This window comes from Lysinibacillus sp. UGB7 (assembly GCF_049058285.1).
GTDB lineage: Bacteria > Bacillota > Bacilli > Bacillales_A > Planococcaceae > Lysinibacillus > Lysinibacillus sphaericus_B.
Genome location: NZ_JBMGUV010000006.1, coordinates 1 through 57,671, shown reverse-complemented (window position 1 = coordinate 57,671; position 57,671 = coordinate 1). Strand labels below are relative to the sequence as shown.

Sequence of the window (57,671 nt, the reverse complement as noted above, 5' to 3'; positions counted from 1 at the left end):
TCCTCGTTTTTTGCTGCTTGTGCCAGTTCATCAACTGTTGAACCTTCAAGACCGAAGAAAGCGCCTACCCAGCCAGCAAAATCCTTACGTGATAAATTTTCTGTTGGATTTAATGCCATATCTGCACCATTATAGCCAAGGAGCCCAGTACTATGGAGTACCATGATTTCCTGTAAATCTGGCGTTGTAGCAGGAACATCCGTATAAAGCATACTCTTATCCATTGTATGCGCATAAGCCACTGGAGAAAGGAGCAGTGTACTCATCAGTATCATTAGTATATATTTCCTCAAAATTATCCCACCTTCCAATCCAATAGTATACATCCTAAATGTGTTGGAAGTATGAAATTCGCTAGGTTAAATTCATACGGTTATAATTTAAATTTACTAATTTGTCCGTTTAAATTTTCTGCCATTTCCGCTAAATGAACTGAACTATTTTTTATCTCATCCATCGAGCTTGCTGCTTGTTCAATTGTAGCAGATGTTTCTTGAATGCCGGCAGCAGATTGTTCAGAAACAGCTGCGATTTCGTCGACAGACTTATGGATGTTGAGGGTATTTTGTACGACTTGCTCTAATTTTGAAGACATCGTTACGATGCTTGTTGACATCGAGTAAACTGCATCAGCAATATGGTTAAATGTTTCATTTGTAGAAGCGATTTGCGTTGTTCCTTTTTCAACTTCTCCGTATCCACTTTCGAGTGATGTTGTAACAATTACCGAGTCGTATTGGATCTTTTCAACGATGCTTGTTATATCATCCACAGATACAGATACTTGTTCCGCAAGCTTACGCACCTCATCAGCTACAACCGCAAACCCTTTGCCTTGCTCACCCGCACGTGCTGCTTCAATAGCCGCATTGAGTGCCAATAAGTTCGTTTGAGCTGCAATATCATGAATGACAGCTACAAGTTTAGAGATTTCCTGTGTTTGTTTACTTAAATTATCCACTTTATTGACTGCATCTTTAACAATGTGATCAATCGTTGTCATTTGTTGTGTGGAGGCATCCATTAACTCCTTACCTTCTTTAGTTAAGTGCATCACTTCTTGTGAATATTGATTGACTTCCTTACTGCTCCTATTGACGTCTGTCACCTGTGTAGTAAATTCTGTCATGGTTGTCGCAACATCGGAAGCATTACTTGCCTGAATCTCAGTACCGCTTGCAATTTCTGTTACGGTGTCTACAATTTGCTCCGTTCCACCCTTAACCTCTGTAGCGGATTGCATCAATTCCTCACTATGAGCTGCAACATCATTTGACACAGTTTGTATATGTTTCAATAGACGGTTCAATATTTCGGACATCGTATTTGTTGCTGTCGTCAGCTGCCCTACCTCATCTCTTGTTGTTACATCGAGCTTCGGTTCACTCAAATCTCCTTCAGTTATTCGTTGCATACGTTTTGTCAAGATGATGATTGGTTTTGAAATCCTTCTCGCACTAAGTAATGCCGTAAAGATTGCAATTACAACAATAGCTATACCAACGATCACACTTGTTAATTGCTTTCTCTCGCCTGCTGTAATCATATCTGTGCCAACAGTATTAATAGATTGTTTACGTTGTTCTGCCAAGCCTTCATAGCCTTCACGAATTTCAGTAGCTGTAGCATCCATCGCAGCTAAATTTTTCGTTGCCAACTCGACATTGCCCTGATCGTATGTATCAAAAACATCTTTTTGAACATAGCTACTCCATTCTTTCGCCAGTTCCGAAAACTTCTGAAATTCATTTGATTGAGAAATCGCTAAACGTTTCTTCTCATTGTCAAGTGCCCGTTCCACGTTATGCGTGTAAATATCTTTATATTTTTCTTCTCCAGATAATACATACCCCCTAGCAGCTGCAATTCTTACTGCAATTGTTGAGGCTAGTTCGTAATCTGTAATTAATAATTGTAATTCTTCATCAACAATTTGTTCTGTTGCTGTGTTATTTTGAGAAATAGCGGATACATTGTAAGCAATATATACAACAATGACTGCTACTACAATACTAAATGCAAAAATGATTCTCGTGCTAATGGACTTAAAATTCATTTGTCAATTCCCCTTATTTTTCCGGATAATTTTCGAATTACTCCTTATAAATCTACCTAAACATTGTGTCAGACAAATCATCCCTATCATGAAAAAACATTATTTAACGATATCATTCGACTCTCTTAATACTAAATAAAGCGTAATTAATAAAAATTTTAACTATATTGTACAATATTAGTAATTTACCATTTATAAATCTATTTAGGATGATTTAAAAATTTAATCTATATTTAGATTAATAATTAAGTGATTTTGGTGTGTTTATAAGCTTTTTTTTGATTTTAAGTGCAATAGATTTATGGAACATCGTGCAAAGGATATGTCACAGGCTTCAAAAAAGATCTAACAAAGGAAAAGAGGCAAGGTAATGCCAAATAAAGCTTTAGTGCTACACGTTATGAAATTAAAATCTTATAAAAGGCTAAGTATTATTTACAAGAATACTATTCTGAAAGAAAAAACAGATGACAAACCTTCCATGTTTACACCATAAAAAAATCTCCAATTTCGTCTAAATAACGGAACTGAAGATTTTTAGCTATAAGAATGGAAAGCGAATAGAATTGTTGAATAGCGCAACTGCTATGTGAATTTAATCCCAATAATTAAACATAACATCCCCTAATGTCTCACTTTTAAAATAGGCTGCGTAGTTCCATTCCACATCAGATAAGCTATGAAGCTCCTTATCTTGTGTAAGCAAACTGTTTAACACTTCAGCCTCTAGGCATTTGCGCATTGGAAAGTATTTGTGTAAGTTGAGTTTTGTTAAAAATCGAAAATTCAGTTCTTTATCACTCATAGCAAACGCCACATACGGCATGAGTCGATGATGAAGAATTGTCAATTGCTCATTGTCTAGCTGAATGTCAGCCTGCATATAAACAACATGAGGATCATCCATAAATTGCATAACTTTCGAACGTTGTTCACTCGTTACAAGATGATAGACCATAGCTTGAAATGACCGCATCTCCTGTTCAATCAAATGCTCTGCATCAAAGCCTGAAATCCCTTTTGTTAAACGCACCTAACCACCCCTTTTATATCTTTCTATCTATGTCTTTCGCTGTCATGCTGGCATAGTCCTGCAATTTCTAACAGTCAGCTATTAATTGTTCGTTCAATTTGATAGTCTATTCGTAAAAATGGCAGCCCCAAAATACGCATCGTATGAATTGCTGTTAAATTTCTATCATTTGTTGCCGTAATGATGAAATACTCATGCAATGGTAGCTTAAACAAATAATGGCTGATTGCTAGATAGATTCCTGCATCTCCTTCATGAGCACTCGTGATATGCAATTGGCCATCTTTTTCATACAAATATAAAACGCCTATCATGGTTGAAAAAGGTAGCGGTAGCGCAATATTCATATACGTAGTTTGTGCTGTCGTATGCTTGGAATAAATCGCCACAAATGTCGTTTGCTGTTCAATTTTACGAATCCATGCTCTTGGTGCAGAACGCCCATCTTGTTCAGCATCTACTTTGACAATTTCCCCTGTCATCTCCATTTGTTTACGAGTGAAGGGCAAATTCAATTGTTGCATCCAACGACTTATCCCCCGATAGAGTAGCGCAAATGGTTTAAACCAAGTACTCCATTGGACAGATGCCGTCAAACGGTAGGCATTTGTTTGTTCATAAAAGTGTGGAAGGGCTGCTGGTAGTTTTGTTGTATCAATAAAATCGCTCAGTGCATCGACCAAGCCTGGATGCGCATCGCCAGATACACGTAACTTCCCTCGAATTTGACTAACTGGAAATGTGAAATTGTGATGTGTAGTTTTCGGAACTTCTATTGCCCAAGCTACAACGCCAATACCACCAAAAAAGAGACAATTCATCAAACCATGAAAATGTAACATATCAGGTATACCCACAAAGGAAACTCCAGCGAAATTACCAAAAGCGTAAAGTAAAGACCATAAAATCGTTATACAGAGTGCGCCATATGAAATACGTAATAACAACCCTTGCGCGCGTGGAAAGCCTGTTTTAATGGCAAGAATAAATAAGCAATAAATTGCAAAAATATAAAGTCCAACTGACACAATTTCTATACTCGTTGAAAAAGTAATACCTAATGCTACGAGTATTGGTCCTGCTAATAAAATAACTACCACCGCACTATACGATGTGCTTTTGTGTAGTCTGCCAAACAGCCCAATAGAAATGGCCAATAAACAGGCAGAGTAATGGAAATGAATTGCTGTTAACCACGTTATCAATGGGGAGAATCCTGTATCTAAATCAGCAATAAAAGCGAAAAACCAAAGCCCGCCGACAAATAAGTAGATGAGCCCCATATCAATAGCAATTTCAGCAATATTTGTAAAGCCACGCTGTAAAAATCTTCTTACACCATGGAGGGCAATAAAAGCCGTATAAATCACATAAACGAACGCAAGTACAATAGCCAAGCCTCCATCTGGCCACCAGTGAAGAAGTGTGATGGCTAGCATCATACTAGCCATCATGCCATTCCCTATCTTCTTGAACGGCAGTACCATCTTCAGCGTTGCAGGTACAAAAAACAATTGTGCAATTGTCAGTAGCAATAAATAATCAGGCTGTTTGCTAAACAAATAACAGATAAGCGACAGCACAAACCCGAACAGCAAAACAGGGCTACATAGATTGCTGCGTAAATTCACCAGCATACATCATCAACCTCCCAAACAACGGATTATGGATTGAGACATGGATGGTAAAAACGTTTCTCTTCTCATCAAATCCTTCTTCTACGATTACTCGTCCTTCCAAAGTCTTTGGAATTGGACATTCTATGTTAGAAAGGACAAATCGTTGTACACCTGAACGAATTACTAATTGCCCCTCTTTTGTTACGGCAAAATGCAAATCAGAATAAAATAAAGCTGGTGAACCTAAGTAATCCCTTACTATTTTTCGAACCGGGTCAATCGTCATCCTTGCATCGAAGTACCTCGTCTTCGTCGCAAAATAAAAACTGCGTTCCCATAACACTTCCAACTCGCCACTAGGCAGTACTCGACTAGTATTACGAATGGAGAAAGGTATATCTTCACCTGATTCTGGAAATAAAAATCTTGTTCGTGTAGCGAGCGTATAAAATGGACGCATCCATTTTGCACCCGATTCAATTTTGTGCATGACACCCGTTGCAAAAAAAGGTCTATCTATCGGTAATGCATAGCGCTGTTGCAACATCGGATGCAGACGCTTAAAATCTTCACCTAATAAGGTCTGATAAATTGTCATGTGTTTTGCCCTCGCTTTCGTTTACAGCTTTTTGCACTCGGAAGATCTTTACTGAGAATGTAGCCCACGATTGAAAGTACCCATAATGCTACATTAAAAGTCACCGGATTAAACGGCGCACCTGCCAGATTTTTGTCAGCGACAACAGCACTGATTGTCAACAGTGGAAATAGGATAATTTGGGCACCAAAAAGAAAACGTTTCCCTCGTGGAAATAGCCAGCACAGTGCAAAAAGCATTTCAGCTATACCTATCCAAAATACGATTGTAGTTGCGGTACTCATTTGATGGTCAGCATTACTCAGGTGTGGCGCCTTTCCACTCGCGGGAGCCGCATTTTCGCTCTGGTAAGTCCGCTCTTCGCTCGGGTACACCGCATCTCCGCTCGAGTCAACTGCTTTCCAGCTCAGGTCAACCACATCTTCGCTCGGGTAAGCTAACATTTTCTCTACCATCATGACTTCATCGGGGTGTTGCACCATCACTTTTGGAACTAGTCCGTGATATAACCACACAAAGCAAAACAGCAGGCTGATGAGCATTGTTAAAAAGAAGCGTCGATATTGGGAAAGTGGGTTTTCCCCTTTCTCAAGCCATCTTTTTAGGACATCAAAGCTAAGCGCTGTAGCCCAGCCCATCAATGGACGAAATACGAAGTCAAACAGTACGCCTAATTTACCATATCGCACATCATAGTCATATTGCGTTAAAAATGTCAGCCCCTTATCATAGGGAATATACTGCCAGTATCCCTTCCCTTCCGCTATGGGCGAAATTTTTTGAGGTGTGCCAAAATGTAAGGAGGAGGTCTTCGTGCCGTCTTCTTTATGATGTTCTCCTTTACTTTCTCCCCAACCACTAACCGTCAAGCCAGGCATAACCTTTGTTTCATATGTAAATTGTTGCGGTGCATTCGGTGATTTCTTTTCCATATAAGTAATAGAGGTAAAGCGTAAATCCCACTGCTCATGCAGCTTCGGATTTTGCGTATAGGCCCAAGCATCATCCATAGGTGCTTGCATGTCAATTTCCACATAAATGGGCTTTTTCTTCATATTTATTACCTCCTTGTAGGTATCACTCCGTCTGATGTTCTTTCACAAGCTTGTTAGTTGCTTCAAAAAGCCACTGATCTTTTACAATGAACGAACCACTCCTGCTTCTTTTTCTTTCATTTGTATTGAAATATAATAACTTCCCGCCGTTATCAACAGACAAATGTAACGTAGTTCCACGTTTATTGCTTCTCAGCAGCACCTCATATGATTGATAAGCCACATTTGTACCATCTTCCTCTACGTCATTTTTATTAAACGTCGTTTCTGATAATATCCTAAGATAGTCGTTAATTTTATGTTGCTCTGTGAATCTAACTGTTCTTACTTCCTTGTCATCTATTGTGGTGATAAACCATTTTATCGATCACGTTAACAATATCCTCCATTCTTTACATAATAAATTATACTGTTATTGTCAGTATAGCAGAAAGGGATTCATCCAATTTTATTAAATAAATGAAAAAACTTGAATCGAAATGATGAGTTGCGAAGTCTAATAGTCGGAAGGAGGCGTTTTTCATTACAACACAACAAATATCACTTGTGGAGCTTGCCAAAAATGGTGATGAACAAGCGTTTTACCAGCTCATTGAACAAGAGCAGCATAAATTGTACCGCATGGCTTATGTCTATGTACAAAATGAAAATGAGGCTGTCGAGGTTTTTCAACAAACCATAATCCGTGCTTATGAGGGGTTGCCACAGTTAAAAGAACCCCACTATTTCTCTACATGGCTCACGCGCATTATTATCAATTGCTGTAAAACATATATTGCCAAAAAAAATGCTGTCCATCTTGTGGAGCCACATACATTGGAAGATATCAATAGCACATCACCTACATATATCGAAGAAGAGCTTGATTTATGGCAATCGCTGTGCAAGTTAGAGGAAAAGTATAAAACGGTGCTGTTATTACGTTTTTATCAAGACTACTCTGTAAAGGAAATTGCTTCGATTTTACAATGTCCTGAGGGCACTGTAAAAACGCATATTCGTAGAGGCTTGCAGGCTTTACGCCAACAATTAAAGGGGGCATACATAGATGAATGGGTACAATCCATTGAAAGAAGTCATTGACACGATTCCAATTCCGGAAAGACGACTAACGGAAGTTTTGCGGGTCGAAGGCATGTCAAAAATATTCCAGCAAAAGCATCATACCGTGAATGCGTTAAAAAATATTCATTGTACGATTTATCAAGGCGAAATGGTAGCTATTATGGGGACAAGTGGATCTGGAAAAAGTACACTGCTCAATATGATTAGTGCCATTGATGAACCAACCGAAGGAGCATTGTTTTTATTTGGTAAAGAAGCACATAACATTTATCAAGAACCTAATGCCTCAAAGTTCCGAAAAGAAAACATCGGTTTTATCTTTCAATCTTTCCACTTGTTAAAAGATTTAACGGTAGAAGACAATATTGCATTACCACTTATTCTAAATGATGTAGCAAGTAAAGATATCAAAATACGTGTCCAACAAATAATGGAAAAGTTAAATATTGCTGCTTGGGCTAAGCATCGACCAACGGAACTGTCAGGTGGCCAACAACAGCGTGTTGCCATCGCTCGTGCCATTATTGCGAATCCCCCTATTTTATTAGCGGATGAGCCAACTGGTGCATTAGATGTCAACACAACCGACGAAATTTTACAACTGCTTGTCGAGCTCCAAAAAAATATGGCTCAGACCATTTTACTCGTAACGCATGATCCTTACGTGGCAACGTATGCGAATCGTGTATTATTCTTCCATGATGGGGCCATTGTCGATTCTTATCACAACAATCATAGCGCTGAGGATTTAGACTGTATTTTATCGAAATTCAAGTTAATTACTCGAGGTGATGTGTAAATGTTTACGATGCGTACCATTGCACTCAAGCTTTTTCGCGCAGCTTGGACAAATGTACTAACGAGTATTAGTATCATCACCATTGCGATTTGCCTAGTGATGACCATGAGCGTCTATATCTGGAATGCCAATAACCAAATGAAGGAAAACATTCAAGCGTTATTCGGTGAAATGGATTTGATGGTCGGTTACAACCCAGAGCAGCATAAATTACTAACCAATGAACAGATTGCGAGTTTTAAGTCATTACCAGGAGTCAAGGAGGTTTCAAGCGTATCTTTAGCTCATACAACGGTAGAAAATGAAAAAAAAGCGCCTATTTACACGGTAGGCGTTGAAAATGACGATTTAGTAAAAAGCCGTTATCATTTCTCTGTTAATTTAACATCAAAGGATGTTATTATTTCTGAAAATGTCGCGCAAATTTTCAATAAACAAGTCGGAGATACGATTCATATCGAAACAAGCGATTTTACTATTCAAGAAATTTTACAGCCCATTAAAGGGACCGATAGCGTAAATATCATCCTGTTGCCAAACGATATTTTGAAAACATGGATGGGCGATAGTAATGAACAAACAGCAGCTATGTTTTCACTGATTAAAACAGATGCCAATGTTGCCACTGCCATTGGCATGGAAATAAAACAGCTAGATGAAACATTACGTGTGGATGTAGCGAGTGACTATGATTTTTATAAAGAAAATTTACAAGCATTAATGATTTTTATGATTGTGCTTTCTGTATTCATTTTACTCATTTCAAGTGTCTTGCTACTGTCTACGTTCCAGCTATTATTTTACAAAATCAAAGAACAACTTATGGAATTACGGGCTCTTGGGGCAACGAGCCATCAAGTAAAACGAATTGTCCAATTGCAATTGTCACTTATTATAAGTTTTGGCGTATTGGTCGGTATGTCTGTCAGTATACTAGTCATCAAATTATGGCTGCCACAACTCATCAGCTTCATGAAATTACCAAGTGCAAAAACGGAACTTCCTCTTGTACTCATCATCGTTATCGCAGTTGCCAGCTATTTATTGCTTCAATTTGTAACAAAATGGCAAGTGCAAAAAAGCGCGAGTCTATTGCCTTTGCAAATCGCAACAGATAACGAAGACCAGGGCTTACAATGGAAAAGATGGAAAACGATTGTCGTAAGTGGCACTGGAATTATAGCCTTATTTTTATTTGTCAATGCACAGGTAGTTGATAAGAGCGGACCAAGTGCACTGATGATTTTGATTGGAACTTTACTAGTGTGTGGCATTTTACTTTACATGATGCCGTATTTATTTACTGCTCTATTAAAAATTTCATTGAAACCAATTCGTTCAGCACTCGGTAAAGAAGCTTATTTAGCTTGTCAGCAACTGATGCCTCAAGTACGCAAAAATATGCCAATAGTGCTTAGCATCATAGGTTTAATGGTGATCTTAATATTCGGTAGCTCCCTGTTTAAAACACTTCAACACAACGAACTGGCCTTTATTAATTCTCAATATGAGACATCGTTGAAAATTAAAAATGAATTAAATGATCCAACCATTACACAGGATTTGATCAATGAAATTGAATCGCTGCCGAGCGTATCCTATGCATATATGGAAAGTAACAATGCTTATATAGCCCTTCAAATAGGAGATGATTGGCTATCAGATAACTATACAACGATTGATGTCAAGAAATTTGTTCAATTAGGGAAATTAAATGCAATTGAAGATGATTTAAAAAATGGTTTAATCATAACGGAAAGTTTTGCAAAAAAACATCAACTATCGCTTGGTGACAACTTGACGGTGGGTACTTATGATAATGCTACGCAGCAGGATATGCCAGTCGGTCAATTAGAAATTGTAGGCATTACCTCCGCTCCTATCAATACTTCAGATTTAATGGTGGATTGGTCATCTTTCCTGACATCCATTGATAAAACAATCATTACCGACATTATGGTGGAAGCAAGTGAAACGGAGCAGGCATTCACTGAGCTTGCTTATTTAGAAGAGCGATGGCCAGCACTTCAATTTAGCGATAAAGAGACAATGATTGAACAGTCTAATTACATGTTCTACCAGCGTTGGAATCTATTTGTTGGTGTTTTTGTTATCCTAATAGCCGCTAGTTGTTTAGGGGTATTACAAACTCTGCTTCACTCTGTCTATGCAAAACGAGGAGATTATGCGATTCAGCGATTAATCGGTCTTTCACCAAATGGATTAATGAAGTTGATTTTAACGCAAGTACTGTCCTTTGTGCTTTATGGTCTGACTGTTGGTATATTCCTCGGTCTGCTCTTAACAAGGATGATTGCCTTTATTGACGTTGACGCACCAATGGTTTATGATTTCTTCACATTAGGGATTACTAGTGTGGTCTTTTTACTAGCGACCTTCGTAGTCTTTACATTACAAGGTTACTGGATCAGTCGACAAAAATTAGCAAACGAAATTGTAGATATGTAAGTAGAAAGATTCATTTAGGCCCTCAAAGACGAGGGCTTTTTTTAGTTATCGAACATGTTTTTGAATTTATCGCTACAATTTCGAAATTTATCACCCAACTTCAATAATTTATCGCCCAAAATCTACAATTTATCATGCACCTACAAATAACACAGCCTGTCCAATGGCAATAAAAAAGGCTTCATGCTGGATTGGGCTAGTTTCTTCAATTTGAAGGGTAATATCAAAATACGTATCCCGAAAAACTGCTTGCCAGCGAGCAATTGGCTGTTCATTCAGTAAAAATACTGACCAGTCCTCCATCTCTTTATTAAGTGTTATTTTTTGCTCGCCGTCTGTAATGATTAAATCTGGAATCATTATTTGCCAGCCATCATAGGCAATCATATAGTCCTTTCCCGTCACAAAGTCCTTTCCTCGAAAATGTACACGACCACGACGCGACATTTTTTTACATGTGAAAAGTGGCTGTCCGTCAACATCGCTTGCATCAAAACGTACGAAATATCGGTAATCCATTGTACGATCAAAAGCTTTTTTTAGTCCATTTGTGTAAATCCGTTGAACAGTAGATGATACTTCCCCCGCTCCATTTAAAACATGAATAACCTCTGTTGATTCAATTGCCACAGGTTGTGTGTATGTAAAAGTTTTCAATACTTTCGCTCCTTCAAAAACACTCGCTTCTAGTGTAAAGTTACCTCTTTTAAACTAACACAAAATAAACGCCAAATACAATTCGCCCCTACTAAAGATTATCGGGATGTTGTATTTGACGTTATATTATTCCGATTTAATGATGAACCTGGGATGGTACTTCGACTGTAAATGGTTGGAATTTAACCTCTTTCAGAGATGATTTATCAAATAGGATTTTCGTTTCTTGCCCATTCGGTTGAACTTGCATACCAGACCCACCTGTAGGGAGCATTAAATAAGGTGTAATAATTAATTTTGAAACATCTTCTGAAATTGGATCAAAGGTTCTATTACCACTGAAGACCCAAACACCGTCATTAAATTGCCCTGTTGTGCCTCCTGAATGTGAGGGTATTTCCTTACCAGATTGATCCGTTATGCGGAATTCAATATAAGAAGCCCCTAGTTGAGAATTATCAATATTTCCAGTTTCAGATGCCTCAAATGAAAGGCCTACACCAGAAGGACTAAATGATACTCTTGAAACATCAAGCTGAATACCCTCCTCTTGCTGCTGATGATTCACTGGTAGATGTGTGATATCGACAATCTTTTTAATAGGTGTTGAAAATTCCCATTTCTCGCCCTCTTTGCCTTCTAAAATCAAGCCCAATTCGAAAGAACTTGGCATATTGTCTGTGACATTATAAGTGGTAATACCTGTACGAACCGTCGGGCTTATATTCTCTTCACCATAGCTTCCCGATCCGCTAAGAAATTTCCCATTCATCATTAGATCCATGCCTGCACCGAAGTACTCGTTGCTTAATTCTTTGTCCGATTCAATTTTAAAACCAACAGTAATATTTGTGTCATCATAAAGTACTTCATCGACAGTTACAGAAATACCATTGATTGTTTGCTTTTCGCCAACCGTTTTTGTTAAACCTTGTTCGCTAGCCTGTTTTAGCCCAAGTAAGCCAGAGTCACCAAACACGGACCCCACTATCGGCAGTTGTGCCAAAGTACTAGCAAATGTTGGCGATACATATGCTGAGCCGATCATAATCCCAAACGCTGCTGCCGCACTAGCCACATATACCAATGGTTTTCTTTTACTTTTTCGTGTTTTTTGTAATGGTGCATTGTTCATATTTGCTTGCTCCTCTGCTCGTTGAATACCTTTTGTAATCGCTGTTCGTACCTCGTCTCTCGGGAATTCTGGAAGGCTACTATTGTGATTAAATGACTTTTTCATTGTACGTTGCACTCCTTTCTAATTCTCGCTTTAAGTGTTTCTTTCCACGATGTAAATACGTTTTGATTGTGCTCGAAGGCTTATCCATCAATTGTGAAATTTGTTTAATCGGTAAATCATGATAATAATATAAAATAAGTGCCATTTGATGGTCGTGGCTCAACTGCTGTAAGGCTTCCGATAGATCGATGGGGTTCTCGACTTCATTGGACTGATGATTTAACCGCTTTAATAGTTCACTTTCTTCATAAGGAACGACTCTTTGCCCTTTTTTTAGCAAACGATAACACTCATGTATTAATATACGAAACAGCCATGTCGAAAAAAATTCTGGATGCTTTAGCTGTTTAACAGTTAAATAAGCCTTACATGCTGTTTCTTGAATAGCATCGAGTGCATCCTCTTTTTGCCCTACATAAGAAAGTGCTGTATAGTATAACTTTTCTTCCTCTAAACGAAGGAGCTGTTCAAAAGCTTCCTTGTTTCCTGCAATCGCTTGATGCACAATAGATAAATCATGTTCCATGCTAGTTTCCCCCTCCTTTCAATACTTAGAGTCTTTAACACAAGCAAAAGGTTTCACTTTAACATTTTTTCTTTTTGTCCTATAGTTGTGAAACGGAAAAATAGACTACTGCTTTAACAGTAGCCTACTAAATTTCACTTTATCCCGCTTTAACGGTCAGTAAGTCGCTCAACCAGTACACTGGCCGTAAAAGCCGGATTGGTTCAACTAACAATCCGGGGGATGAAATACACCCCCACGGATTGGAGTTTCACTTTATCCCGCTTTAACGGTCAGTAAGTCGCTCAACTGGTACACTGGCCGTAAAAAGCCCGATTGGTTCAACTAACAATCCGGTGGATGAAATACACCCCCACGGATTGGAGTTTCACTTTATCCCGCTTTAACGGTCAGTAAGTCGCTCAACTGGTACACTGGCCGTAAAAAGCCCATTGGTTCAACTAACAATCCGGGGGATGAAATACACTCCCACGGATTGGAGTTTCACTTTATTTATCTAATTTAAAGGTAACATCGCCAATGCCTATTTCTGAATGTACCTCCAGCACGATATCAGCATTTTCATATGCTTCATTTACATAAATACCTTTACCTTTTGAAATAAACCCTTCCACACTCGAAGACCCTATTCCTTTTTCAGTTGTAAGCTTTACGCCGACTTTCGATGGTAAAGTGACCGTTGTTTGGCCAACACCAGTTTCAATGCTCGTTTCAAAGCTTTTTTTCCAATCTCCGCCTAAATTGATATAAAGATCGCCTACACCCGTTTCAATATCTAATTTTTCGAGCTGCAAGCCTTGTAAATCAAGGTTTGTCATGGATGCACCTGTATCAACTGAAAGATTCATTGGAATGTCATCATTTAGCTCTATATTCCATTCATTTTTTATGTTCGACATACCAAGTTTAGTGGAGCCTTTATGTTCTATAACCACTTCCCCTGTTTGCCCATGTAGATCATAGCTAACTTTGGGTGCCAATTTTTTTATGTTATATTGGGCACTCCCCTCTACCCAGTCCTTCGCTCCTTTTGTAACCGTCATTTCCCCTACTCCCAGATTTAATTCCACATCTAACTTCTCAGCCTTATCCTTTTCAACGAAGATTGCTTCTTCTTTGTTTTTACCTGGAATGAATGAATTACACCCTGATAGAACAAGCAATGAAGCACTCATAACTAAACCAATACCAATAAATTTCTTCAAATTAATTCCCTCCATATATATAATATTCCAATAAATCCATTTTATCGAAATCTTAAATTTATAAAAACGACCCTCCGCTTTAACTTCATCTAAGACCTAAGACGTAGAAAGTAATCATTAAACGATTTTCTCCCTATGCATCACTTCATTGATATGCAATCTAACAAAAAAATTGAACCTCAAATCAGATCACTTTTGAAGTGTTCACGATTTGGGGTTCAGTGAAAGTAGCTGTTTTCATCTGTCTGGATAGACAAAGATTTCTAATGGTTTATAAAGAATGGAGTGATTAACAGCTTTAATGGTCATTTCCGAAGAATCATTGTTGTAGTGAGGCCGATGAACAATGAATCGATTTTCCATTACACAAAAGGGATTTCATTTCCCTCCAACAAAGCCTTTAAATTTGCGAGTGATGCCTCATAACCGCTCGTGTTGAATGTTACAGTTGTTTTTCCCATGTCATCTGCCAATGAGATGGCTATTAACGTTTCAGGAATGTCTAAGTAAAATGAAAATTGCTGATGAATACTTACATTTTCTATCGTTAAGGTCATCGGTAACTTTTCAGTCAACTGATTATGACTATTCGGCATTAACGTAAAAATAATCTGTTCACCTGCTTCTAAACGAGGGATTTCCCATGTTGAACCTGGCGCATACCACTTCGTTAGCAGCTCCGCATCCGTAATGGCATGCCAGACCTTCTCAAGACTTACATCAATCGAAATTGAACTTTTATTTTCTTTGTACTCCATCATAGATTCCTCCGTTAGCAGCATTATGCTTTTTCAGATTAATGGTCATTTTAACACATTTTAAGCATTTCGTTCCAAAACCTCAAGATTATCCTAGATGGCATCCATAACTAAGCTTTTTTATTTGTACTTTTTGTCTTTCTATATAAATTCACTGCACCTAATGCTACGGCGATAGCTACAATATTCAACGCTACCTGATAGCTATGCAATACATTTACCATGAAACCGTAAAAAGTTGGCGCAATAACGATAAAAATTTGATTTAAAGTTAAAGCAGCACTCACTGTTAAACCTACATAACCTGGATTGGATTGCTCTGTAACACAAGCTATAAACAATGAATACCAGCCGATTGCTACGAAGCCTAAGAGGAAACAAAATAAGAGCATTACAATTTCCATTTTCATGACCAACGGCAACATTATGGTAAAAGCAACTGTACAAACCATCACTATGAACAATAATTTTTCTCTATTGTGTTCAAAGAATTGATCACTCACCCATGCAATGACTACTCTTCCTATCATACCGCCTAGTAATATTAAGCTTAAATACATCCCAGCATCGATTAATGAATAACTGCCTTCCTGATGCAAATAACTCATAAAATGAGCAATGAGTATCATCTGTAATGACATCATCGTGATGCCTACGATATATATGGGGTAAAGCACTTTATTATTTTTAATAGTTATCATTTTTTCTTTAAAAGATACGGATTTAGATACTGACACTACGGTTTCTTTTGGTTCTTGATACGCTAATAAGAAAAGAATACCTCCAGCAATGGCTACAAAGCCTTGCACGATATGTACGGCAGACAACTCAAAATGATTATACGTATAAGTGAGGATGACAGATGCCAAGGCCCCTCCTATTGGAATTCCAGTTTGTCGGATACCCATAGCTAGCCCTCGATGTTTGTCGGGAAACCATTTGACGATGGCCGTACTGCCCCCAGTTTGAGCACTTCCATACCAGATTCCTACCACTAATAATAACAGTAACAACACCGAATAATGATTTACCATCACAAGTGTTAATGCAGAGAGCCCTAATAAAATAGACCCCCAGCCAATTATTTGCTTTTCTCCTTTTTTATCCATTAAATGACCAAATACTAGCATGGAAAACATCGGTCCAAAATTCACAGCTGAAACGATGAATCCTGTTTGTAGTGAAGATAAATTCCATTCAATTTGATAAAATGTAGCGATTGGTCCCATCCCATATGTCACAAAAGTTGCTGCTGTTTGAGAAAGTGTAGCCACCAATACGATGAACCATCTATAATAAGTATTCATTCAAGCTCCTCCAATATCTCTGCACTATACCGATTTATTTGTTCAGTATAATTTTAAGTTATCTAGAGTTTACGCTGGATACGACAACGCGTAAAATGGAGGAAAATGATAGAACCCATCAAAAATTTTAATAGGGTGTGTGACATGCTATATGAACATCGAAGAAATTGCATTAAAAATTGAATTATTACAACGTCAAAATTTAAGTAAATCTGCTGAAATCACTAACTATACGCAATCTGCCCTGACATCTAAAGTGAAAAAAATGGAGGCAGAAATCGGCCAAGCCATTTTCAAACGTACACCTCAGGGCTTAAAAATTACTGAGGTCGGTATTCAATATAGGAACTTTCTCCAGCTTGTTACACAGGAATATGAAGAATTTTTACAAGCCATTAGTTCACAAGAAATGACAACGAAGGTGAGCTGTGGCGCATCCCATACAACAATAAAGATTTACGGTGCATCTATCGCCAATATCTTGCATACAAAGAACATTGCACTAGATGTTGATTTCACCGTAGAATCTAGTAATTCCTTGAATGAAAAAGTACACAACGCTGAAATGAATTGTGCACTTACTAGTAAACCGATTAAAATCTATCCAGACCTTAACTATGACATCATAGCTACTGAAACATTCGAGGTGATATCTAACAATAGGCATATTATTCATTTTAATGAACGCCCAACGCTTACGCTGTTAGTATTAAGTAAAGGTTGTATGTATACGCGTGCTGTCGTCAAATGGTTAAAAAACAATCAAATTCCATTTAATATGAAAGAAATAAAATCCGTTAGTAGTATTCTAGATTTTCTGCAAATGGATAATACCATTGCTGTGTTAAATACAAAGCTGATTGACCTTTATCATTATTCAGAAATACATTATTACAAATTACAACAGTTAGAAAATATGATCAAAACCGTGTTCATTTACAAAAAGAACGAAAGTAATGACCCTAAAATTATGCAACTGAAAAACGTCATTGAATCTATTCTGGAGCCAGCTAACGAAGGTTTATGATTTGTATGATGCCCATTTGATCAACGTTACATCAAATGGGCTTTTAACAGTGCCTGTGAACTTTTTGACAAAATTATCGCTCTACTACCGAAATTTATCGGACAATTTTTGAAGTTTATCACCAAACTTTTTAATTTTATCAGACAATTTCCCAGCTAAAGCAAGATGTTGTGCCTCCTTCATTCGACTGTAAAGTATATTTGATATGAAGCGTACTTGAAATATCCTCAATTATTTTTAACCCTAATCCTGTATTTATTCTATTACGATCAAAGCCAATGCCATTATCTTTCATACAGACCATGCCATTTTCAATGCTTATCTCAAGTTTTGTAGCATGTGAATGTTTCAAGGTGTTTTGAAAAACATTGTCAAATAACCTTTGTATCCACAAATCATTACTCATCCATACTAAATCTGTATCGAGTGGCTGATAGACTAATTCAATGTCATGAATACTATATAAGTAACTCCATTTTTTCAACATGGTCCCCAATAAATGATGGAGATTCACTTCATCATTGACAATATAAGAATTCTCTAACGTATCCATAGATTGCACATTAAATTCATTAGTTAAATCAGCAATATATTGAATTTGTTTGTACAATGATTGTGTTAATTCAGGCTGATCCTTGTAGGTATCTTCAAGATAATATAATTGTAATCTGATCGCTGTTAAAGGTGTATTGATATCATGTCTTAGCTTATTTAACAATTCCTTTTGCAACTCTTGCTGTTGTTTAAGCTCCAACTCTCGATACGTTGTGCGTTCAATCAAAATATTGACTGACTTTATGAGTTGTCCTATTTCATCTTCGCTTCGAACAGCCAACGTATTTGGAATGTTTTCATTACTTGCTAGATTACGGATAGTTTTATTTAATATATTTATTTTAGTAAGTAACGAGTTAATCGATTTCGAAAATAAAAAGGCTAACATCAGGAGCGATAAGAAAAATACGATTAGCATTGACGGATAGGCAAATGACTCATGAAAAGGAATGCCCTGATTCTTTGTCTTAAACGCCAAATCATAAATGATTGACATCACTATGCTGATCACTAATAAGACTAATGGCACACTAATGATCGCTGAAAATAATAATAACTGGTATTTTGTTGTTAATTTCATTTTTTTATATAAGTATTTAATCTATACCCTTCTCCATAAATATTTTGAAGAATTTCACCTGATGTATCATTAATTTTAGTGCGTATTTTCTTTATGTGGACGTTGACGATATTTTGATTTCTATCTTCAAGTGGCCATAAATAGTCAAAGAAATGATCTTTCGTTAACACTCTATCCTTGTTTTCAAATAAATAAAAGAAAATTTTACGTTCAATTGCCGTGAAAGCAATTTCGTTATGGAGATTACTATTAAATACTTTTCTACCGTCTGCATCAATATGAAGATGTTTAATTTGCGAAAACGTCCCATACTGTTGTGCTAACATTTTTTGCATTCTTAGTAGTAGCTCTCTTGGATCAAATGGCTTCGTCATATAGTCCTCTCCAACAGTTAACCCTTGAAGTTTGCTATCCATATCATTGCGTGCAGATAGAAAAATGATAGGAATATTTAATCCTAGTTTTTTGATTTTCTTTGTTAGTTGATAGCCATCCTCACCTGGTAGCATCACATCCATGATGACTAAATCCATCTGTGGAATGATTGTCAGTACCTCTTGTCCATCCGTTTTCCAACATACATGATAGTCTTCACGCTGCAAAATTTTTTGCAACAAATCGCCAATCATTAAGTCATCTTCAATAATTAAAATATTATAACCCTTCATCACATCAGCCCTTCATTTTTTTCAATTTTTGTCTTGATAAATGCTTTGCTAAGATCATATATCTCATCAGGCTTATACAAATAAATACTATGTGTGCCACTAATTTCTTTGACTTCAGCCATGTCTAATTGTTCGGCAAAATCTTGATAATCTTTGCTTTTTTGTTTAGTGTATTTCGAATTTTTATATTGTTCAGCAATGGCATCAATAAATAAAATCGGTGTTTCTTTAGGCATTGGAAGATTTATTGATTTCTGACCATTTTCGTAAGCATGCAATAACTCTTCCTTCATGTCATTATTAAGAAATTGTTTAAAAGACAGCGCTTTATATATATCTTTTTCCTCTTCCGTTAAAAAAGATTGCTTCATCACTTCAGGATTATACGTGGTTGAAGGAACGAGTCGATGCAAACCAACTTTTGTTAACATATTGATTGTTCTCACAGTCAATGAATCAACTAGACTCATTTTATGCGTTACGTACTGCTCTGGTAAACCAATATCTATAGCAATAATTCCCTTTATTTCTTGTGGATATTTTTGCGCCCAGTAAATTGCTTCCATACCTGATAGCGAATGTGGCATTAAAATGTACGGAGGTTTATTTCCACTTTGTATAAGCGCTTCCCTTGTTTGCTCTAAAATTGTATCGATATCCCTGTCGTCGTTAAACACATCACTGTAGCCATACCCAGCTCTTTCCATGACGGCAATCTTATTTTCCTTTGAAAACTTGCTATACAGCCCTTTCATTTCATATACAGGGGCTGCAATACCGGAACCAGCCATAAATACATAAGTGTCTTCGCCATCACCCTCGTTATAGACATTCAGATTGTTGTCATGCATCTTAACAATTGACCCCTTACCTTTAATTAGTGCAGATTCCTTAGCTAATTGATAGTGATGATAACTAAATATGGATACTATACCGAGCAGGATAACCGCTAAAAACCACATTGTCATTTTCTTTACTACTTTGAATATTTTTTTCATAGAATTCTCCTTTCCACTTATAACGAAAGGATAAACAAGAAAAATAAATTTCTAATTAATTTTTATGTATTTGCTGAAATCGTCGTTCACAACAATTCTTATTTTACATGAAACAGAAAAAGCTAACATCGAAATCGTGTCAGCTTCCTTGATGTTCCTGAATCATTGGCTTCACCAGGCATTATATTACTTAGGTGCTAGATACGCTTCTATAAGCTTAAGAATTCTAATTTGTTTTATATAGAATCGTCTAAGTGATCATAGGTTTCCACATATAAACTTTTTCTCCGCCACACACTTAGTGCGAGTCCTATAGTAAACGCACCTAACATTGTAGGCATCAGCCCGTAGCTGATAAATGGCATCGGCATCGTTACAATTGGTAAATAACCGAATGTCATACCGAAATGATATACAAACTGTGCCCAAAAAATCGTCACACCGCCAACAATAAGTAACCGTGCATATGAATCACGAACACGAAGTACAACCATCAATAAACGAATAACACATAGTGATAATATCATCACAAGAACAATGGCAACTACAAAACCATACGATTGAATCACACTTGCCAATACGAAATTAGTATGCTGCACTGGTATTGCCATGCTATCACTTGCCCCAATCCACTTTGCTTGCAAAATTATATTTTGAAGCAGCAAATAATAATAGCCATTTCCTTCCGCATACTCCGCAGGGTCGAAGTAAACGGTAATACGTTCGATTTGCCGTGCTGTCGTCCCAAAGAATACAAGTAATACATTGCCTAACGCAAAGCCAATCCCTGTTACAATTAGTTTAATTTTCTTTGAAAAAGTACTGCACCAGAAAAGCATGGCAACTAACACTATACACATAAATAAAGCCACTGTTTGCGCATTCATAGCAAATAATAAAAGAGACGTGACAAATAGACCGATACACACGAACAGATTTGTCCGATTATGAAACAAAGTTGCCCATGCAATGACATAAAACGGCATAGCCATCGTACTTTCAATTCTTAGTTGACTAATGACGAACACCGGATGACCATGGATAAATGCTGTTGGAAACAAATAAAGCAAGAGCAAAATAGCCGTTCCGATTCCAAAAAATACATAACCATACTTTTGCAACTTTCGGTAATCTAAAAACATCATACTTATTACAAGAACGATAGCTAATACAATAAAAAGCAACTTTCTCATAAATAGATCAGGACTAAACATTGTCTGTGTCAGTAGAGGTAAAAAACTAAGCGCCATTACTGTGACAAGCAAACCAATTAATAACCAGTCCACTTTAGGTTTATGGATTTTATTTAAAGACTCTCCTAGTGTTGCCGGACTACCCATTTCTGCAATCGCTCTTTTTAGAGCATCCTCTTCAGTTAATCCTTTTTTTATCCATGTTTGTTGTGCTTGTTTGATGTGCTGTGTTAATTCTGCCGCCACGAAGATACGTGCATCTTTTGCATGAATATAACTTGTGACCCGTTGTATAAATGTATCAAGTAATTTCATCAATCTCACCCCTGTAATAAACTTTTCCATGTATACATTGTGGATGATGATTGGGCGAGTGATTTTTTCCCTTGATTGCTCAGCACATATAACTTTTCCCCATCATTCGACCAATGCGCATGAATTAAGCCTTCCTGCTCTAACAGATGAAGCAAGACATAAAGCATCCCTTCATTTTTTTCAAGTTCCGTCATTCCTCTTGCATGAAGTAAATGCGTTAACTCATATCCTGTTTTTTGTTGTATTAGGAGTGGTAACACTGCTAATCGTAAATTTTCTATTGAAGCAAGTTGCTCTATTTTTTGTTGAACAGTTTGGCGATGGTGTTCCGTAAATTCAAGCTCTTTAAACGTTGTCTTTTTCATCGATCTACGCAGATTGTTTAAGTCCATCCTTGTCCCTCCAACTGTTCTTTTAATAATGCTTTACCTTTACGGAGTCTTGTTTTTACCGTATTGCTATTGATTTCAAGCACATGTGAAATCTCTTTAATAGCCAACATCTCAAAATAGAATAAATAAATCACTTCACGATACAAGACAGGTAATTGCATTACGTTTTCCGCAAGTCTAGCATCCTCATCTTGTTGAATAACCGTCTTCTCAACATTTTCTTTACTTTCTTGAAGATTAAATAAACCATCTTTGCTCACATGCACTTTTTGGTTATACCAACTTTTCAAATAATCTTTACAGTGATTAATGGCAATACGCCATAACCATGTTTTAATTGTTGATTTTCCTTTATATGTAGGAAGTGCCTGAAAACATTTCACAAAAATTTCCTGTGTTAAATCTTCAGAAACTGCCTGATTTTTCACATAAGCATAGACAAGTTGCAGAAGTTCTTGCCCATACTCTTGCATAATATCCTCCATGATATGTACCTGAGTTCTCTCAAGTGGTAAAATTAATTCATCCACGTATGCTCCTCCTTTTCAACCATTAGACGAGTTCCAAATGTAAGAAGTTTGCAAATAAAAACAACCACTCATCAAATTTTGATAAATGATTGTTCTTTTGCACTTAAGCGCGTTCTATAAACGGTTTTTCTATATATGATCTTTCAGTGAACAATCAAATGCATAGTAAAAGTTCAGCTTAAATTCAGGACTATTTTGCAACTCATAATTCTACACTCTCTAGCAGTAATTTTTGTTGTAAGTTACTGTATACCCCTTGTTTTTGCATCAGCTGTTGATGGTTTCCCTGTTCGACAATTTCGCCCTGTTGAATGACAAGAATTTGGTCCGCATTTTCAATGGTTTTCAAACGGTGTGCGATGACAAAGCTTGTGCGCCCTTGCATTAAATGTTGAAGTCCTTTTTGAATATCTACTTCTGTTTGTGTATCAACACTAGATGTCGCCTCATCTAAAATAAGAATATCGGCATTTTCTAAAATTGCACGTGCAATGGCCAGTAACTGACGTTGCCCCTGACTCAAATTTGCTCCCCCTGCTTGGACAGGCGAATCGTATTGAGCTGGTAAATACTTAATAAAGTTATGGGCATTGGCAATTTTCGCCGCTTCCTCAACCTCTGCATCTGTAGCGTCCAGCTTGCCAAAACGAATATTTTCCCGAATTGTACCAGAAAATAAATACGTATCCTGTAACACGACACCCACTCTTTGACGAATTGTCGCCAATTTGTAATCCTCGATATTATGGCCATCAATTACGATTTCACCTGCATCAACATCATAAAAACGAGTGAGCAAATTAATCATCGTCGTTTTCCCTGACCCCGTCGGACCAACAAGTGCAATTGTCTCTCCAGCCTTGGCATCGAAGCTAATGTTTTTCAAAACTGGTTTTTCCGGCATGTAGCTAAACGATACTTGCCTGAATGTTACATCGCCCGTTAACCGCTCACATTCAAGTGCATTCTTTTTGTCAGCCACTTCTGACGGTTCATCTAAAATTTCAAAAACACGTTCTGCACCTGCAATGGCTGACTGAAGTGTATTCAGTAAATTCGATAGCTGATTGAGCGGACGGAAAAATTGACGTGTGTACGTCACAAATGCTGCGATAATTCCGACTGAAACAAGTCCTTTCACCGCCAAAAATGCTCCTGTTCCTATGACGACAGCCAACCCTAAGTTATTCATAAAGTTATTGATTGGACCAAGCAACCCTGATGTAATTTCCGCACGCTGAGCTGAATTGCGTAGTTGCTCGTTTTGTTGTTGGAATGATTCAATTGTCTGCTGCTCTTTGCCGAAAAGTGTTACAACTTCGGCTCCTGTAATCATTTCCTCGATATACCCGTTGAGATTCCCTAAATCACGCTGACGTGCCGCATAATTTTTCCCACTGCGTTTAACAATTTGTTTCGTTGTAAAAACGATAAGCGGAATAATAATAAGGGTTACAATCGCTAGCTGCCAGCTAAGTGAGAACATGGCAATGCTGACGCCAATTACGGTTAAAATTGATGAGACGATTTGCGTTACACTTTGTGCCAGCGCTGTGTTTAAATTATCGATATCATTGGTCACACGGCTCATTAAATCACCGAGGGCACGTTGATCGAAAAATTTTAGTGTTAAAGATTGAAGCTTTTTAAAGAGCTCAAGACGTAATGTACGAATGGTTTTCATGGCCACATGAATCATGACATACGTTTGTAACCATGTAAAAATAGACGCTACAGTAAAAATAACTGCGAGCACAATACCAAGGCGAATCGTACCCTTAATGTCCATTTTCATAATATATTCATCTACGATATGACCGATAAGATATGGCCCAGCTAAGCTTAATATCGTTGAGGCAATGACGAAAAATATTGAGAAAAACAGCCCGATTTTTTGCTGTTTAAGATATTGCCATACACGTAATATTGTTGTTTTTTGATTGGCTGCTTTTTCAGCTGGGCCACCTATACGTGGCCCACGTCCAAAATTCATTTGCTTTGGTTGACTTTGAGTCATTGGTGTTCACCAGCCTTTTGTTGCGAAGCGTAAATCGCTTGATAGGGTTCGTTTTCCTGTAACAATTGCTGATGTGTGCCTTGACCGACAATTTCGCCATCCTCCAACACTAAAATTACATCCGCTTGTTGAATGGAGGCAATCTTAGACGCCACTATAAATGTTGTTGTGTCTCGAAAATTGTCGTTAATTGCCTGTTGTACATGTTTTTCAGAGGCACTATCGAGGGCAGATGTTGTATCATCTAGTACTAAAATGGACGGCTGTCGCACGAACGCACGCGTCAACGCTAGTCGTTGTTTTTGCCCGCCGGATAGGTTCGTCGCTCCTTGGGAAAGTTCGTGTCCCATACCTTTTTCAAGTTTGTCCACAAACTCGGACGCACAAGCAGCATGGAGTGCGAACTGCAACTCATCTGGAGTCGCTTCCTCTTTGCCTAGACGTATATTTTTTTCAATTGCCCCTGAAAAGAGCAATGCTTTTTGTGAGGTAAAACCAATCTGTTCACGTAAAGTTGACAAAGCATAATTTTTTAACGGATGACCATCTACTAGTATTTGCCCACTTGTCGGGTCAAAAAGACGCGGTAGTAACTTCACTAATGTTGATTTACCACTACCCGTTTTACCGATAATGCCAACTGTTTGCCCAGCCTTCACAGAAAACGTGATGTGTTTCAGTACATCCTCTGCTGTCTCATAATAACGGTAGCTAACATTTTTGAAATCGATAGTCCCTTGAAAGTGTATATTGCGTGCATCTTCTGCTTCCTTCACAGCTACATCCATGTTCAGTACTTCCACAATGCGCTCGCCAGATGGAAGTGCCCGTGCAATTTGCATAAGCACCATACTAGATGACATAAGTCCATTTAAAATGATTGTCAAATAGTTGATAAATGCAAGGATGACTCCTACTTGCAACGTGCCTGCTTCGACTTTTATAGCCCCAAGCCATAGTGCCGCTATAATTCCCAGGTTGACAATGAACATCGTAAACGGCACAAGTACACCAACAATTTGCTCTGCTGTAATAAAGCGCTTTGTAAGCGTATCATTCAGCACGCCGAACTGCTCAACTTGCTGTTGCTCACGACGAAAAGCCTTGACCACACGAATTCCCGCTAAATTCTCTTGAAGCTTTGTGTTAACGCCATCAATGGCCTCTTGCACTTTGCGATATAACACGCCTGAATATCTTGTGAAAAAATACATGGCAACGATTAAAATTGGCACAATGACAAGTAAAATTGAAAAAAGCTCGCGAGCTGTCACAAAAACAATCACAACCGCACCAATAAACAATAGTGGTCCGCGCACAAAAATACGTAACGTCATCATAAATGCACGCTGCACGCTTTCCACATCACTCGTTAAAATTGTAATCAGTTTACCAGTCGTGAACTCATCCCGTTCTTTAGCTGAATAGGTAATCATCGTTTCATACAGCTTTTCTCGTACATCCGATGCAAAGTTGATCGCCGCCTTTGAGCTATAGTAGGAACAACCTATCCCCCCTACAAGCCCTAATATTGCACTTAAAATCATCCATACGAACATCTTTAGCACATACGGATTGTCGCCATTGGCAATACCAGTATCAATCATATGTTGCATGATCGTCGGCTGAATTAAATCCATTGTCACCTCAAGCACCATTAATAGCGGTGCAATCAGCGTAAAAAATTTATAGGGCGCCAAAAACTGCCCTAATTGTTTAACTACTTGCATTCTTTCGGCTCCGTTCCTTATATCCATTCGTTGTTAATTATAACTGAAAATCATTCCCAATTGCGAAAGTTTTTTCGTGACACTATAAGCATTCCTAATAAATTTTTGAGGCAGAGCGCGGTAAGTTATTTGCTTGTGCGATGCTGAGCTGAGTAGTTCTTGGGTTAACCCGAGCGCTTCCACAGCTGACCCGAGCTTTTCTTTCCTCTCCCTGCACTGAAGTCATGAAAAAACCACGCGAGCTTTCGCCCACGTGGTGCTTTGTTACAAATCATCGAAGCCGTTATCTTCTACATTTACCTTCACATATTGGCGTGAACGTTGTTCAAAGAAATCTGTTTTACCTAAGTCAACATCCTCGTAAGCCTTTATCCATTTCAATGGATTTTTGCGATAACCTTCGAATGGGCGATCCACGCCTAGCTGATTGCAGCGTACATTGGCATAGAAATGCACGTAGTCATGGACATCTTCAACATCAAGACCCTCGATTTTATCACCAATTACATCATTCGCCCAGTCGATTTCAAGTTGCACCGCCTCGCGGAAGATATCTTGCACACGTGCTGCTCTTTCTGGCGTATCGTATTCAGGATATTCCTCTAATAATTCTTGATAGATTTTCACGAAAAGATCGACGTGGAGCTGCTCATCGCGATTAATATAATTAATCATCGTTGATGAAGCGACCATTTTTTGATTGCGTGCTAAATGATAGAAGAATGCAAAGCCTGAATAGAAAAAGAGGCCTTCTAAAATCACATCATAGACAATCGCTTCTAGCATATTTTCAACGGTTGGTTCTTCAGAGAAGGCTTGATAACCTTTGATGACAAAATCATTTCGGCGCTCTAGTACTGGCTCTGTGCGCCAAAAGTCAAATGTACGGTCCTGTTCATCTTTATTCACAATACTTGAAAGAACATAAGAATAGGAATGATTATGAATAACTTCTTGCTGCGCTAAAATAATCATAAGGGCATTGAGACTAGAGTCTGTTAGATAATCTGCTACTTTACCAGCAAAATCCGTTTGGACGCTGTCTAATAGAGCAAGTAAACCGATAATTTTCAGGAATGATTCCTGCTCATCCGCTGACAACCCAGGAAATTGTTTGACATCATTGCTCATATTAATTTCGAATGGTGTCCAAAAGTTACCTAGCATTTTTTTATATTTTGGGTACGCCCAATTAAAGCGCACATCATCCCAGTTTAAAATGTTAGAAGAACGCCCGTTAACAATCGCTGTCGAACGGTTGGGTGCTTCTTTATCCATAATTTGTCGTTTCGTAATTGTCGTCATTTGTTATTCCTCCTAGCTTGCACAAGACTCACATTCTAGCAACTCTACTGATGTCGAGCGCACATAATAGGTTGTTTTCACACCACTTGCCCAAGCATTTAAATGCAATGCAAGTAGATCCTTCGCTTTAATTGTATTTTGAACATATAAATTAAGTGAAATCCCTTGGTCAATATGACGCGCACGCGCTGCATTTTGCTTAATGGTCCAATTTTGGTCAATAAAATAGGCAGATTTGTAATACCAAGTCGTCACTGGCGATAAATCAGGTACTGTTACCGGGATTTTGTAGTCCTTTTTCTCCTCAGAGTAACTCTTTTGGAAAATAGGATCAATCGTTGCGGTACTACCAGCTAAAATAGATGTCGATGAATTTGGTGCAACCGCCATCACATAGCCATTACGCATACCCGTTGTTGCAACATCTGCACGTAACGCATGCCACTTGTCACTGCTATAGCCACGTTTCTCAAAGTACGCTCCCGTTTGCCAGTCCGATCCTTCAAACAATGGATAGGCTCCTTTTTCACGTGCCAAGTCGTTTGATGCGCGAATCGTTAAATAGGCAATTTCCTCATAAAGCTTGTCCGCATAATCTACTGCCTCATCTGATTCCCATTGAATTTCCTTTAAAGCAAGTAAATGATGCCAGCCAAATGTACCGAGCCCAATGCCACGGTAACGTGCATTCGTACGCTCTGCCTGTTTAACTGGAATTGTATTTAAAGCGATTACATTATCGAGCATACGTACTTGAATTGGAATCAAGCGTTCTAACACATTAGCTGGTACAGCTTTCCCTAAATTCACCGAAGATAAATTACATACCACGAAATCTCCTGGCTTACGGCGAGTGACGATGACATCATCCTCTAAAGTAATCGACTCAAATTCAGTGGCCGACATATTTTGGAAAATTTCTGTACACAGATTTGAACTATAAATCATACCCTCATGCTTATTTGGATTCATACGATTTACTTCATCGCGGTAAAACATGAAAGGCACACCTGTTTCCAGCTGAGAACGCATAATGCGCTTCATGATATCAATTGCCTGTACAACTTCTCGACTTAGTAGCGGATTGGCCATACATGCCGCATATTTCTCTCGGAACGAGCCTTCGCCTTTCTTCTCATCATAGAAATCTTCTAAAGAGAAGCCCATTACTTCACGTACTTCATGTGGATCAAATAAATGCCAATCCTCTCGTGCCTCCACTGCCTCCATAAATAAATCAGGTAAGCAAAGCCCTGTGAAAATATCATGGGCACGCAGTCGCTCATCTCCGTTATTCAAGCGCAAATCTAAAAACGTAAAGACATCCTTATGCCAAATATCTAAATACACCGCAATGGCGCCTTGTCGTTGTCCTAACTGATCTACTGACACAGCTGTATTATTGAGCTGTTTAATCCATGGCAACACGCCACTTGAAGCCCCTTTAAATCCTTTAATGGATGAGCCACGACTACGGATTTTGCCCATATAAACACCAATACCACCACCATATTTCGATAATGTTGCGACATCTGTATTCGTATCATAAATACTTTGCAAGCTATCATCTACCGTATCGATAAAGCAGCTAGAAAGTTGTCCATGTGTTTTCCCCGCATTAGATAAAGTCGGTGTGGCAACCGTCATATATAAATTACTCATTGCCCAGTAGGATTCACGTACCTTTTCTAAGCGATTTTCAGTTTCATCTTGCATAAGCGTCATCGCAATGACCATCCATCGCTCCTGTGGTAACTCCACTGGCGTCTTCGTATAATCACGTACCACATAACGATCCATTAATGTTTTTAACCCAATGTACGTAAACAGCTCATCTCGGCTTTGTTCTAAATAGGACGCTAGTTCAATTAGCTCTTGCTCACTATACTTTGTTGTTAAACATTGATGATAGAGTCCAGCCTCCGTATATCTTGCAAGTTGTGCTGGAAATACCTTGTAAACATCTTTCACAGCAACTCCGCGACGCATGGCGAATTGATCGTATAACTTCTCTAAATAAATTTGCGCAGCAACAAATGTCCAGAAGGGCTCTTCTTCGTCAATCAGACTTAGCGTTTGTAAAATCATCGCATCCGCCCATGCTTCAAACGTGGCATTATCGTTTTTTCGTAGCCATCGATCCGATAACCTTACAAAACTATCTAGTTCATCCTCCGTGTAACTTTTTTGTAACTTAGCAATTTGCTGTTCGATTTGAATTGTCATTTACATATTCTCTCCCTTTCTACCCTCAGACAACACAAAAAGCGATCACACAACATGTATCTGTTGCGGGATCGCTGTAAATCGGAAATGGAAATGAAGGACATGTACACATCAAAGTGGACAAATCTCTCGCCTCCACTTCTCAATCCCCGAAGAATGTGTTGCTGTCTTGAACAAATCGGCAGGTCTCCTGGCTCGTGCTTCCTCCAAACAATGGCCTTCCCGTTTTTCACAGTGGCATTTTAATCGTTTGTCAGCACTTACAGTTGCGGGGACAGCTTCGGCTTAAGATTGCTCTTGTTCCGAATTCCCTTTTAAACCAATATGGTACCGCTCATCCAAATACTATATATTGTGTTTTAACTCCTAAACAAATCTAACATATTGTGTTTCTTGTTGCAATAGGCGTTTTGAACTTTGCCTATTATAAATCCAAATTATTGCTGGAAGCAAGCCCTATAACCATGCAGTTCTACGTAGTTTCTCAAAATTTCTTGTGAAAATTTTTTGTGCGAGATGCTCTTTTTCGGGATGTACACCTAGTAAAATGACGGCACATGGTCCTGCTGTTTTCTCAACATCCAAAGAACTTGTTACACGCTGATCAACAAATAGTCGGGTGAATTCTACTTGCAGACCTTTTGACCCTACCGGCCAAACCTGCTGCACAATGTCATCGCGCCAAGCATTAAAAATAGGCCGAAGTTGCGCTACATCGTCAGGCTGAGCAAGCACTTCATTTCCAACAAGCGGAAGGCCGTATGTGTACCAAATAAGCTTGTCATGCTCAAACTTCGTACGACTTTGCTGTACACCAAGCATTGTTAAGGATAAAGCTGATTGTAAAGTTGGCATATTGGATTCTGAGCTACCCCCAATTTGTGGGCAAGCAAGACCAATTTCGTCAAACACTTGCTCAATTCCCGTGACATAGCGAGACCAAGCAGCATCCCCCGAAAAATTAGCAAGTATAATATGCACAGGTAGCGCATTCGCCGCAAGCTGTTCTAAAAAAGTGACACGTGCTGTAAAGTATGCCGTTAGATTATCTGATGCTGACACAACATCTTGTGGTTTCTCACCAATTGCCGCGGCATTATCAGTTGTGACAATCAGCTCCCCAATTTTCACTGCATTTCTCAATGAGCTCGCCCTTCTTTACGGACGAACACTTTTGAAAGTATCGGCATTACCCCAGCGACGATTACTAAGTTAATAACTGTTGCCATTAAAATACTTGCTAATGCGCTCCAGTAAAACGCTGGGCTAATAATGAAGTAAAATGGTATTGGTGAGACGATACCATTTAATAAAAGTGCTACTGGCCATTTCCAAAAATGGAGGCCCTTTTTATGCATAACGCCGAACACCCATACTACAATAAACATTTCGACTGCTATAATAATATGCAGAGGGCCGAGCGGAAAGCCAGACGTTAAAGCTGTAATAAAATGCCCTACTAAACCCGCTACACCTGCTAGAACAGGCGATAGAAACACAACACTTAAAAATGCAGGTGCTGCGTCCAGTGCCGCCGTTGATACAAACGACGGGATTTTAATGACTGCCCCAACTGCACAGATAGCCGCAACCATCGCAGTTAACGACAGGCTCATCAATTTTTGTCGATCCATTCCATTTCCTCTTTTCTGTTATCTTTTGAGATGCTTCCAGGTAATTCTCCAAATGCTTTATTATAAATAGCAAGTGACAAATACTCCCGAAATCATTTGATATGTTCTCCGATGCCGTACCAAATACGAACAACTCGCTGAGCTTCAGTAAACAACGCCTGGTACAAACGTCCACATGTATCACGTAGTAATCGTGCCTGCTTTTCCATCGGCACAACGCCGCGCCCCATATCGGTCACAATTATATACAGAGTGCAATTTTCTTCAAGAATTTTTAGTCGTGTCAACAGGTGAGCGACAACGATGTCATCCTCTTCTAGATTTTGTGTCACAAGCCATGTTTCTAAATTTTTTAAAACGAGTACATCACAACTAGGAGCAAATTCTGGTAATTCCCCATCCATGACTGCAACCTTCTGACCTTCAAGCTTTCGCATCACATAGTTGGTTTTGCCGTTATAGGCTCCTCCGATAAAGACATACATCGCGCTCCCTCCTTCCAAGCAGCACGCGAAAACCTTAAAGTATACATTCGGTCATGTGGTACATTGTACGACCAAAAAGGCTTTTCTATGGGGGCAAAGGCCACAAGCAGCGCACGAATTACTCCTCCGTGCACAACAAGTACAGTATCCACCGCCTCTTTTGGCAACGCTTTGAAGCCTTCAATGACACGTGCACAAAATACATCAAAGCCTTCCCCGTTGGGCGGAATCGTTTTAATAGGATCATCTAACCATGCACAATAACAACTATCTGACTTTAATTCGTCATAGGTTTTTCCTTCAAAGTCTCCAAAATTAGACTCACGAAAGCGTGCATCCGAAATATAGCTGGCTTGAGGAAAATAACGTGCGGCTGTTTCTCTACAACGTAGCAAATCACTGCCATATACTTTGTGTAAAGCTGTATCTACACTAGGAATTACCGAAGGATCTGCCAAAGGCGAATCTGTCCAGCCAATATAGCGTTTCTCCAAATTTTCCTTTGTGGGCGCATGTCGCATTAAGCGCACAGTAACAACGTCACCCATAGCACGACCTCCATTCCTTCAATTGATGCACCTAGTAAATCACCCGATACACCACCAAAATTTCGTAATGTAAACTGCCGAAACAACACAAATGCAACAGCCAATACGATTATAAGTATAAGTGGGACAATTGACAAACCTGTCACATAGAAAACCCCACTAAGCGCAATGACTAGTGTTATAAACATTACAACTGTTAGTACACCTTGCTCCATTTGCGTTTTGAAGAAATAGGCAAGGCCTTTTTCTTTAGAACAGTTCAGAGACATGAAGTAAAAGCTCATACCCACTCGTGTCAATAATGGTATAAAAACGAGCATCCACAGCGTTAGCTTTTCCTGCGCAAATAGTTCATAGAGCACAACCATTTTTCCAAGAATTAAAAATAGCACTGACAGTACTCCAAACGCCCCAACGCGTGGGTCATCTAGAATTTCAAGCCGCTTGTCACGGTCTCGATACGAAAAATAAGCATCCCCCATATCAATAAAACCGTCTAAATGTAGTCCACCAGTGAATAACGCGAATAATCCGACAACGACGAAGGCGAGTAGCACATCACTACTAGCCGTCCACTGCGTTAAACTATAAATAGTTGCCGCCACCACTGTTCCCATGAGGGCCCCTACCCATGGCAAAAAGGCAAACATCCCTGTAATCGTCCCTTTAGATAACGGAATTTCTTTATGTACAGGCAAAACTGTAAAAAATTGAAATGCGAGCAGTATGCTATGCCATATATTTTTCATCGCCTTGCCTTCTTTCTTTTTTATTCAAATAACCCCTATTTACAAGTAAAAATCTACTTCATCATTTCCATTTTTTTACGATACCATAGTTTATTTCGTATGCCTCATTTGCGACAGAAACAAACCATTGATGTAATTCCCCTAGCATTTTTCGATACAATTCGACCTCATCACTTGTGTACGGAGGTTCATCAAATAGTTCATTTGAAACAACAAAAAGCGTCACCTGCTGCTCAAGTAACGTCAGCACTGCTTCCTTCAAGGATTGCAGCTTTTTTTCTAAGCAGCCAGGCTTTTCCACACACGATGTGCCTATGTCAAAACCCTCATAAAATGCATTTGTTAGCCATGTTGTTACACAGTCCCAAAGCACGATATCTCCATCACATAGCTCATTGAAAGCGAGCTCAATGTGATAAGGTGCTTCCAGAGTGTGCCATACAATAGCTTGCGCCTGTCGATCTGCCTGATGCCGCAAAATACGTTTGTCCATTTCGCTATCCAACGCTAGCCCAGAAGCTATATAAATGAGCCGTTTGGCGATCAACGACTCACTTTGATAGTGACGAATAGCAGCTTTTTCAGCAAAATGTGATTTACCACTACGTACTCCACCTGTTATAAACGTAAGTGACAATGGAATCGCCTCCCTATTGAAAATGTTTGGTATTGCCAATATCTTTTACCACCCATTGTTCATCAAGTCGTTCAATAATGGTCACACTTGTCCCCTCAATAATAGGTGTTGCCCAAAGCTGATGTATACTGCGCTCTAAAATTGCATTGATGATGCATTTTATGGTCACACCATGTGACACAATTAACACATTTTCGTATGGATACTTTTCCGCAATATTTTTAAGCGTATACATTGCTCGTTCCGTTACCGCGCCAAAACTTTCGGTATGGGTTGCGATGAATTGTGCAGGATAGTCAGTATACAGCTCATAGTCGAAACGATAAGTGACTAGGATATCCTCTATCGTCTTTCCTTGCCAGTTGCCTAAAAAAATCTCACGTAAATCATCCTCAAAGTAACAAGGGAGCGCTCGATCTGCTATTAAATAACTCAATGTTTCTTTAGCACGACCGCTAGAACTACTATAGGCGGCAACAAATTGAATATCTTTTAATTGTTCCCCAAGCTTTTTAGCATGTAAAATGCCCTTTTCCGACAAGGGGGAATCAAGCCATCCCTGTAATCGATGTTCTTGATTCCATTCTGTTTCACCGTGTCTAACTAGAAAAAAAGTCGTCACTTTTCTCACCCCTTATACGTTTTAAACCACGCTTGTAAACAGTTTTGCAAATAACTCATGGCCGTAATATCCTTTATCCCTATACGGAACCACTCGCCATTTAATCCCATAAAATTTTTCGTATGGCGTAGTACAACACCCTTTGTTAGACAATAGGCGAAAAATGCATCAGCTTGTTGATTTTGTGGTAATGCAAAGCAAACATAATTCGTCACGCTCCTTGTCACCTGACAACTATTTTCTTGTAAGAAGCGCTGGAGCCACTCCCGCTGTGTTTGTGCATAAGCTATTGCCTGTTGACAGTATTCCTGTTCATCTAAACAGCCTGCACCTATCACAAGTGCAAAAGCATTGAGATTCCAATGAGAAAGCATCGCCTTTAGTTCCGAGACGACGGTGTTACTTGCTACTAAATACCCTAGTCTCAACCCTGGAATAGCGTACATTTTCGTCATGGAGCGGACAACAATGACATGGGGGTTAGTGATTACATAGTCAATCAAAGAGTGATCTTCACTTACCCAGTCTATAAATGCTTCATCTAGTACAAGCTCACAGTTCACTTGCGCCCCGTAGGTCATTAATTGCACAAGCTCCTCTTTCTTCGGTAACACGCCTGTTGGATTATTGGGCGTACAAATATAGAGAGCATCAGCGTCAATCATTTCTCGTTGCAGACGTTCCATTGGCAAAATGTAGTGAATAATATCTTCCACTAGAATTGGTACAATGACCGCGCCTGCTGCTTGCAGCGTCCGTTCGTATTCAGAAAATGTTGGATGCACGATAATCACACGCTTATTTGCATAGCGTCTTGCCAGGACACTAAATAACTCAGACGCTCCATTTCCAAGAAGCAATGAATTCTTGTCAACATCGTGGAACTTGGCTACCTTTGATAAAAAAGGCTCTCCATCCGGATTAGGATAGCGTTGAATTAACGGATAAAACGTCCGCCAGCGCGCCTCTACAAACATAGGCGGTCCAGCAGCATTGACGTTTTCACTAAAATCATATACTTCTGTGGGCATAGTCAGCCCCAATCGATGATAGACATTTTGCGGATTGGCTCCGTGATTAGGCAATTGCAAAAATCAACACCTCCATTGCTAACATGACAAGTGTAAAGAGCAATGTGGCAATACGCATATGAGTAACCGACGTTGCAATATGTTCCTTCGTTAAAGGGACTAACTTCTCACCCATCGTCGCTCGATAGGAAATAACACCTTGATATGCATTTTTCCCACCTAGCTGTACACCCAACTGAACGGCTGTAGCCGCTTCCAAATAGCCACTATTCGGACTTGGATGTTTTTTAGCATCCTGCGTCCAACGTTTTAAACGCTTTCCAAGTGATACATTTGTTTCATTTTTCGTGCCGAGCACCATCAGTAATCCTGTTAAGCGGCTTGGCACAAAATTTGCGACATCATCAAGTTTTGCTGCAAACATGCCAAAGTCTTTATACTTATCGTTTTTATAGCCAATCATGGAATCGAGCGTATTAACCGCCTTATAGCCCCATAAACCGACAGCTCCAAATAAAAAGGCATAAAATAACGGTGCCGTTACCCCATCGCTTGTATTTTCAGACACTGTTTCTACGACTCCACGTACAATTTCATCTTCGTCTAGCTGTTCTGTATCACGTCCGACAATCCATGATAGTTTAACACGTGCCTCTGCAAAATCCCCTTTCACAAGCGGTTCATAGACGGCCATCGCTGCTTCTTTCAAGCTTCGTTGTGCAAGTCCAATACCAATCAATAGACCTTCTACGATTATGCCAAACATTAAACTAACCTGATAGCTAAGGAGTAAGATTGCAGTGACAACAAACATAGTCGTGCCCACAACAGCAAGTGCCATCACCGTGCCACGCGTTTTGCGCATGTTGCCTTTATTCCATAATTCTGTTTGAGATTGAATAAGCTTGCCAATCCAGCGCACAGGATGTGGCATTTTAGGAGGATCCCCTACAGCTAAATCAAATACGAGCCCGATGATACAGGCAATGATTAAGACAATCATAGTGGATTCTCCTCTTTATCTTTTTTATATTTTTGAATGGCCTCTCGCATCGTTTCATAAACGCCATGTCCGATAACCTTACCAAGCATTGTAATTGGCCCCGCATATTGATGGTAGTCTCCCTCTTCTGTCGAAGCAATTAGCAAACTATCCGTTGAAGTACCTGTTGCCTGTGTGCCCGTTGTAGGGTCTGCAATATTTTCATCAATGAGTGCCTTCACCTTTGCTTCTGTAGTAGAAATCATTGCCTGAAACAATGCCTCGTCCGACAATTTGCCATTGATCAGCACCCATGTATTTATCGTGCCAGCGTGATACTGCTCCTGACGATGAAAAGCGCGCGTTATATCGACAGCATTGCCTAATCCTGCTGTTATCATAATAACAAGATGAATACCTTCATATAGATACTCACGTATTGTTGCATAACGTGCATATACAGCCGTCATCATAGCAACCGTGTTGTCAATAGGAAAACCTTCTGACTGTAAAAAACGCTGTAATTCCTGATGTGGTTTTCGTTCGTCATAAGTATAAGGTACTGAGCGATTCATTACATGTGTATAATAGCCGAAACCAGGATTATGCATAGCTGAAGATACAACCTTCATAGGTGATGCTGTCTGGATGGCAACATATTGATCAAATATCTGTATATCTTCCTTGTGTAGCACCGCCATCATCTTGCCTCCTATAATTTGAAACTAACTATAGATTGAAAATTCTATTTTTTGGTCAGTCTAAGTGTTTATCTAGTAGTCTCGAAGTACATAAAAAAACAAATTCTTACAAAGAAGAATTTGTACTGTTCATTCTATAATTATGAATACACTGCAAATTTGAACCTTCTGTATGTTTTCTATAGTACAGAGCAACAACTTCATAATACTCTAATAATTTCTTTTCTTTGAAATTGTATCATAATTCCGCGATTTATAACACGTCAATTTCAAGGAGTATTTCTTTATTGTTTCTGCTTTAGATTTTTAAAGCGAATGATAGAACCTGCAATAATAAACACCCAACCGATGCCAATATAGACAAATTTTGACGTTTTTGTTGATGACGGTAAAATATCCATAATTGTTAAGCATACAAATAATATCCCTATAACTGAAAATAACATGCCGATCGATAAATTTTTCAAGATAATATCCTCCTAACTATGTACGCCCTCGATTTTACCGCATTCTAGCTAAAAAGAAAACACTAATTCAAGCAGCAATCGCTTGAATTAGTGTAAGTAATTTACGCTTGCACATGGGCAAAGAATTCTCCATAGAGGGCTTGTAAAATTTGGTTTTCAAATTCTTGTAAAACGCCGAATACTAGACTTACCTCAGAGGAACCTTGGTTAATCATTTCAATGTTAGCACCTGTTTTTGAAATCGCAGTTGCTGCACGAGCCGCAAGACCTGTGTTATTACGCATCCCTTCCCCTACAATAACAATCATCGAGAAACCATGGCGCATTTGCACATCATCTGCATACAATTCGTTTTTCACACGGGCTAGAATACGCGCTTCATTTTCTACTGATAGTTGATTTGAACGCATGATAACCGAAATATCATCTAATCCAGATGGTGTGTGTTCATATGAAATATTTTCATCTTCTAGAATCTGTAGAAGTTTTCGACCAAAGCCTACTTCACGATTCATTAAATATTTAGAGACATATAAAGTTGAAAAGCCACTGTCTGCCGAGATACCTGTTACCGGACGACCTGTTGCAGGACGATTCGGTACAATACGGGTACCTGGGGCTGATGGATTATTTGTATTTTTTATGTTAACGGGCACCCCAATCTTATAAACAGGCATTAACGCTTCATCGTGGAACACTGAAAAGCCTGCATAGGATAATTCGCGCATTTCGCGATACGTAATTTCTTTAATTTCAACAGGATCATTCACGACTTTCGGATTCGCGGAGAACACACAATCCACATCCGTAAAGTTTTCATAAAGCTCGGCTTCAACAGCTGCTGCTAAAATAGAGCCTGTAATATCAGAGCCACCGCGGTCAAAAGTACGCAGTATGCCCGCTTTAGTGTAACCGAAGAAACCAGGGAACACAATAATTTCTTTAGTGTCTTTTAATGGAGCTAAATTGGCATATGCTTCCGGTAAAGCAAATGTACGTTCCGGTAAATCATTTACCACCAAACCCTCTTTTGGACTTACATAACGTGCTGGCATATCGATTGAGTTGAAATAAGCTGCGATTAACTTTGCATTATTGTCCTCTCCAGATGCTTTTAAGTTATCGATAAATAATTCTTCGTTCAACTTATCGCCCTGTACACGTTCACGCAAGTCTTCAACAATCACATCACAAATCGCATGATCTAGCTTTAAACCATCTGCAATCGTTTTATATCGATTCACGACTGTTTGTAATTTTTGTTCTATGTCATCATTATTTAATGCTGCATTCGCTAAATCGATTAGTAAATCAGTTACTTTTATATCATCATTAGAGCGTTTCCCTGGTGCTGATACGGCTACGATTTTACGTGCCGGATTAGATTTTACAATGTTTGCTACTTTTTGAATTTGTTCTGCGCTTGCTACAGATGTTCCACCAAATTTACATACGATCATATCTATCAAATCCTAACTTTTAAAATTAATTGTATTCCTCCACAAAACAATTGAATGTACACAGTGTACAAATTATCGTTCCTTACGTCAATACAATTTAAAAAATTCACGCAATTTACCAATGAAAAATGGACAATTTTCGTACTGTTTGATTTATTATACGGATTTCGTAGCAAATAGTTAAGGTTTTTGCAAAATTTTTCGTCTAGCTCACATTTTCGGGTAAAACTTTGCCTGAACTAGCTTTAACAAATCTCGATAGGTTCGATAAAATTTATACTTCACACACAAAAAAAACGAGCCTGCTAAGCCCGCTTGCTGCGCTAAATGGCCTAGCATCAACCATTTAATTGTTCCTTGCTTTCATGGTGAAATCACTTGATCTTCAATTCCTTCACTTTCAATAAAGTAAACGTTTACTTTCATTCATTATAATATGCGGAAAAAGTCGGTGTGTTTGTACTATCGGATGAATTAATTCTGTCAAATCATTCATAAGGACAAGGAGTGATACAGACAGATATCATGATTTAACACAAAGCAAAAAAACTAGGCTCACATCTGGTGGAAACCTAGCCTTGCCATTTCTCGCTATTTTAAAGACTATCTTACCGAAATCAATCTAGCCATTCACAAGCATCCTTCTTATTAAAAGCGTCATTTGCTCGCTTGTTGTTTTAATAGATGTTTTATCAACTTTTCAACTGATCTTTGCTCACTACTTGATAGTACCCGACCAGGTTTTTCTTCTATATAATAAAGCAAACGCTTACTTCCGTTGTCTTTTGCCGAAAAAATGGGCGTCGAAGTATGGTTAGCGACTTCAATTCTCGCTGTATCATTCGCAAAATAGACCGTTCCTTGTATCCATAAATCCAAACCATGTTGACACAAATAACGATGCAAGCGATATGTATGTGTGGCAACCTGCTTCACTGGGTTATACATAGTTTTTTTGTGCCCGTCACGCTTGAATTGCAGTAGTTCTCGCTCACTCGTATTCCCCTCAATTATGCCAGAATGATTTTTCACCTCTACCACAAAAATACCAGTCGGCCCAACAATAATTGTGTCTAATTGGCTTGTCCGTCCATCAACTACAAGCTGAATATCTGGAAAAACCGAAAAAGTTGCAGGAAGATTTCCCAGAATTTGTAACGCTTTATCTTCTCCAGCGAGACCAGCCGTCACCTTACCAAGCTGCTTGCTTAAAGAAAATTGCCTAGCCTTAAATAGTCCCGCAATTACCATAGCAACAAGTATTAGCAACACCTGTTGCCACTGCCAAACGATAAAAAAGACCACACATATACCGACTATACATAACAGACGGTTGAAAATTTGTTTGTGCTTTAAATGCCGTATATCTCTTTCTAGTTGTCGCTCATGATGATAAATTTTAGCCATTTTTGCCCTTTCCACTCGAAACCGTCTGAACAAAGACAAACGTTAACTTACCGCTTTCTAATTTTAATTTTGTTACACTTCTTCCAGCTTTTTCAGGTAAAACGAATGTCACGCGTTTCTGTGCCTTTTAGTAATTTTTTTGCATCTGTTGCGATGAGTCTCATATAAAGAAGTGAATCCTTACTCTATGACCGCATTGCCACTTGCCTTTAATCATTCACCGTTTGAGGATAACAACACCACTGTTTTATCTAATACATAAGGCGGCATAAAAATTGCTAGAAGCCTCTTCGCAATTAAATGATAAATTTTCTGTTCAACAGGCGTAAGGTTTCAAGTTTAGGAATCATATGCGTCACCGTAATCGCATGGTGTTCCATCAATTTTTTATCATCGACGTAGTGCTTTGAGTGCATTACTTTTTGAATATGCCACGTTCTAGGCTTTCTACAAGTTGTGTATAGTTTGGAATTGATGAAAGTGCCTGCAAATGCTGATGTATACCTGCTGCAAAATTTGTCGGCAAGTGCTTTGACTCTGTCCGCGTATAGGTAATTAGCTTTTTTTCAAACTTTGCGCTATTTTTAATGTTTCAGATGATGTTAAACCGTAAAATTTATTTGCCTCTTTTTGTAGCTCTAGCAGCGAATGTAAAGGAGGCGCAAAGATTGTCTTACGTTCCGTCTCAATTGCAGAATGAATTCAATTTATAATTTTTGCGGGAAGGAATTACATTCTTTTCCGATTTTATTTATTATTGAAATCAAATTCAATTTTGCCATCAACTAAATGTAAGGCTGCTCTGAACTGTTTCCCACTCTTAGCTTTAAATCCTTTAATATCTGTAGTTTTACCGCTACTACATAAGTCTTTATTATTCTTTTCAGAGAGCTTCTTACCTAATAACCTTTCAGGGAATGTTTGTTTACAACCATTTTTATAATCTGAACAACCATAAAAATTCTTACGTAAGCTTATTTTACCTACTTTACATGCTGGGCAAGTAACAATATCTTTATTTGCTGGTTTTGTAAACTGCTCTGCTTCGATATTTAATGGACTTAACTTACAAAAGAGCTCTTTCCAGCCTTTCACAAACCCCGTTTTACCGACCGATTTAAACTCTAATTTTTTTACGTTTGTCAAAATCGTTTTTTCATCGTATTCAAAATCTTGATGAAACATCGCAAGTGTCGTATTTAAAATTTCAAAATATATATTACGTTCATCCGCAGGCATTGATTGCAACGCTTTTTCTGTCGGGACCTTTTTCGTCGGAATAATGGTATAGTGCTCTCCTACATTAGATCCGTCTACATAGCGTTTATTTTGTCCTCTTAGAACTGGTTCAAATGACTGTCCAATTAGTTGTTGATATTTTTTTAACAAATCGTTTAAATAGGTAAACTCATTATGAGTGATCAATTGACAATCGGTACGTTATCTACATAAAAATGGACTTAATTATTTTGGACCTAATTAATATGTATGAAAGCCTAGATTATTAGTCAACATAACTAGATTTTCTATTAAAAGATGGACACAATATTAATATAACCGTAATACTGAAAATTCATTTATAATTATAATACAAGAAGTTGTAATTATTATTAATAGGAGAAGAGTATATGAAAATAGTAATTGCAGAAAAACCAGACCAAGCTGCAAAATTAGCTGCCCCCTTTTCTTTTACAAAAAAATCTGGTTATTTTGAAGTTAAGCCAAACACATACTTTCCAGGTGGAGCACTTATCACATGGGCGATTGGACATCTATGTGAACTGAAAGCCCCTGAAGAATATAATCCTACATGGAAAAAATGGTCATTAGAAACATTGCCTATTATTCCAGATCGATTTGAATATAAAGTGACTAAGTCAAAGTATAAACAATTTAATGTGATTAAAAGTTTAGTAAAAAGACCAGACATTCAAGAAATCATTATTGGTGGTGATGCTGGGCGTGAAGGTGAATTGATTATCCGCACCATTATAAGAGTATGCGGTGTTAATAAACCGATGAAACGTCTATGGATATCATCTTTAACAGAAAACGCTGTAAAAAATGGGTTTGCAAATTTACTACCAGAAGAGAAAACACGCGATATTTATTTTGAAGCACTAAGTCGTTCATGTGCAGACTGGCTAATTGGCATCAACACATCCAGATTATACACGGTACTCCTCAAACGAAATGGCGTGAAAGATGTATTTTCAATTGGTCGTGTACAAACACCTACACTTGCACTAATAGTAAAGAGAGAACATGAAATTGCGAATTTTAAATCAGAACTATTTTGGGAAGTGGAAACAGAGTTTAATTTTGATGGAAAAATGTTAAAAGCAAAATGGTATAAAGATAACATTTCAAGAGTTCAAGAGGAACGACAAGCAATTGCTATTGCTAATTTCTGTCTCAATAAAAATGTAGAAATTAATAGGATTAAAAGAGAAACAAAGGAATACTCTCCTCCATTGTTATTCAACTTATCTGCATTACAAGCTACAGCAAACAAGGCCTATAATTTCTCACCACAAAATACACTGGATATTTTGCAAAAGCTTTATTTAAAGGGCGTAGTTTCCTATCCAAGATCTGATTCACAATTTTTAACGAATGAAGAAGCAAAAACACTACCAAAGATACTAGAGCATTTAAGTAAAATTGATAAATATAAAGGACTTCTTCCGCCACCGACAAGTTCAATTTTGAATAATAAAAGATATGTGAATGAAAAAAAAGTAACCGATCACCATGCAATTATTATTACAGAGCAAATACCAGACGTAGCGACGCTAAGTACAGAAGAAGAAAAGATTTATGATTTAGTTGCAAGACAAGTCATTGCAGCACATTACAACAATGCCATATTTTCTTACACAACGATTCATTCACTTGTTGATAAACGTGCAGAATTCATCTCTAAGGGCAAAGTGCTAATGGAAGAAGGTTGGCGTAAGGTTATTTATCATTCTAAAGATAACTCACCTACAGACAAAGATGAACTGCTCCCCCCATTACATGAAAATGAGCAAGGTATCGTTGCGAAAGCTAACGTAAAAAAAGGTGAAACCCAACCACCAAATCGTTATTCTGAAGGTAATTTGATTACCGTAATGAAAACAGCTGGTAAACATTTGGAAGATACAGAATTAGAAAAGGTCTTATCGAAAACGGAAGGATTAGGTACTGAAGCTACACGCGCTGGAATTATTGGTACATTAAAAGATCGAAACTACATCGAAGTTAAGAAAAACCAAGTCTTTGCAACGGCTAAAGGTATGTTACTAATTGAGGCACTAGGTGAAAGTATCTTATCTTCCCCTTCTATGACAGCCAAATGGGAGCAACGACTTTCTGAAATAGGTGAAGGCAACGCTTCTCCTAAAGTATTTATGGAACAAGTAAAAAAGCTTGCTGACAAATTGATTTCAGATGCTAACAAGCGTGAAAAGGAATGGGCATTTAATCAAAATGCAGTCGATAAAATCACTGCAAATAATCCGTACAATAAAAGATATAATAAAGAAAAAACAGTTGTTGGGAATTGTATCCTTTGCGAGGGGTCAATCATAGATCATGGCACTTTTTACGGATGTTCAAATTATAAAACAGCTAATTGTAAATTCTCGGTTTCAAAGAAACTTTTAAGAAAAACTATTTCACAATCGAATATGAAAAAACTCTTGGCAACTGGTGAAACAGACTTGATAAAAGGATTTAAAAAAGGAGAGAAAACTTTTAATGCCCAGCTTATTTGGGATAAAAAAGAACGTAAAATTAATTTTAAATTTCCACAATAACTAACAATTCTACTTTCAACATATTGATGAAAGTCTGTAGCTTATATTAAGAATTTAATAATAGCCTTGATAAACAAGCAAAAAGAAAGAGCGTGTTTTTAAAAAATTTAATCAAAACTTGCTCTTTATATATTTTATTGAATCATTCTTCTATAAAAAAGATTGATCATTTCTATGATATTTCCTCCATTAAAGTGCCCTTTAATGGAGAAACATTCCAGAAATTATATTAAGCATGCTCTTTTAATATAGCTGTTTTCTCAAAGATTGTTGCTTCTGATTTTGCTATCTTCTTCGATTAAAGCACCCGTTAGAGAAAAAAGACTTACTTAACTTCAATTACAAAGGCATAACTCGAACTTCCCCTTTCCCAATGTGCAGAAACACTATAAATATAAACACCTTTTTCTTTTGGCACTAATAATACATTGTCATTTAATGGGGCATTTTCTATTTCATCGTTACTAAACCATATAGATGCGCCCAACGTATTTTCTAGTGGTTTACGATAAAATTCTATTTTTAATTCAGCTCCTCGAAGTGGCACAAGGTTCTTATTGTTGGGATGGGCTTCTTAACGTTCAATGTGTTGATAAGATTTCTCCGCCAGATATTATTAAACATCAAGCAGTACTTTTTTCAATAGTTATGGTTGGTTTAAGGTTAAACACAAAATAAATCCCACCTACTAACACAACTACAGCTAATAAAGAAATTAATACCTTTTTCATACACTTCCCCCCTTGCTGTTTCTAAAGAACCTTATTCCATTATCCTGCTCCGTTAGTTTAAGTAGAAAAAGGCTCTACTCCTTATTGAAGTAAAGCACCCGTTTGTGGAAGAAACATATTTTCAAGTTATTTATGATGCGGTTCACCGTCCCCCTACTCATAAGTCAGTTTCATTGGTATCCACTCTAATTTAATATTGGTCTGTTGTTGCTCCTAATGTAGCACCGCGAATCATAGATTCATCACTAAACTTTATTAAATCACTTGGTTTTCCTGTAACCACTACACCAATAATTTTAAGGTTCTGAGGTTCTAGTTTCATTTTGCCCTGATTAGTTATGTTATTAATAATTTTCTCTGCATCGTCTTGATAATTACCACCATCCTCCTTTACCTTCTCTAAGATTGATATAAAGTTAGAGGCAGAATAGGCTTCTGCACTTCGGTTATACGGAAAGCCATATACTTCAAATCCATCGATCGTATCGTCAGGGAAATTCTTATCTTTGTTAAATTTATTATCATTTTCTATATCATCTTTACTAAACGTATCTACCCAATACCATGCTAATTGTTCTTTAAATACCTCATTTACTTCCTCAATGGAGTATCCATCATCAAATGAAAAAGCCATTTCTACAACTGTGTTATCATCAATCGCATTAAGTAACGTTCTATCATCAAATATTTGCTTATAATTTACTTGTGGATGAAAAAATTCAACGACTCTTTCTCCTTCATAATACAAAGGAATTCGCTCATCATCTGAGTAGCCTAAGCCAGAAGGACCATTATTTGAAATAAGTCGAGATGCTCCCAAAATAGTAAAAACTTTTTCCTGTTCCCCCCACGGAATTGGTACGCCTCCAACGACTTTTACTAATGTCATTTTTGCTGTTGCAGAAGTTAGAAAATAATTAAATATGGTACCTCGCTCTTCAATGTTGGCGCCCATAATATCGTTCCAAGTCGAATCCAAGTCTGTTTCCTTTTCCATTTTTATTTTCATCATTGTATTCCCCATAAAATAGAGTCCAAATAAAACGATGAGACTAATAACAAATGAAATGAGCACCATTTTTACAATTGAACGTTTCCTTGCTTTTTTTACTAATTTCTCAAACTCAAAATCTTTTGGAAAAAACTCATTTTCCTTGTTCATTTTCATACCTCCTATATTGTTCGATAAACTCTTTTCTTGCCCTATGGAGAGTAGTCTTAACAGATCCTTCTTTCATGCTATACAGCTCTGCTATCTCATTTATTTTTAATCCTGTACTATATTTCAGAAGAAGCAATTGCCTGTATTTCGGATTTAATTTAGTTAAGATTTCCTGTACATCTCTTTCTAGTTCACTTTGCATGACGACTTTTTCAGGTGTTTCTTCCTCAAATATTTCCTGTACGTTGAATTTCAATAATATATCTCTTCGTCTAGATTTCTTACGGGACAAATCATAATATTGATTTACTGCTACTCTAAATAGCCAACTTTGTATATTATCAATCTGGACTGAGTCTATGTATTGTAAAAACTTATACGCAGTATCTTGGATAATATCTTCTGCATCCTCCTTTGAAGCACCCATTTTTATTAGGCAAGAGTAAACAAATTTTAGTATCTCATTTAATTTTTTCCCCATCATGGAATCATTCATTTCAAACCTCCCACCTTTAAAACGTTTCAATACTAAAAAGGTTAACAAAAAATATAAATTTAGGTTACTTATTTCTCTTTAACGTATATTTCTTTAGTTGAGAAATAAAAAAAGAACTTGGCAAGAAAGTTTTCGCTTCTCGCCAAATTCATTTAAAAATATAAATTAGAAAATATATTGATTACATTTAATCAATCTTCGACAGCCAATGGCTATTTATAGTAGATCAACCTGTTGCTTTGAAATAAAGTTTGATCAAAAAAATCTCACAAACCAGCATTTTACAATAAATATAAAGAATCCAGTTTCAAAAAAGATTGATCGAAATGAATTCTTTATCAGCAGATATTAGTTTCTTTTTTAAAAAAGTTTGATCATTTCATAATGGTGTTGCTCACCAATCGCTCCCGATTGTTGAAGATCCTTTATGATGTCTAATTGAAGAAAAACACCCATTAAACATGATTACAATACTTCATAAACTTTATTTGTAGGGGTGGAAATCCACGAATTTTGCTTGATACATTCTGTCACGATATTCATAAATAATAATAACTTCACCAATAGAGTATGATGGAGAAACTTGTGCAGCTAACCTTGCGATTAAGTTATTGTTTTCTACTTCATACTCAATAATGCCTCCAAAAAATATATCCTTAAATACATTCTCTGGCTTGATACCTAATGTTCTTAAATCCACAATATAATGCTTGTCTCCAATACTTAATTTCACTTCAGTTGGTGTTAAACTAGTTTTCGCATTTTTCAATACTACTGCAAGGGGATTATCAACAATCACCTCGCCAAATCGATTATCACCAATTTCAAAAACATAAATTTCTTCTAATAAAACACCAGTATCATATCCTTGGTTCAAAATTATGATTAATTCTTTCCATCTCTGTTTATGTACTCATATATAATTTTAGGGGCATAAGTAGGGTTATTAGCAACGTTTAACCAAAAAGGTCTTGAGGCAATCCTTCCCTTAAAGTCAATTTTGAAGTCATAATAAATCATCGATTTTCTTGGCATATAAAGTTATATCATCCTTACTTGACGTTGCAACTTTATCATATCCTTTAATTGTGGCCCATGCTTTATTAGGGGCAATTACAAGAAATAATGCCAGTATAAATATAACGTATCTTTTCATTAGTTCAACACCTCATTGATAGTGTTCCCTAAGATGTTTTCTTATTCAACAATCTGGCTCGATTGTTGAATTGCAATAGTTAACAATTAATATTCGATGATTAATTTTATTATAGGGGGATAGTGCCAGTATGATCACCATTACGCAGAGATTCCCTAAGCTATCGCGAAAAACTAAAATGCATGAAATTAACCAAACAACCACTTAATCAATATATAGTTCTGCAATAGCAAACAAACACAATATATAGATAAAATTGGAAATATCTATTTTGAATATATGCATCAAAACAGGTACTTTGTTTTTTAATAACTTAAATATAATTTATTCAAAAACTACATTATTGCTTCATCAAAAAAGCAATTATAATAGCAAAATGTTTTTTAAACAATTTAAAAAACATAACCAAAGCTCCTCATCAATTTTTTATATTGTTTCCTTTTAAATTCTCCATTTTATATAGTAACACCTTCTTGCACTTAACTGCCTCCTTTAGCTGCATAACAAAAAAGAGGCATTTCAGCTTCTTTTAATTGAAACACCGATTAGTGGAATAATAAAGTTTGATTTCAACTTTATATCATCTTCACTTCATCTTTACATGCTGCGTTTATATTAGTACTTGTAACACCCAATAAAACAATGAAAAGAGGTTTTAAAATGTTAAATCCTAAGACAAAATTATTCACTGCACTTGGAATTTCAACAGCATTATTAGTAGGAGCTGGCAGTGCCTATGCTACTCAAAAAAAAGAAATAAATGAGTCGGTAGAAACTGTAAATTCTATTAAAGCACCAACCCCTGAAGAAATTCAAACAGTATTAGAAGGTAAACCTACACCTTCAAATATTAAAGCCGAAGGTTTATTTTCTTTAAATGGTAAACCTGATTATACTGCAGACTTTTATTTGAACGATGAAATTTTATTGTCTTTATTAAAAATAAACGCACAAGAATTAAAACAAGAATTGGCAACAGGAAAATCTGTAGTTGAGATTGCAGCTTCTAAAAACGTTACTAAACAACAAGTAATTAATGTCATTACAAAAACACAGACTGATGTACAACTTCAGGGTGAAAATAATGGCGATAGTAAACTATACGAGCAAATGTTAAAAAATATTGAACCAATAGTAATACAAGTCATCGAGCATAAAACTGAAACTCCATGGTAGAAATAAATTAACCAATCAGTAATAAAACGATGGTTCTTTCCTTTTCCTCTTATAATTTTATGATTTCTTATTGAACTAACCTGCGCGGTTCGTATTATAAGGTCAGCCAGATATTTCTGGTTGACCATTTTTTATATGGTTTTATTATAACTGAACGGTTTAGTCGATGGGGTCAAGCCCCACGAGCAGGTACGTTCTACCCTGAGCCTTCTTTCTATTTTTTCTATAGTTTATGGGTACTATAATGCTATTTTTTTCTATCCCCTCCTTTTCAAAGCTTCTTTGTACTGTTTAAAGATTAATAGAGGGAAATAAAGATTTGATGAAGATAATATCAATAACATTTAAAGAAAAATAAAATGAGGCTATCCCTTTGAAATGTGTGTATATTCTATAACCTGACATAAAAAATTCGTTAGTCCCATACCCGTGGTATCACGGCTATTAGACTAACGGATTTCAACAATAATTAGGCATTCTTTTAGCGATTAATTGATCAAAAATAAATCTGGGTGTCCATTGACATGGTTCATTTTGGACAGATGACTAGCACGCGTGTTTTATTTTTTAACAGTAGAGCATGCTGTACTTTTAGGACGGTAGATCTTCCTCCACATACTTCCTTCCGTTCCGTAACGGATTGGTTGCTCTATAAATCGCCAAGAAATCGAAGCGAGTAGAAGAATCATTACAATTTGTATGATATTATGAACTATGGCATTTCCCCCTCCTGATACAGGGAAGAACAAAACTAAGATTGGGTAATGCCATAGATAAATTCCATATGAACGAACACCAAACCAGCGCAACAGCTTGCATCCCAAAAAGCGACTGATCCAAGTAGATGGATGAACCGCTGCGGCTATTACTGAAACCGCAGCAATACACTGAAGTACCATTCCACCACGGTAAAGAAAAGCCTCATACTGATTAGTCTGCCAAACCATCCATGACAGAATGGCAAGTCCAGCTGCCCCAAGTATATCCAAAGAAATACGCAAGGCTCTATTATCAACAATCTTCCCCGTAAACATTTGGCTAGGTAAGCATAACGCAAGTGCCGCTCCAATTAACAGGGCAAACGCACGAGTATCTGTTCCGAAATAAACCCTGCTTGTGTCCATTAGCCCTGGTTGATAAAGCAGTGCCATTCCTAGAGCGGAAGCAAATGCACCGATAAGGATGAACCAATTCAGAAGCTTACGTTTGTGAACGAAACGGAGTCCCAGTAAGACTATAAGTGGCCAAACTAGATAAAACTGCTCCTCGACAGCGAGAGACCAGTAATGTAATAGAGGGGAAGGTTGTCCAAAATTGGAAAAATAGCCGACATCGTTAAAAATGAACCACCAATTCGTCACATAAAAAAGCGAAGCTAGAAAATCGCCCCAGAGGTCGGCTAATCGTGTAAAGTTAAACAGCAATATAAATACTGCCACTACAATCAATACAAGGATCTGCCCTGGTAAAAGGCGTTTAACACGTCTGACCCAAAAATGACGCAAATTAATCTGTCCCGTATTTGTCCATTCCATAATCAATAGATCTGTAATGAGATACCCAGATAAGACAAAAAATACGCCTACACCTAAAAAACCTCCTGAAGCCCCTTCTAAATTGAGATGGTAGGCGATTACTACAAATACAGCGAGCGCTCTTATCCCATCTAATCCCGGGATATAACGATTTTTCTTCCTTTCTGGAGTGGATACTTCCATTTTATTCACCATCAGGCACCCCTTCATTGTTTTTAGAAGAGTGGATATGCTGCTTTATATGGTTCAGAAAAATAGGATAAAAATCATCCTTGAAATGGATTCCATCCTCACTATACGGATTGTCATTTTTTTCAAATATAGAGGACAAATCGATGTAATCGATATTCTTTGTTGCTGCCATCTTTTCAAGTGCCTTATTATAATCCGGGATATTTTTATAACGTGGTTCTACCTCCATTGCTTCTTTTGTCACTGGTGTAACCGATAAGACATGTATCTTCACATTTGGCAGTTTTCCTTTTATTTTTTCAATTAATTTATTATAGTTCTTTATTGATTCTCCCACAGGATTTTCTACTGGCCACAACAAGTCATCTGAGCCTAACATGATATATACATGTTCAGGTTTTTCACTCTCAATTTTATCAACTTCTTCAAGGGCAAATAGAGCAGTGGCACCGGCATTACTAATCACATTAGAGTCCTCTAACACATCAGGTAATCCTAATAAAAGTGAATCACCCAAAAAAACACTTTTATTATAAAACAACTTATATTGATCCTTCGAATCGACAGTAGCTGTTTGTTTTTCGTTCTGCTTGTTTCCACAGGCTGTCGCGAATATTACAAGGATTCCAATTAGCGCACTCAGAAATATTTTTTTTGTCATTTAAATTTACCTCCTGTTTTCTCTTACTATAGAAAGAATAATAGAGAGAGATAAAGATTAGGTGAAGATGACATCGATATCAAGTAAAGAATTTTAAATGGTGTTGTGACTATAATGAATATGTCTATGAGCTTGTCTATGAAAAAGCCATCCGTTCAAAACCGTAAAGGCCTATTGAATGGACAGAAGGAAAAAACATTGTGATTGATCCTGGCCATGGCGGCGTTGATATTGGCACAACTGCGCTTAACCTTTGGAACAAGAGAAAAAGAGGTGAATCTTACAGTAGCACAAAATATTAAGCAGGAGCTTGAAAAAAGAACAGCCGCAACAGTCATCCTAATACGTGATAAAGATATAGATTTAGGACGTAATCAAATAGAAGCTTTACAAAAAAGAATTGAAATTGCCGATGATGCTTCAGCTGATTTGTATATTAGTATGCATCACGACGCTTTTACCGATCCTAGTGTTAACGGAATAACTGTTCATTACAGTTCATCAAAATAAGGGTGAAAATTTAGCTAAAATCCTGCTAGCATCTATCTTTAAGCAAAATATTAATGCCAAACATCGTGGTGTAAAAGACAGTGATTTTTATGTTTTAAAGAACAATTCTGCTCCTGCAGTATTACTAGAACTGGACTTTACGTCAAATAAAGAAGATGAACTCCGAATGGTTTATAAAGATTTTCAAAGCAAAACTGCTATATCTATCGTAGATGGGATTATTGAATTCTTTGCAAAATAAAATCATTATGAAATTATGTAGCCCCATAAAAAAAGCTCATACGAATGGTTTATAAAACCGTTTGTATGAGCTTTTTTTCACTTTTTAATTGGTAGATAAAAATAAAACTGTACGCCATTCTTTGTATTGCAAACACCATATTCTACCCCATGTAGCATTAATATATTTTTCGAAATTGCCAGTCCTAAACCAGTACCACCGTCTGACCTTTTTCTAGAAGCATCAATCCGATAAAAGCGCTCCCAAATTTTCTCTAGATGTTCTTTTTCAATATGAGCACCTTTATTCTCCACACTTATCTTCACCAGTTCTCCTTTCACCTCTATCGCCAAAATTATTCTTTCTTGCGGAGGCGAATATCGGATAGCATTCGTCAAAAAATTCGTAAGAACCTGTTCGATACGGCGTTCGTTGGCTACTACTTTAACCTGTGATACATGGGTCTCAACTTGCAATTGTTTTTGTTGTATTTCAGGCATTAGTTTTTCGCAAATCTCTTCTAATAGTGAATCGATATAAAAAGAATCCATTTGCATTTTATACGTACCCGATTCATACTTTGCTAATTCCAGCATATCGATAATCAATAAATCCATCTTATCGACTTCTTTTTCCAATGCATCGAAATAATACTCTTTCTTATGATTTGCTACATTCCCTCTCAATATCGTTATACAGCTTTTCATAATACTTAAAGGTGTTTTCAATTCATGTGATACACCGGAAATAAACTCTTTCCGCGTATTTTCTAGCTTTTTCTCCTTTTCAATATCTTGCTGTAGCTGTTCAATATACATACTTAACCCGTTCGAAAGTAAGTTGATATTCCTCGATAAGTCTCCAATTTCATCATTTGAATGAACAGCAATTGTCTCAGAAAAATCTAAATTCGCTATTTTCTCCGTTGTATGAGTAATCCGTAATAATGGCTTTGCAATTTTTATTGAATAGTAATAAGATGCCAATAATATTAATAAAGAAACAAAAGCAACGATGTAAATATAATATTCTTCAATCATTTGCACAGCTTCATCAACTGGTTGTAGCGAAGTCATTGAAAATATATATGAATTCGTTTCATCTGATTTTGCTATTAAAACCTTATATTTAATATCATTTTGTTCATAATTAATTAGTTGTGTAGTGGCATTAGGAAAATCAAGTTTATCTAATAATAACTTATTTTGAAAATCTTTAATTTGCTCTAAAAATAATGAATTAGAATAAATGACGTTGGATAAATCATTACTTTCTGGAAGTTGAATATTAATAATTTCCCCTCCTAGATTAACCAAATCAGAATTTTCATTAGCTATATATATTTCTTTTAAATTTTCCCTAGTTCCTCCTATTTTTTCATAGAGCATTTTATTTCTGAAAGTAAAAGATTTTGCCAATATATTTTGACTTCTACTATACACTTCATTATTAATATTTATTTCGACTGGTTCAATCATTATTTCGACTGGAATTATTTGCGACTCTTTCAAGAATCCAATTATATATACTTGACTGTTCTTCAATAATGATTCCGACAACTGGACCGAATTATCCTCATCAATCATATATAAAGGAACTTTAGTTGTTTTCATACCAAGTAGTTTTTGATAATACTCATTTAACTGTATTTCAATGTAGAAATCATTCTCATGCTTTAAATGACCATACTGATCCAATATTGTAATCCAAGCATTATTTTCTTCAGCAAAATCTCTTTCAAGCTGCTGAATTTTTGCAATGTCGTTACTATTTTTATGATACTCTTTTTCAAATACAGTTAAATTGGATTCTAAATCTTCTACTTTTTTATTCATATAAAATTGTTTAAAGAATATTGTTTGTCCGACAAAAATGGTAGCCAATATAAGTATACAAAGCATAGTTGTTAATAAAAACAACTTAAATACAATTCCTCTTTTCATCGTATGTCCTCAAATTTATAACCTGTTCGAACAATCGTTTTTATACATGTGGAATGGTCACCTAATTTGTTTCGCAAGTTTCGCATGTGACTATTAATCGTTCGGTCATCTCCAATATGTTCATAACCCCATACTTTTGTTATAAGCTGATCTCTCGTTATAACTATTCCTTTATTTTCCACTAAATACAATAGCATTTCATATTCTGTATGCGTTAATGAAATCTCTTCATTATTTACTTGTACAGTCCTAGACGGAATATATATTTTAATGCCACCGCTTTCTAGATAATCACCTACTACATCATTTTTCTGTTCCCGTTGATGTAATAACCTTTTGGCACGTGCTAATAAAACTAATGGATTGTAAGGTTTCGTTACATAATCATCGGCTCCTAATTCAAAACCTAATAATGTATCATCTTCATCTGTACGAGCAGTCAACATAATAATCGGAATATTTGAAGTTTTTCTAATTCGGCGGCAAATAGTCCATCCATCCAATTTAGGTAGCATAATATCTAATATAATTAAACTAAGCTCATTTTCTTGAAATACCTTTAGTGCCTCTTCACCATCTTTAGCTTCTAAAACCGAATAACCTGCATTTAGAAAATAATCTTTAAGAATTTCTCGTAAAATATCCTCATCTTCTATAATTAATATTGAATCAATCATTTTTATCCCCTGCTTAATTATTTAATATTCTAAGTTCATTCTAACCAAGATTAAATGTAAGTAACATTTAATCTATTTATATGAACTTTACATGTCCATATTAAGCGAGTAAGTAAGTAGAATCAACGACATTGCCATATCTTTATTTAATCTTCATATCAGGTAGAATTTCTGCAAATAATTCATTCTTTTCTGGGTATCTAATAAAAAGCTGTCGAGAATAAAAAATGCACCCTTTGTGAAGAACTTGTAAAATGAAGCTAGACCACTTGTTGAAGCTTCTGCCTGTACTTTGCTGGCGGAAGATTTTTCCTCTACTGAATAGATGCCCAATTTATTGAAGTTCAGTTCCATCTGATTCCCCAATTGAATAAAAAAGGAGCCGTTTAGACAGCTCAAAGATCTTCAACTAATACGAACACCCCCTTTAGCTGAATAAGAGAAATTTTAAAGTTTCATTTTTAATCCATCGTGCGATGCTATAATACCTATTCGTTCAGAAACAAGTAAAGCATTGAACCAAGTGACAACTGCGTTCTCTTGTACGATTATCCCAACAATTCTCTTCTAAAGGCTATGATTAACTTGAATTCTTCTTGTGCTAACCTGCTTCTTAATTTAAGTAGTATAACGGCAGCTATACTATATAAGAGTAATCTGTAGTTTATATGGAGATACTGCGAAGTTTATCTAGAGATATACGGGAGTTTATGTGAATCAATTTCCGAACTTTATTTTTTGAAGGAACGATTGATTTATAATAAAAAAAAACGCAATTCCCCCACCAAATCGATGTATTGGTGGAGGAATTGCTTGCTGTTATTTTTTATTCAATTATTCTAGTTTCTACACCGTTTTGAGAAATTTGAATTTGACTAACAATTTGGCTTAAAGCTACGTTTACCAGTGTAGCCGGGCGACCGAGTAATTTTCCTATGTCGTTACTTTTTATCTCTAATCCACCCTCTCGAATTCCTTTTTACTTGTTTACGAGCGTAGGAAGATTGGCTTCTGGAACCCCTTGTACTTGCGAAACTCAATATTCAACCTTTATTCCACAAAATGGCCCGTTTGTTGTATAACTCAATACAGGCCCTTTAATTCAATAAAAAAAGAGTTGCATATGCAACTCAATGATCTTTAATTAACGCCCCCATGTAGCGTAAAATTAACCACACCACAGAAAATGAAAGATGATTACGTTCTTACAGGGGAGTTGACGAAGATGATTCTTTTCCATCTTAAAACTTAGCATAACTGATCGAAGATAAGATTTCCCCTCCTGTAACAAAGCGAAGAACTCTATAAACTCTATCAATATTTAACGATCTGAAATTTAAAATTTTCTCGAAATACTCCATAATAATGTTAACTTATCAATAATTCTAATAACCGTTTCTTGAATAACTAATTGTCAATGGTCTTACAGACAGTTGCATTAGGAGGATTGCTACCAAAACCATCTGAGATAGCTAATTTACTTCCATCATTTATGATTACTTGGCCATAAGTCGCTTCTTCTGTGGTACACACATAACAGTAACATAATTTGTCTTCAAGAACGATATCATCCCATAATACAACACCCATTGCCACTGCATCAGGCAAATCAACAAAGTACCCGCCACTTGCTTGTAGGTTGTATTCCAGAAGAGAACTGTTGCATTGAACGGCAAACACTGCTTCTTCCTTCTCGCTCGCCATTAAACATTCCATATCTTCTCTATTCCAAGCTGCATCACCCAAGCAAACATCAAAGCCGATAATACTAATAGGAATTCTCGATTTCATTATAATGCTATATGCTTCTGCATCTACATATACATTAAATTCAGCTACAGGTGTAGTGTTTCCAGGGCCAAATCCAGCAGTACCCATCGAATAAATACGTTTAACTTTCTTCATGGTTTCTGGCGCCTTTAATATTGCAAGTCCTATATTTGTAACAGGGCCTATAGTAACGATTTCTATTTCTTCTGGATTTGTTTCTACCAAGTCTAAGATCATGTCAACTGCATGTCCAGATTCAGGATTAATGGTTGGATGAATTAAATTATCATCTCCCATACCATCTTCACCATGTACATTAACTGCTGTTACAAGATCTCTCATTAGTGGTTTAGCTGCTCCTACATAGATAGGTGGCTTTTGCGCATTTGTTACTTCTACAGTCATTAAAGCATTTTTAGTTGCAAGTTCCAGAGGTACGTTCCCACAAACAGTCGTAATAGCCAGAATATCTACCTCCGTTGATTTTAGTGCCATCATTAACGCAACTGCATCATCACTTCCCGTATCTGTATCAATAATTATTTTTCTCATAACAAGACCTCCAATTCTGATTTGGCCTAATTATACAATTCCATTTATACTGAAAATAGGTCAAATGACCAAAAGCAAAAAGAAGGTGAATATATGAATCTTAAAGATATTTTGAATGATGCACCAGCGCATATAAAAAAAGAATTTATCTATAGACGACATCAGAAAGGTAGCCTTATTATTCCTCCACAAGAACAAAATAATTACCTGTATATTCTAATTACAGGTACAGCAAAAGTGTATAGACAAAGTTATGAAGGAACGATGGTTTCCTTATATTTTTACGATTCATATAGTTGTTTTGGTGAGATAGAAATATTTAATAAAAAAATCAAAACACTCAGTGTTATTGCAAAACACAATTGTGAAACGGTAGCTATTCATAAAACACAGGTTTACGAATGGATGAAAGTCGATTTTAATTTTAATTTTTACTTAATT

53 protein-coding genes, 3 pseudogenes and 1 riboswitch (1 of these 57 running past the window's edge) are annotated in these 57,671 nt (G+C 37.1%); of the genes and pseudogenes, 8 read left to right on the top strand and 48 right to left on the bottom strand.

Annotated elements, in window-relative coordinates:
• The 7 genes from ACOMCU_RS07470 to ACOMCU_RS07440 form a co-directional block, all read right to left on the bottom strand.
• Positions 1–293: the start of an LPXTG cell wall anchor domain-containing protein gene (locus tag ACOMCU_RS07470; RefSeq protein WP_421049801.1), read on the bottom strand. Its footprint begins 613 nt before the window's first position; 293 of the gene's 906 nt are visible here — the first part of the coding sequence; it begins with the start codon at positions 291–293; its stop codon lies beyond the left edge, outside the window.
• A gap of 80 nt (positions 294–373) precedes the next feature.
• Positions 374–2,056, bottom strand: a complete 1,683-nt coding sequence (locus ACOMCU_RS07465; protein ID WP_010860884.1) for a methyl-accepting chemotaxis protein — start codon at positions 2,054–2,056, stop codon at positions 374–376.
• A gap of 595 nt (positions 2,057–2,651) precedes the next feature.
• On the bottom strand, positions 2,652–3,089 hold the full coding sequence (locus tag ACOMCU_RS07460; protein WP_421049800.1) for a hypothetical protein: 438 nt from the start codon (positions 3,087–3,089) through the stop codon (positions 2,652–2,654).
• A 74-nt stretch (positions 3,090–3,163) separates the two neighbouring features.
• Complete coding sequence (locus ACOMCU_RS07455; RefSeq protein WP_421049799.1) at positions 3,164–4,726, bottom strand: YndJ family protein; 1,563 nt, start codon at positions 4,724–4,726, stop codon at positions 3,164–3,166.
• On the bottom strand, positions 4,695–5,306 hold the full coding sequence (locus ACOMCU_RS07450) for a DUF4166 domain-containing protein (RefSeq protein WP_010860887.1): 612 nt from the start codon (positions 5,304–5,306) through the stop codon (positions 4,695–4,697). Before ACOMCU_RS07450 ends, ACOMCU_RS07455 begins: the two co-directional genes overlap by 32 nt.
• Complete coding sequence (locus tag ACOMCU_RS07445) at positions 5,303–6,361, bottom strand: DoxX-like family protein (protein ID WP_010860888.1); 1,059 nt, start codon at positions 6,359–6,361, stop codon at positions 5,303–5,305. The genes ACOMCU_RS07450 and ACOMCU_RS07445 overlap by 4 nt, the downstream gene beginning before the upstream one ends.
• Before the next feature lie 22 nt (positions 6,362–6,383).
• On the bottom strand, positions 6,384–6,584 hold the full coding sequence (locus ACOMCU_RS07440; protein ID WP_010860889.1) for a hypothetical protein: 201 nt from the start codon (positions 6,582–6,584) through the stop codon (positions 6,384–6,386).
• 323 nt (positions 6,585–6,907) lie between these two features.
• Here ACOMCU_RS07440 and ACOMCU_RS07435 point away from each other — a divergent pair, with 323 nt between their 5' ends.
• From ACOMCU_RS07435 to ACOMCU_RS07425, 3 genes are read left to right on the top strand one after another with little or no spacing between them, the layout of a single operon-like run.
• Positions 6,908–7,444: a sigma-70 family RNA polymerase sigma factor gene (locus ACOMCU_RS07435; protein ID WP_010860890.1), complete on the top strand. Its 537-nt coding sequence runs from the start codon at positions 6,908–6,910 to the stop codon at positions 7,442–7,444.
• 52 nt (positions 7,445–7,496) lie between these two features.
• Positions 7,497–8,225 carry an ABC transporter ATP-binding protein gene (locus ACOMCU_RS07430; protein WP_421049866.1) on the top strand — a complete coding sequence of 243 codons (729 nt, stop codon included), beginning with the start codon at positions 7,497–7,499 and terminating at the stop codon, positions 8,223–8,225.
• The gene (locus ACOMCU_RS07425) at positions 8,226–10,694 is read left to right on the top strand and encodes an ABC transporter permease (RefSeq protein WP_421049798.1); all 2,469 of its coding nucleotides are present in this window, start codon (positions 8,226–8,228) and stop codon (positions 10,692–10,694) included.
• A 132-nt stretch (positions 10,695–10,826) separates the two neighbouring features.
• Here the strand turns inward: ACOMCU_RS07425 and ACOMCU_RS07420 are convergent, their stop codons facing one another.
• From ACOMCU_RS07420 to ACOMCU_RS07395, 6 genes are all read right to left on the bottom strand, one after another.
• Positions 10,827–11,351, bottom strand: a complete 525-nt coding sequence (locus ACOMCU_RS07420; RefSeq protein ID WP_354472573.1) for a tubby C-terminal domain-like protein — start codon at positions 11,349–11,351, stop codon at positions 10,827–10,829.
• Positions 11,352–11,487: 136 nt separating this feature from the next.
• Entirely contained in the window at positions 11,488–12,591 is a 1,104-nt protein-coding gene (locus ACOMCU_RS07415; protein ID WP_421049797.1) for a DUF4179 domain-containing protein, read from the bottom strand.
• On the bottom strand, positions 12,575–13,117 hold the full coding sequence (locus ACOMCU_RS07410; protein WP_354472575.1) for a sigma-70 family RNA polymerase sigma factor: 543 nt from the start codon (positions 13,115–13,117) through the stop codon (positions 12,575–12,577). Before ACOMCU_RS07410 ends, ACOMCU_RS07415 begins: the two co-directional genes overlap by 17 nt.
• A gap of 488 nt (positions 13,118–13,605) precedes the next feature.
• Positions 13,606–14,322, bottom strand: a complete 717-nt coding sequence (locus tag ACOMCU_RS07405) for a toast rack family protein (RefSeq protein WP_421049796.1) — start codon at positions 14,320–14,322, stop codon at positions 13,606–13,608.
• Between the two features lie 362 nt (positions 14,323–14,684).
• Positions 14,685–15,083 carry an SRPBCC family protein gene (locus tag ACOMCU_RS07400; protein WP_421049795.1) on the bottom strand — a complete coding sequence of 133 codons (399 nt, stop codon included), beginning with the start codon at positions 15,081–15,083 and terminating at the stop codon, positions 14,685–14,687.
• A 107-nt stretch (positions 15,084–15,190) separates the two neighbouring features.
• Entirely contained in the window at positions 15,191–16,387 is a 1,197-nt protein-coding gene (locus ACOMCU_RS07395) for an MFS transporter (protein WP_421049794.1), read from the bottom strand.
• 151 nt (positions 16,388–16,538) lie between these two features.
• Between ACOMCU_RS07395 and ACOMCU_RS07390 the strand changes: the two genes are divergently transcribed.
• Positions 16,539–17,414: a LysR family transcriptional regulator gene (locus ACOMCU_RS07390; RefSeq protein ID WP_421049793.1), complete on the top strand. Its 876-nt coding sequence runs from the start codon at positions 16,539–16,541 to the stop codon at positions 17,412–17,414.
• 139 nt (positions 17,415–17,553) lie between these two features.
• Here the strand turns inward: ACOMCU_RS07390 and ACOMCU_RS07385 are convergent, their stop codons facing one another.
• The 25 genes and pseudogenes from ACOMCU_RS07385 to ACOMCU_RS07265 all read right to left on the bottom strand — a co-directional run.
• Positions 17,554–18,549 (bottom strand): sensor histidine kinase, encoded by a 996-nt coding sequence (locus tag ACOMCU_RS07385; protein WP_010860899.1) that lies wholly within the window; start codon positions 18,547–18,549, stop codon positions 17,554–17,556.
• Positions 18,546–19,217 carry a response regulator transcription factor gene (locus ACOMCU_RS07380; RefSeq protein ID WP_421049792.1) on the bottom strand — a complete coding sequence of 224 codons (672 nt, stop codon included), beginning with the start codon at positions 19,215–19,217 and terminating at the stop codon, positions 18,546–18,548. The genes ACOMCU_RS07385 and ACOMCU_RS07380 overlap by 4 nt, the downstream gene beginning before the upstream one ends.
• On the bottom strand, positions 19,217–20,215 hold the full coding sequence (locus tag ACOMCU_RS07375) for an alpha/beta hydrolase (protein ID WP_010860901.1): 999 nt from the start codon (positions 20,213–20,215) through the stop codon (positions 19,217–19,219). Before ACOMCU_RS07375 ends, ACOMCU_RS07380 begins: the two co-directional genes overlap by 1 nt.
• Positions 20,216–20,451: 236 nt before the next feature.
• Positions 20,452–21,723, bottom strand: a complete 1,272-nt coding sequence (locus ACOMCU_RS07370) for an FtsW/RodA/SpoVE family cell cycle protein (protein WP_421049791.1) — start codon at positions 21,721–21,723, stop codon at positions 20,452–20,454.
• 5 nt (positions 21,724–21,728) lie between these two features.
• A complete protein-coding gene (locus ACOMCU_RS07365) occupies positions 21,729–22,115 on the bottom strand; it encodes a PadR family transcriptional regulator (protein WP_421049790.1) in 387 nt (128 codons plus the stop codon).
• Positions 22,106–22,645 carry a sigma-70 family RNA polymerase sigma factor gene (locus tag ACOMCU_RS07360; RefSeq protein WP_421049789.1) on the bottom strand — a complete coding sequence of 180 codons (540 nt, stop codon included), beginning with the start codon at positions 22,643–22,645 and terminating at the stop codon, positions 22,106–22,108. Before ACOMCU_RS07360 ends, ACOMCU_RS07365 begins: the two co-directional genes overlap by 10 nt.
• Before the next feature lie 202 nt (positions 22,646–22,847).
• Complete coding sequence (locus ACOMCU_RS07355; RefSeq protein WP_421049788.1) at positions 22,848–24,662, bottom strand: ABC transporter ATP-binding protein; 1,815 nt, start codon at positions 24,660–24,662, stop codon at positions 22,848–22,850.
• Complete coding sequence (locus ACOMCU_RS07350) at positions 24,659–26,392, bottom strand: ABC transporter ATP-binding protein (RefSeq protein ID WP_010860903.1); 1,734 nt, start codon at positions 26,390–26,392, stop codon at positions 24,659–24,661. The genes ACOMCU_RS07355 and ACOMCU_RS07350 overlap by 4 nt, the downstream gene beginning before the upstream one ends.
• A 264-nt stretch (positions 26,393–26,656) precedes the next feature.
• Positions 26,657–27,697 (bottom strand): ribonucleotide-diphosphate reductase subunit beta, encoded by a 1,041-nt coding sequence (locus tag ACOMCU_RS07345; RefSeq protein ID WP_010860904.1) that lies wholly within the window; start codon positions 27,695–27,697, stop codon positions 26,657–26,659.
• Between the two features lie 12 nt (positions 27,698–27,709).
• Positions 27,710–29,923, bottom strand: a complete 2,214-nt coding sequence (locus ACOMCU_RS07340; protein ID WP_421049787.1) for a ribonucleoside-diphosphate reductase subunit alpha — start codon at positions 29,921–29,923, stop codon at positions 27,710–27,712.
• Between the two features lie 162 nt (positions 29,924–30,085).
• A riboswitch (cobalamin riboswitch) is annotated at positions 30,086–30,273 on the bottom strand.
• A gap of 106 nt (positions 30,274–30,379) precedes the next feature.
• Positions 30,380–31,066, bottom strand: a complete 687-nt coding sequence (locus ACOMCU_RS07335; protein ID WP_010860906.1) for a hypothetical protein — start codon at positions 31,064–31,066, stop codon at positions 30,380–30,382.
• A complete protein-coding gene (locus ACOMCU_RS07330; RefSeq protein ID WP_421049786.1) occupies positions 31,063–31,557 on the bottom strand; it encodes an ECF transporter S component in 495 nt (164 codons plus the stop codon). The genes ACOMCU_RS07335 and ACOMCU_RS07330 overlap by 4 nt, the downstream gene beginning before the upstream one ends.
• Positions 31,558–31,649: 92 nt before the next feature.
• Positions 31,650–32,042, bottom strand: coding sequence for a bifunctional adenosylcobinamide kinase/adenosylcobinamide-phosphate guanylyltransferase (locus ACOMCU_RS07325; protein ID WP_421049785.1), 393 nt, complete (start codon positions 32,040–32,042; stop codon positions 31,650–31,652).
• Entirely contained in the window at positions 31,994–32,590 is a 597-nt protein-coding gene (locus ACOMCU_RS07320) for a histidine phosphatase family protein (protein WP_010860909.1), read from the bottom strand. Before ACOMCU_RS07320 ends, ACOMCU_RS07325 begins: the two co-directional genes overlap by 49 nt.
• The gene (gene cobS, locus ACOMCU_RS07315; protein ID WP_421049784.1) at positions 32,563–33,339 is read right to left on the bottom strand and encodes an adenosylcobinamide-GDP ribazoletransferase; all 777 of its coding nucleotides are present in this window, start codon (positions 33,337–33,339) and stop codon (positions 32,563–32,565) included. The genes ACOMCU_RS07320 and cobS overlap by 28 nt, the downstream gene beginning before the upstream one ends.
• 61 nt (positions 33,340–33,400) lie before the next feature.
• Positions 33,401–33,976, bottom strand: coding sequence for a bifunctional adenosylcobinamide kinase/adenosylcobinamide-phosphate guanylyltransferase (locus ACOMCU_RS07310; RefSeq protein ID WP_421049783.1), 576 nt, complete (start codon positions 33,974–33,976; stop codon positions 33,401–33,403).
• Positions 33,977–33,989: 13 nt separating this feature from the next.
• On the bottom strand, positions 33,990–34,598 hold the full coding sequence (locus ACOMCU_RS07305; protein WP_010860912.1) for a histidine phosphatase family protein: 609 nt from the start codon (positions 34,596–34,598) through the stop codon (positions 33,990–33,992).
• A 5-nt stretch (positions 34,599–34,603) separates the two neighbouring features.
• On the bottom strand, positions 34,604–35,689 hold the full coding sequence (locus tag ACOMCU_RS07300) for a pyridoxal phosphate-dependent aminotransferase (protein WP_421049782.1): 1,086 nt from the start codon (positions 35,687–35,689) through the stop codon (positions 34,604–34,606).
• Positions 35,676–36,632 (bottom strand): adenosylcobinamide-phosphate synthase CbiB, encoded by a 957-nt coding sequence (cbiB, locus tag ACOMCU_RS07295; RefSeq protein ID WP_421049781.1) that lies wholly within the window; start codon positions 36,630–36,632, stop codon positions 35,676–35,678. The genes ACOMCU_RS07300 and cbiB overlap by 14 nt, the downstream gene beginning before the upstream one ends.
• Positions 36,629–37,312 carry an adenosylcobinamide amidohydrolase gene (locus ACOMCU_RS07290; RefSeq protein ID WP_010860915.1) on the bottom strand — a complete coding sequence of 228 codons (684 nt, stop codon included), beginning with the start codon at positions 37,310–37,312 and terminating at the stop codon, positions 36,629–36,631. Before ACOMCU_RS07290 ends, cbiB begins: the two co-directional genes overlap by 4 nt.
• A gap of 284 nt (positions 37,313–37,596) precedes the next feature.
• Complete coding sequence (locus ACOMCU_RS07285; protein WP_421049780.1) at positions 37,597–37,779, bottom strand: hypothetical protein; 183 nt, start codon at positions 37,777–37,779, stop codon at positions 37,597–37,599.
• Between the two features lie 101 nt (positions 37,780–37,880).
• Complete coding sequence (locus ACOMCU_RS07280) at positions 37,881–39,239, bottom strand: aspartate kinase (protein ID WP_010860917.1); 1,359 nt, start codon at positions 39,237–39,239, stop codon at positions 37,881–37,883.
• Positions 39,240–39,896: 657 nt separating this feature from the next.
• Positions 39,897–40,646: a nuclease-related domain-containing protein gene (locus tag ACOMCU_RS07275; RefSeq protein ID WP_421049779.1), complete on the bottom strand. Its 750-nt coding sequence runs from the start codon at positions 40,644–40,646 to the stop codon at positions 39,897–39,899.
• 747 nt (positions 40,647–41,393) lie between these two features.
• Entirely contained in the window at positions 41,394–41,741 is a 348-nt protein-coding gene (locus tag ACOMCU_RS07270; RefSeq protein WP_329600457.1) for a topoisomerase C-terminal repeat-containing protein, read from the bottom strand.
• A pseudogene (locus ACOMCU_RS07265) lies at positions 41,724–42,074 on the bottom strand (DNA topoisomerase); the annotation flags it as partial. The gene ACOMCU_RS07270 and the pseudogene ACOMCU_RS07265, both read right to left, overlap by 18 nt.
• 200 nt (positions 42,075–42,274) lie before the next feature.
• On the opposite strand from ACOMCU_RS07265, the gene ACOMCU_RS07260 reads away from it, so the two are divergent.
• On the top strand, positions 42,275–44,449 hold the full coding sequence (locus ACOMCU_RS07260) for a DNA topoisomerase III (RefSeq protein ID WP_421049778.1): 2,175 nt from the start codon (positions 42,275–42,277) through the stop codon (positions 44,447–44,449).
• A 325-nt stretch (positions 44,450–44,774) separates the two neighbouring features.
• Here the strand turns inward: ACOMCU_RS07260 and ACOMCU_RS07255 are convergent, their stop codons facing one another.
• From ACOMCU_RS07255 to ACOMCU_RS07235, 5 genes are all read right to left on the bottom strand, one after another.
• A complete protein-coding gene (locus tag ACOMCU_RS07255; protein WP_421049777.1) occupies positions 44,775–44,996 on the bottom strand; it encodes a hypothetical protein in 222 nt (73 codons plus the stop codon).
• A gap of 374 nt (positions 44,997–45,370) precedes the next feature.
• On the bottom strand, positions 45,371–46,342 hold the full coding sequence (locus ACOMCU_RS07250; RefSeq protein ID WP_421049776.1) for an anti sigma factor C-terminal domain-containing protein: 972 nt from the start codon (positions 46,340–46,342) through the stop codon (positions 45,371–45,373).
• The gene (locus tag ACOMCU_RS07245; RefSeq protein ID WP_010860922.1) at positions 46,326–46,838 is read right to left on the bottom strand and encodes an RNA polymerase sigma factor; all 513 of its coding nucleotides are present in this window, start codon (positions 46,836–46,838) and stop codon (positions 46,326–46,328) included. Before ACOMCU_RS07245 ends, ACOMCU_RS07250 begins: the two co-directional genes overlap by 17 nt.
• Positions 46,839–47,322: 484 nt before the next feature.
• Complete coding sequence (locus ACOMCU_RS07240) at positions 47,323–47,715, bottom strand: hypothetical protein (RefSeq protein WP_010860923.1); 393 nt, start codon at positions 47,713–47,715, stop codon at positions 47,323–47,325.
• Positions 47,716–47,844: 129 nt separating this feature from the next.
• A complete protein-coding gene (locus ACOMCU_RS07235; protein WP_421049775.1) occupies positions 47,845–47,994 on the bottom strand; it encodes a hypothetical protein in 150 nt (49 codons plus the stop codon).
• Between the two features lie 828 nt (positions 47,995–48,822).
• Here ACOMCU_RS07235 and ACOMCU_RS07230 point away from each other — a divergent pair.
• Positions 48,823–49,170, top strand: a pseudogene (locus tag ACOMCU_RS07230) (hypothetical protein); the annotation flags it as partial.
• Between the two features lie 560 nt (positions 49,171–49,730).
• Here the strand turns inward: ACOMCU_RS07230 and ACOMCU_RS07225 are convergent.
• The gene (locus ACOMCU_RS07225; protein WP_421049865.1) at positions 49,731–50,888 is read right to left on the bottom strand and encodes an acyltransferase family protein; all 1,158 of its coding nucleotides are present in this window, start codon (positions 50,886–50,888) and stop codon (positions 49,731–49,733) included.
• Between the two features lies 1 nt (position 50,889).
• Positions 50,890–51,558 (bottom strand): GDSL-type esterase/lipase family protein, encoded by a 669-nt coding sequence (locus ACOMCU_RS07220; RefSeq protein ID WP_421049774.1) that lies wholly within the window; start codon positions 51,556–51,558, stop codon positions 50,890–50,892.
• Positions 51,559–51,774: 216 nt separating this feature from the next.
• Here ACOMCU_RS07220 and ACOMCU_RS07215 point away from each other — a divergent pair.
• Positions 51,775–52,309 (top strand): annotated as a pseudogene (locus ACOMCU_RS07215) (N-acetylmuramoyl-L-alanine amidase family protein).
• Positions 52,310–52,386: 77 nt separating this feature from the next.
• On the opposite strand, the gene ACOMCU_RS07210 reads toward ACOMCU_RS07215, so the two are convergent.
• The 3 genes from ACOMCU_RS07210 to ACOMCU_RS07200 all read right to left on the bottom strand — a co-directional run bounded on the left by ACOMCU_RS07210 (position 52,387) and on the right by ACOMCU_RS07200 (position 57,230).
• On the bottom strand, positions 52,387–54,231 hold the full coding sequence (locus tag ACOMCU_RS07210) for a sensor histidine kinase (protein ID WP_421049773.1): 1,845 nt from the start codon (positions 54,229–54,231) through the stop codon (positions 52,387–52,389).
• A complete protein-coding gene (locus tag ACOMCU_RS07205) occupies positions 54,228–54,908 on the bottom strand; it encodes a response regulator transcription factor (protein ID WP_421049772.1) in 681 nt (226 codons plus the stop codon). Before ACOMCU_RS07205 ends, ACOMCU_RS07210 begins: the two co-directional genes overlap by 4 nt.
• Before the next feature lie 1,407 nt (positions 54,909–56,315).
• Positions 56,316–57,230 carry a nucleoside hydrolase gene (locus ACOMCU_RS07200; RefSeq protein ID WP_421049771.1) on the bottom strand — a complete coding sequence of 305 codons (915 nt, stop codon included), beginning with the start codon at positions 57,228–57,230 and terminating at the stop codon, positions 56,316–56,318.
• 93 nt (positions 57,231–57,323) lie between these two features.
• On the opposite strand from ACOMCU_RS07200, the gene ACOMCU_RS07195 reads away from it, so the two are divergent.
• Positions 57,324–57,671, top strand: a 348-nt coding sequence (locus ACOMCU_RS07195; protein ID WP_421049770.1) for a Crp/Fnr family transcriptional regulator, incomplete at its 3' end; no start/stop codon positions are given.

What these genes read in the sequence shown, in the direction of transcription:
- ACOMCU_RS07465 (WP_010860884.1), bottom strand. Translation starts at nt 2,056, where the DNA reads ATGAATTTTAAGTCCATTAGCACGAGAATCATTTTTGCATTTAGTATT.
- ACOMCU_RS07455 (WP_421049799.1), bottom strand. Translation starts at nt 4,726, where the DNA reads ATGCTGGTGAATTTACGCAGCAATCTATGTAGCCCTGTTTTGCTGTTC.
- ACOMCU_RS07450 (WP_010860887.1), bottom strand. Translation starts at nt 5,306, where the DNA reads ATGACAATTTATCAGACCTTATTAGGTGAAGATTTTAAGCGTCTGCAT.
- ACOMCU_RS07445 (WP_010860888.1), bottom strand. Translation starts at nt 6,361, where the DNA reads ATGAAGAAAAAGCCCATTTATGTGGAAATTGACATGCAAGCACCTATG.
- ACOMCU_RS07430 (WP_421049866.1), top strand. Translation starts at nt 7,497, where the DNA reads ATGTCAAAAATATTCCAGCAAAAGCATCATACCGTGAATGCGTTAAAA.
- ACOMCU_RS07425 (WP_421049798.1), top strand. Translation starts at nt 8,226, where the DNA reads ATGTTTACGATGCGTACCATTGCACTCAAGCTTTTTCGCGCAGCTTGG.
- ACOMCU_RS07415 (WP_421049797.1), bottom strand. Translation starts at nt 12,591, where the DNA reads ATGAAAAAGTCATTTAATCACAATAGTAGCCTTCCAGAATTCCCGAGA.
- ACOMCU_RS07410 (WP_354472575.1), bottom strand. Translation starts at nt 13,117, where the DNA reads ATGGAACATGATTTATCTATTGTGCATCAAGCGATTGCAGGAAACAAG.
- ACOMCU_RS07400 (WP_421049795.1), bottom strand. Translation starts at nt 15,083, where the DNA reads ATGATGGAGTACAAAGAAAATAAAAGTTCAATTTCGATTGATGTAAGT.
- ACOMCU_RS07395 (WP_421049794.1), bottom strand. Translation starts at nt 16,387, where the DNA reads ATGAATACTTATTATAGATGGTTCATCGTATTGGTGGCTACACTTTCT.
- ACOMCU_RS07390 (WP_421049793.1), top strand. Translation starts at nt 16,539, where the DNA reads ATGAACATCGAAGAAATTGCATTAAAAATTGAATTATTACAACGTCAA.
- ACOMCU_RS07385 (WP_010860899.1), bottom strand. Translation starts at nt 18,549, where the DNA reads ATGAAATTAACAACAAAATACCAGTTATTATTATTTTCAGCGATCATT.
- ACOMCU_RS07380 (WP_421049792.1), bottom strand. Translation starts at nt 19,217, where the DNA reads ATGAAGGGTTATAATATTTTAATTATTGAAGATGACTTAATGATTGGC.
- ACOMCU_RS07375 (WP_010860901.1), bottom strand. Translation starts at nt 20,215, where the DNA reads ATGAAAAAAATATTCAAAGTAGTAAAGAAAATGACAATGTGGTTTTTA.
- ACOMCU_RS07370 (WP_421049791.1), bottom strand. Translation starts at nt 21,723, where the DNA reads ATGAAATTACTTGATACATTTATACAACGGGTCACAAGTTATATTCAT.
- ACOMCU_RS07365 (WP_421049790.1), bottom strand. Translation starts at nt 22,115, where the DNA reads ATGGACTTAAACAATCTGCGTAGATCGATGAAAAAGACAACGTTTAAA.
- ACOMCU_RS07355 (WP_421049788.1), bottom strand. Translation starts at nt 24,662, where the DNA reads ATGACTCAAAGTCAACCAAAGCAAATGAATTTTGGACGTGGGCCACGT.
- ACOMCU_RS07350 (WP_010860903.1), bottom strand. Translation starts at nt 26,392, where the DNA reads ATGCAAGTAGTTAAACAATTAGGGCAGTTTTTGGCGCCCTATAAATTT.
- ACOMCU_RS07345 (WP_010860904.1), bottom strand. Translation starts at nt 27,697, where the DNA reads ATGACGACAATTACGAAACGACAAATTATGGATAAAGAAGCACCCAAC.
- ACOMCU_RS07340 (WP_421049787.1), bottom strand. Translation starts at nt 29,923, where the DNA reads ATGACAATTCAAATCGAACAGCAAATTGCTAAGTTACAAAAAAGTTAC.
- ACOMCU_RS07330 (WP_421049786.1), bottom strand. Translation starts at nt 31,557, where the DNA reads ATGGATCGACAAAAATTGATGAGCCTGTCGTTAACTGCGATGGTTGCG.
- ACOMCU_RS07325 (WP_421049785.1), bottom strand. Translation starts at nt 32,042, where the DNA reads ATGTATGTCTTTATCGGAGGAGCCTATAACGGCAAAACCAACTATGTG.
- ACOMCU_RS07320 (WP_010860909.1), bottom strand. Translation starts at nt 32,590, where the DNA reads ATGGGTGACGTTGTTACTGTGCGCTTAATGCGACATGCGCCCACAAAG.
- cobS (WP_421049784.1), bottom strand. Translation starts at nt 33,339, where the DNA reads ATGAAAAATATATGGCATAGCATACTGCTCGCATTTCAATTTTTTACA.
- cbiB (WP_421049781.1), bottom strand. Translation starts at nt 36,632, where the DNA reads ATGATTGTCTTAATCATTGCCTGTATCATCGGGCTCGTATTTGATTTA.
- ACOMCU_RS07290 (WP_010860915.1), bottom strand. Translation starts at nt 37,312, where the DNA reads ATGGCGGTGCTACACAAGGAAGATATACAGATATTTGATCAATATGTT.
- ACOMCU_RS07280 (WP_010860917.1), bottom strand. Translation starts at nt 39,239, where the DNA reads ATGATCGTATGTAAATTTGGTGGAACATCTGTAGCAAGCGCAGAACAA.
- ACOMCU_RS07275 (WP_421049779.1), bottom strand. Translation starts at nt 40,646, where the DNA reads ATGGCTAAAATTTATCATCATGAGCGACAACTAGAAAGAGATATACGG.
- ACOMCU_RS07260 (WP_421049778.1), top strand. Translation starts at nt 42,275, where the DNA reads ATGAAAATAGTAATTGCAGAAAAACCAGACCAAGCTGCAAAATTAGCT.
- ACOMCU_RS07250 (WP_421049776.1), bottom strand. Translation starts at nt 46,342, where the DNA reads ATGAACAAGGAAAATGAGTTTTTTCCAAAAGATTTTGAGTTTGAGAAA.
- ACOMCU_RS07245 (WP_010860922.1), bottom strand. Translation starts at nt 46,838, where the DNA reads ATGAATGATTCCATGATGGGGAAAAAATTAAATGAGATACTAAAATTT.
- ACOMCU_RS07235 (WP_421049775.1), bottom strand. Translation starts at nt 47,994, where the DNA reads ATGAAAAGATACGTTATATTTATACTGGCATTATTTCTTGTAATTGCC.
- ACOMCU_RS07225 (WP_421049865.1), bottom strand. Translation starts at nt 50,888, where the DNA reads ATGGAAGTATCCACTCCAGAAAGGAAGAAAAATCGTTATATCCCGGGA.
- ACOMCU_RS07220 (WP_421049774.1), bottom strand. Translation starts at nt 51,558, where the DNA reads ATGACAAAAAAAATATTTCTGAGTGCGCTAATTGGAATCCTTGTAATA.
- ACOMCU_RS07210 (WP_421049773.1), bottom strand. Translation starts at nt 54,231, where the DNA reads ATGAAAAGAGGAATTGTATTTAAGTTGTTTTTATTAACAACTATGCTT.
- ACOMCU_RS07205 (WP_421049772.1), bottom strand. Translation starts at nt 54,908, where the DNA reads ATGATTGATTCAATATTAATTATAGAAGATGAGGATATTTTACGAGAA.
- ACOMCU_RS07200 (WP_421049771.1), bottom strand. Translation starts at nt 57,230, where the DNA reads ATGAGAAAAATAATTATTGATACAGATACGGGAAGTGATGATGCAGTT.